Source organism: Mariniflexile sp. AS56, from assembly GCF_030552475.1.
Lineage (GTDB): Bacteria > Bacteroidota > Bacteroidia > Flavobacteriales > Flavobacteriaceae > Mariniflexile.
On sequence record NZ_JAUPED010000003.1, the window covers coordinates 230,686 to 288,356 of the forward strand.

Annotated in this window: 35 protein-coding genes (2 of these 35 only partly in view); all 35 read left to right on the top strand. The window is 35.8% G+C overall.

Annotated features, from left to right (window positions below; genetic code table 11):
- Positions 1-277, top strand: partial view of a DUF1080 domain-containing protein gene (locus tag Q5N74_RS05355; RefSeq protein ID WP_304387703.1) — the end only. The gene continues 1,097 nt to the left of window position 1, outside the view; the window shows 277 of its 1,374 coding nt (coding positions 1,098-1,374); its start codon lies off the left edge, out of view; the stop codon is at positions 275-277.
- Positions 278-643: 366 nt separating this feature from the next.
- Complete coding sequence (locus Q5N74_RS05360) at positions 644-2,692, top strand: carbohydrate-binding protein (RefSeq protein WP_304387704.1); 2,049 nt, start codon at positions 644-646, stop codon at positions 2,690-2,692.
- Between the two features lie 322 nt (positions 2,693-3,014).
- Positions 3,015-4,868 (top strand): arylsulfatase, encoded by a 1,854-nt coding sequence (locus tag Q5N74_RS05365; RefSeq protein ID WP_304387705.1) that lies wholly within the window; start codon positions 3,015-3,017, stop codon positions 4,866-4,868.
- A 39-nt stretch (positions 4,869-4,907) separates the two neighbouring features.
- Complete coding sequence (locus Q5N74_RS05370; RefSeq protein WP_304387706.1) at positions 4,908-6,389, top strand: hypothetical protein; 1,482 nt, start codon at positions 4,908-4,910, stop codon at positions 6,387-6,389.
- A gap of 201 nt (positions 6,390-6,590) precedes the next feature.
- Positions 6,591-8,396, top strand: a complete 1,806-nt coding sequence (locus tag Q5N74_RS05375) for an arylsulfatase (protein ID WP_304387707.1) — start codon at positions 6,591-6,593, stop codon at positions 8,394-8,396.
- Between the two features lie 12 nt (positions 8,397-8,408).
- On the top strand, positions 8,409-9,977 hold the full coding sequence (locus Q5N74_RS05380) for a sialate O-acetylesterase (RefSeq protein ID WP_304387708.1): 1,569 nt from the start codon (positions 8,409-8,411) through the stop codon (positions 9,975-9,977).
- Positions 9,978-9,979: 2 nt separating this feature from the next.
- A complete protein-coding gene (locus Q5N74_RS05385) occupies positions 9,980-11,596 on the top strand; it encodes a sulfatase-like hydrolase/transferase (protein ID WP_304387709.1) in 1,617 nt (538 codons plus the stop codon).
- Positions 11,597-11,620: 24 nt separating this feature from the next.
- Complete coding sequence (locus tag Q5N74_RS05390; protein ID WP_304387710.1) at positions 11,621-12,475, top strand: DUF1080 domain-containing protein; 855 nt, start codon at positions 11,621-11,623, stop codon at positions 12,473-12,475.
- 73 nt (positions 12,476-12,548) lie between these two features.
- Positions 12,549-13,361, top strand: coding sequence for an SGNH/GDSL hydrolase family protein (locus Q5N74_RS05395; RefSeq protein WP_304387711.1), 813 nt, complete (start codon positions 12,549-12,551; stop codon positions 13,359-13,361).
- Positions 13,362-13,408: 47 nt separating this feature from the next.
- Positions 13,409-14,764, top strand: a complete 1,356-nt coding sequence (locus Q5N74_RS05400) for a hypothetical protein (RefSeq protein ID WP_304387712.1) — start codon at positions 13,409-13,411, stop codon at positions 14,762-14,764.
- Positions 14,765-14,949: 185 nt separating this feature from the next.
- On the top strand, positions 14,950-16,710 hold the full coding sequence (locus tag Q5N74_RS05405; RefSeq protein WP_304387713.1) for an alpha-L-fucosidase: 1,761 nt from the start codon (positions 14,950-14,952) through the stop codon (positions 16,708-16,710).
- Between the two features lie 16 nt (positions 16,711-16,726).
- Positions 16,727-18,190 carry a sulfatase-like hydrolase/transferase gene (locus Q5N74_RS05410; protein WP_304387714.1) on the top strand — a complete coding sequence of 488 codons (1,464 nt, stop codon included), beginning with the start codon at positions 16,727-16,729 and terminating at the stop codon, positions 18,188-18,190.
- 57 nt (positions 18,191-18,247) lie between these two features.
- Complete coding sequence (locus tag Q5N74_RS05415) at positions 18,248-19,228, top strand: hypothetical protein (protein WP_304387715.1); 981 nt, start codon at positions 18,248-18,250, stop codon at positions 19,226-19,228.
- Between the two features lie 364 nt (positions 19,229-19,592).
- Entirely contained in the window at positions 19,593-21,362 is a 1,770-nt protein-coding gene (locus Q5N74_RS05420; RefSeq protein ID WP_304387716.1) for a T9SS type A sorting domain-containing protein, read from the top strand.
- Between the two features lie 291 nt (positions 21,363-21,653).
- A complete protein-coding gene (locus Q5N74_RS05425; protein ID WP_304387717.1) occupies positions 21,654-24,608 on the top strand; it encodes a DNRLRE domain-containing protein in 2,955 nt (984 codons plus the stop codon).
- 273 nt (positions 24,609-24,881) lie between these two features.
- Positions 24,882-27,551 carry a carbohydrate-binding protein gene (locus Q5N74_RS05430; protein ID WP_304387718.1) on the top strand — a complete coding sequence of 890 codons (2,670 nt, stop codon included), beginning with the start codon at positions 24,882-24,884 and terminating at the stop codon, positions 27,549-27,551.
- 78 nt (positions 27,552-27,629) lie between these two features.
- A complete protein-coding gene (locus tag Q5N74_RS05435) occupies positions 27,630-29,945 on the top strand; it encodes a carbohydrate-binding protein (protein ID WP_304387719.1) in 2,316 nt (771 codons plus the stop codon).
- 193 nt (positions 29,946-30,138) lie between these two features.
- On the top strand, positions 30,139-30,870 hold the full coding sequence (locus Q5N74_RS05440) for a carbohydrate-binding protein (RefSeq protein ID WP_304387720.1): 732 nt from the start codon (positions 30,139-30,141) through the stop codon (positions 30,868-30,870).
- 310 nt (positions 30,871-31,180) lie between these two features.
- Positions 31,181-33,829: a carbohydrate-binding protein gene (locus Q5N74_RS05445; RefSeq protein WP_304387721.1), complete on the top strand. Its 2,649-nt coding sequence runs from the start codon at positions 31,181-31,183 to the stop codon at positions 33,827-33,829.
- A 15-nt stretch (positions 33,830-33,844) separates the two neighbouring features.
- Positions 33,845-36,535 carry a carbohydrate-binding protein gene (locus tag Q5N74_RS05450; RefSeq protein WP_304387722.1) on the top strand — a complete coding sequence of 897 codons (2,691 nt, stop codon included), beginning with the start codon at positions 33,845-33,847 and terminating at the stop codon, positions 36,533-36,535.
- Between the two features lie 206 nt (positions 36,536-36,741).
- Positions 36,742-39,201, top strand: a complete 2,460-nt coding sequence (locus Q5N74_RS05455) for a leucine-rich repeat domain-containing protein (RefSeq protein WP_304387723.1) — start codon at positions 36,742-36,744, stop codon at positions 39,199-39,201.
- 260 nt (positions 39,202-39,461) lie between these two features.
- Positions 39,462-41,168 (top strand): leucine-rich repeat domain-containing protein, encoded by a 1,707-nt coding sequence (locus tag Q5N74_RS05460; RefSeq protein WP_304387724.1) that lies wholly within the window; start codon positions 39,462-39,464, stop codon positions 41,166-41,168.
- A gap of 260 nt (positions 41,169-41,428) precedes the next feature.
- Positions 41,429-44,794, top strand: a complete 3,366-nt coding sequence (locus Q5N74_RS05465; protein ID WP_304387725.1) for a carbohydrate-binding protein — start codon at positions 41,429-41,431, stop codon at positions 44,792-44,794.
- Between the two features lie 275 nt (positions 44,795-45,069).
- Positions 45,070-46,659 carry a sialate O-acetylesterase gene (locus Q5N74_RS05470; RefSeq protein WP_304387726.1) on the top strand — a complete coding sequence of 530 codons (1,590 nt, stop codon included), beginning with the start codon at positions 45,070-45,072 and terminating at the stop codon, positions 46,657-46,659.
- Positions 46,660-46,706: 47 nt separating this feature from the next.
- The gene (locus tag Q5N74_RS05475; RefSeq protein ID WP_304387727.1) at positions 46,707-48,362 is read left to right on the top strand and encodes a hypothetical protein; all 1,656 of its coding nucleotides are present in this window, start codon (positions 46,707-46,709) and stop codon (positions 48,360-48,362) included.
- A complete protein-coding gene (locus tag Q5N74_RS05480; RefSeq protein ID WP_304387728.1) occupies positions 48,362-49,123 on the top strand; it encodes a DUF6250 domain-containing protein in 762 nt (253 codons plus the stop codon). The genes Q5N74_RS05475 and Q5N74_RS05480 overlap by 1 nt, the downstream gene beginning before the upstream one ends.
- A gap of 139 nt (positions 49,124-49,262) precedes the next feature.
- A complete protein-coding gene (locus Q5N74_RS05485) occupies positions 49,263-50,924 on the top strand; it encodes a UxaA family hydrolase (protein WP_304387729.1) in 1,662 nt (553 codons plus the stop codon).
- Between the two features lie 30 nt (positions 50,925-50,954).
- Positions 50,955-51,734: an SDR family NAD(P)-dependent oxidoreductase gene (locus Q5N74_RS05490; RefSeq protein ID WP_304387730.1), complete on the top strand. Its 780-nt coding sequence runs from the start codon at positions 50,955-50,957 to the stop codon at positions 51,732-51,734.
- Positions 51,735-51,855: 121 nt separating this feature from the next.
- On the top strand, positions 51,856-52,713 hold the full coding sequence (locus tag Q5N74_RS05495) for a fumarylacetoacetate hydrolase family protein (RefSeq protein WP_304387731.1): 858 nt from the start codon (positions 51,856-51,858) through the stop codon (positions 52,711-52,713).
- A gap of 2 nt (positions 52,714-52,715) precedes the next feature.
- Positions 52,716-53,546: an amidohydrolase gene (locus tag Q5N74_RS05500; protein ID WP_304387732.1), complete on the top strand. Its 831-nt coding sequence runs from the start codon at positions 52,716-52,718 to the stop codon at positions 53,544-53,546.
- 11 nt (positions 53,547-53,557) lie between these two features.
- On the top strand, positions 53,558-54,340 hold the full coding sequence (locus Q5N74_RS05505) for an SDR family oxidoreductase (protein WP_304387733.1): 783 nt from the start codon (positions 53,558-53,560) through the stop codon (positions 54,338-54,340).
- A 33-nt stretch (positions 54,341-54,373) separates the two neighbouring features.
- Positions 54,374-55,744, top strand: a complete 1,371-nt coding sequence (gene fucP, locus Q5N74_RS05510; protein WP_304387734.1) for an L-fucose:H+ symporter permease — start codon at positions 54,374-54,376, stop codon at positions 55,742-55,744.
- Positions 55,745-55,756: 12 nt separating this feature from the next.
- Positions 55,757-56,086 (top strand): L-rhamnose mutarotase, encoded by a 330-nt coding sequence (locus Q5N74_RS05515; RefSeq protein WP_304387735.1) that lies wholly within the window; start codon positions 55,757-55,759, stop codon positions 56,084-56,086.
- Between the two features lie 36 nt (positions 56,087-56,122).
- A complete protein-coding gene (locus Q5N74_RS05520; RefSeq protein WP_304387736.1) occupies positions 56,123-57,271 on the top strand; it encodes an alpha-hydroxy acid oxidase in 1,149 nt (382 codons plus the stop codon).
- 37 nt (positions 57,272-57,308) lie between these two features.
- Positions 57,309-57,671, top strand: the beginning of a protein-coding gene (gene kduI / locus Q5N74_RS05525) for a 5-dehydro-4-deoxy-D-glucuronate isomerase (protein WP_304387737.1). Its footprint extends 480 nt past the window's final position; only the first 363 of its 843 coding nucleotides appear in the window; it begins with the start codon at positions 57,309-57,311; the stop codon falls past the right edge of the window.

Below are 57,671 nucleotides of genomic sequence, written 5' to 3' on the forward strand. Positions count from 1 at the left end.
CCATTGTGATGTTTTGAAAGATGGTGAGATTATAAAAATTGAAAGGAGAGACTATAGTAGTTCAAAAAAATGGACAGATGAAGAAAAGCCAGGATGGAATAAAGTATTATTAGAAGTTAGAGGAAATACGGCAAAATACTACTTAAACGGTGTATTAGTAAACGAAATTGTTAATGCAAATTATGGAGGTTTAACACTTACCTCTGGGTTTATTGCTTTACAAGCTGAATATTCAGAATTGATATATCGAAACATTAAAATTATGGAGAAAATTTAATGAATAGATGTTTGTGAAAATAATCCGCATAACTCAAATTTTAGACATTACTTCAATCTGTTATTAAAAACTTAATTGAAAAACACTCTAATAAATCACAAGAATTATTTAATATATTAAAAAGCGTTAGGCTTAATATAAATTAATAATGTACTAGCGTATTCGTGTTTTTTAGAGAATCTATATGTGTTATAAGACATGTGTTATAGTCAAAGGGCGATAGTTTATATAAATGGCCTTCTACAAAATATATATTTGTTGAGATTGAATAATTGTGAGAAAGCAACTATTGGTAGTCGTATGTATTTGATTATTTCAATTTATTATCAGCTAAAAAATCCGTAACCAATTAACTAAACTAAAACAATGAAAAAATTAAAATTACATAAAATAGTAACGGTAGTCTTTTTGTTATCCATTTATCAAAATATTAGTGCGCAAATAGTGGTTAATACATTGGCTGCATTTCGTACAGCTATAACGAATAGTAATCAAGAAATTACTTTACAAGCTGGAAATTATAACCTTGAGGATTTGATAAGTAGTGAAAGGGTTATTACATTCTCTGGCTCAAACAATACAATTAATTTAACCAATGTTCTTATACAGGTTCCTGTAGGTAGCATTCGTGAATCTTATATCTTAGTAACAGGTAATAATAACATTATTAACGGAGGAGAAATTGAAGATATATACAGGAATGGTTTAACTGAAATAACCGATTTCGTGGCCTACCACCAAGATGGAACAAATTTAGCATATGGTCTTAGAGGTGCTGCCGTTATGACTGTTTCTGGAACCGATAATTTAGTAGACGGTCTTAAATTAACAGTACGAGGCTCTCATCTTTATGGTTACGGAAGCATGTATGGTATTAATCAATATAATACATTTGGGATGAATAAACGTTGTGGTTTATTGATTAATGGTGCTAGAAATACGCTTGACAATGTTGAAGTGCAAATGAGGGCTTTTGGCCATGGTATATATATGCAAGGTGAGGCTGATGAAACAGTTATAAAAAATAGCTTAGTAGAAGGTCGTGTTCGTGCTTATGCAGATTTGTATAACGAGACAGATCCCAATTCTTTTCCTTATAGATCCGACTATAAATTACCAGAAACATCGGATACGGCTTATGAAATGCCTTTTAGCTCAAATGTACAGCCAATTCCTACGGATCAGGTTTTTTCTCTTAGTGAAGACGGTATTAGATCGTATACAGGAACAGGAAGTGTTACTGTAGAAAATTGTACTGTTAAAAAAATGCGAGGAGGTATTCGCTTATATCTAGGTAGTAGCGCTACTGTAACAAATTCTATAGCTGTAGATTGTGGTAGTACTAATTATAATATGCCTTCAGGTGGTACAATTTCTAATTCTAGCGGAAATTTTGCATACGCTCCATTATCCGATTTTAGGTTGAGTAGAAATAGCATGGATATAGAATGGACCATAATGCCTTCGCCAAATGCTACGGGACCTCATAATATAGTCGATGTTCTTGGAAATAGTCATAAAATCGTTTTTCATAGAACACCAGGTCCTATAGACGAGACAAATCGCGCTATAGTGGTAACTGGCAATAATTCTACTATCACGAATGAAACAGAATACGATATTGTTCTAGAATCGACTACAAGTGGTAATACCATAATAAGTTGTGGCGGAGGTACAATAACAGATAATGGAAGTAATAATACCATATTAACCTATGCGAGTTGTGAGGAAATTAATAATTTATGTCCCAAAACAGCCGAATTAATGGAAGCAGAATGTTACGATAGTATGTTGGGAATTCAATCAGAAACTAGTTCTGAAGGCGGTTCTAATATCGGTTATATTGATGATGGAGATTGGGTTAAATTTGAAGCTATTGATTTAGCAGGGATTAAATCGGTAAACGCAAGAACCGCTGGTAAATATGATGGTGGCTCCATAGAGGTGCGTTTAGGAGCTGTGGCAGGAACATTATTAACAACAATACCTGTAACCAATAGAGGTGGATGGCAAGTATGGGGCACAGATTCTGTAAATATCCCAAGTTTTACAGAGGGTGTTTATGATGTGTTTTTTGTGTTTAAAGGCACTAAAACCGGTTCTTTGTATAATATAAATTGGTTTAGTTTTTCATCACAATCATTATCCATAGATTCAAATTCATTGGGTAGTGCCATAAGTGTATTTCCTAATCCAGTTTCTAACGAACTTACAATTTCATTAGGGAAAGCAAACTTAAATAGTAGTGATTCCAAAATTACGTTATACAGTATAAAAGGAGAAAAAGTATTGGAAGTGAATCCTGAAAATAATAATACACCAACGCTCAATGTGTCTAACGTGAAAAGTGGTATTTATGTTTTGAAAATTAGTGATAAGCATAACGTAATTTCAAAAAAAATAGTTAAGCTTTAATAGGCTTATTATAATTTATAGTTATATAAAATCAGATTGAAAAAGGTTTGTTATTAGTTCATAATAGCAGCCTTTTCTTTTTTTTAGGCTGTAACAAATAGTCCTAAATCTCAGATTCGTGTAAAGCCAATAACTCCATTTTATTCAATACAAACAAAATTGAATAGTACTAAACCAATAGGTGTTTATTGATTTTACGATTGATATTTTAAAAAAAAGTTGATATTTTATAGTGAATGAGCTATAAGTTATAGCATAGTTTCCCTCAAAAAAGTACTTTCGTAAGTAAAATATCTTTCACATTAAAAAACTGGTTAATTAGATGAAACTTAATTTCAAACAAATTTCTTATTACACTTTATTGCAATGCCTTGTTTTACTAACTTTTAGTTGTGGTTCTGGAGTAAAAAAGGAGGAGCAATCAACAATACAAGATAAACCAAACGTTTTACTTATTGTAGTAGACGATCAAGGATATGGCGATGTTGGAAGACTTGGAAATAAAGAGATAAAAACACCAAATATTGATAACCTTTATGATGTAAGTGCCAGATTCACCCAGTATCATGTGGCACCAACTTGTGCACCAACACGTGCCGCTTTAATGACGGGGCACCACCCGAATAGAACAGGTGTTTGGCATACCGTTAACGGGCGTTCTCTTATTTTAGAAAGAGAGACTACAGTAGCTCAAATTTTTAAAGATAATGGCTATGCCACAGGAATTTTTGGAAAATGGCATTTAGGAGATAATTACCCATTCCGTCCACAAGATAAGGGCTTTGAAGAGGTTTTAGTACATGATGGTGGCGGTATCGAGCAAACTATGGATTATTGGGATAACGATTATTTTGATGATACCTATAAGCATAACGGGAAATTAGAGAAATTTAAAGGGTTTTGTACCGATGTTTGGTTCGAAAACGCTAAAAATTATATGGCAGAAAACAAGAAAAACAATAAACCTTTCTTTTGTTACTTGTCAACGAACGCAGCACATACGCCTTACTTTGTTGAAAATAAATATTCAGATCCGTATGAAAACAATGAAAACATTCCGAATGCTGCTTTTTATGGACTTATTTCTAATGTAGACGAAAATATAGGGAAACTGGTAGCCTATTTGAAGGCTATAGATTTAATGGATAATACCATTATCATTTTCTCTACAGATAACGGTACATCTGCCGGTGCTAAAATAGCAAAAGGTGGTGACCGATTAGATGGTTTTACAGATAAAGGATTTAATGCGGGCATGCGCGGTATTAAAGCGAGTATGTATGAAGGTGGGCACCGTGTGCCATTATTCATTCACTGGAAAGATGGTGGAATCACTACGGGTAAAGATATTAATGAGTTAGCAGCACATTATGATATTGTACCAACGCTGGTCGATTTATGTAAATTAGAAGTTAAAGAAGGTTTGAAATTTGACGGAAAAAGTTTAAAACCTTTAATTGATGGAAACAATGAAGGCTTTAAAGACCGTGCTGTTATTGTAAACTCACAGCGTACTGAAGTGCCTGAACCTTGGAGAAGAACTTCTTTTATGAAAGGTGACTGGAGACTTGTTAATGGTACAGAATTATACGATTTAAGTACCGATCCTGAACAACGCACTAATATAGCCGATCAGTTTCCTGAAAAAGTTGAAGGATTCAAAGTTGAATATGATGCTTGGTGGGATGAAATTTCACCTGGATATAAAGACCAGCCCTTTTTCATAGTTGGTGATAAAGCTGAAAACCCAACAACATTGTTTGGTCACGATTGGCATACAGAAAAAGACGCTAGTCCATGGCATCAAAGACATATCAGACAGGGTTATATGGATAACGGCTATTGGCTAGTAAAAGTAGCTGAAAGTGGAACGTATAACTTAAAGTTACGTCGTTGGCCTATAGAAACGAAGTTACTTCTTAATGGTGTAGCTCCAATTCGTCCTGCATTAGAGGGTACCACGGTAAGAGAAAGTGTAAAAAGTAAAGCCTTAACCATTAAAAATGCTCGAATTAAATTTCAAGAAGTGGAGTTGTCTCAAGTGGTAGACCCTAGTTCAGAATATGTGGAGTTTTCAGTTGAATTGAAAAAAGGAGAGACCCAACTTCAAACATGGTTTACTTTAGATTCGAAGGAAGAATTAGGTGCTTATTATGTAGAAATTGAGAAACTTTAAAAGAGGTTTGCATTACTAAAAACTAAAAATAGATTACTTGTGAAAATCGTTAGGTCATTACTGTTTCTGTTAGTAATAACAAGGTTTCAGTTTAGTTGGTGTCAAAATAAAACTAAAATAAATCCTTCTGAACTTACGGAGAGTCGGGTTCGCGTTAATGTTTCTAATTTATCAGAATTGCGTGATGCCGTACAACAAAGTAATCAGCATATTGTATTGACACCAGGCGATTATGTTATAACCAGTATTCCTGAAGATTCAAGAAGTTTCGTTTGTTCAGGGTCAAATAATGTAATTAACCTATCTGGAGTATATATCAATTTTCCGGTAGGTACTTGTAAAGATGCTCATTTCAATATTACGGGTTCAAACAATACACTTAAAGGGGGCACTTTTGAGGATACCTACCAAAATGGTATGAAGGAAGTAACCGATTTTGGAAGTTACAATCAAAATAGAACCACTTTAGCAAAGGGGCTAAAAGGCGGTGCAGATATTAGGGTGTCTGGAAACGGTAACACCATTGAAGGCATAAAATTAACTGTGCGGGGGTCTTTCCCCTATGGGTATGGAAATATGTATGGAATTGGTAGAGATAATGCCACGGGACTCGATAAACGCTGTGCTTTATTAATTACAGGCGTAGGTAATACGGTTGATAATTGCGAATTCCAACATCGGGCCTTTGGGCATGTGATTTATATGCAGAATAACGCCGATAAAACCGTCATAAAAAACACCTATATTGAAGGTGCTGTACGCCCAAGTAATGATGTGTATACAGAAACCAACGATGGTGATTTACCAAAACGATTTGGCTATAAAATGCCTTTAGGCCAAATGGAAGGACTTCCCATTCCACGTGACGTAATGCTTAACCTTACTGAAGATGGTATTAGAGCCTACAACATTCCAGGCTCGGTAACTGTTGAAAACTGTATTGTTAAAAAATGTAGAGGTGGTATCAAATTATATATGGCAAAGGGAACTGTTAAGGTTAGTGATGCTACTGTGCTTGATTGTATTGTAGAAGGGTACTCATTAAATAACGGTGGAGAAATGATTAATTGCAGCGGAAATGCTGCTTACGGTCCATTAGTCTATATGCATTTTGATAATGCTTCCAATCAAAAAATAGATCTTAACGTACTACCTGCGCCTCATGCAGTGGGTAATCATGTATTTGCGGCAATTAAAGGCAGTAATCATGAAATCAAATTAACTCCAACAGCACTTACAACTCCAATCGATGCAACACTTAGGCCTATAGTTGTAGGTTACACAGCGCGTTTTGAGTTTCTAACTACCAATTATCCGAACGTTCCTCTTGGTTATGAGAAGAACTATGAAACGCATTTTGGTAAAGCAAACTATAAGGCTTCAAATATTACAATTAAAAATGCTACCGAGTACCCGCTAATATTAGGCGACTTGTCCAATAGCAACACAATCTCAAGTTTTGGAAAGGTAACCGATTTGGGTAAGAACAATAGTGTTTTTCGAAGTGATAAAAAAGATTAAAAAGGGTTAGATCCAGATGTAAATCTAAATATTAGGAATGTTGAACTTAGGAGATTTTAAAATAAAATTCAAACTTGGTTTATCTTAAAAGGTATAGAAGCCTTAGGAATTAAAGTAACGTTGGTCGAAAAAATAAAACGGGAACTTTAAAAAACTGTTATTTTTGAAAAGAACCACTAACAGTCAAATATTTTATCAAAAATGAAAGAAAGAAATTTATTATTATTCCTCGTTTTAATAACATTCCTGGCGCCTATCGATGCCGCATTTGCACAAGTTAAAAATAAAACAAAACAAAAGCCAAACGTTATAATTGTAATTACCGACGATCAAGGTAAAGGCGATTTAGCCTGCGAAGGTAACCCGTATATAAAAACTCCAGCTATTGATAAGTTTTATTCGAATGCCGTTCGATTTACTAATTATCATGTATCAACTACCTGTGCACCTACACGAGGCGCTATCATGACGGGTAGGCATAGCAATAGAGTTAACGTGTTTCATACTATTAACGGGCGTTCTATTCTTTTTGAAGATGAAGTAACCTTACCTCAAATATTTGCTCAAAATGGTTATACCAATGCCATGTTTGGGAAATGGCACTTAGGAGATAATTATCCATACCGGCCAGAAGATCGTGGTTTTCATGAAGTTATTCGTCATGGCGGTGGTGGTGTAGGTCAAGGACCCGATTATTGGGGAAATGACTATTTCGATGATACTTATTGGCATAATGGTGAAATGGAAAAATATGAAGGCTATTGTTCCGATGTTTTTTTTGATGGCGCTTTAAATTTTATTGAAACAAATAAAGATAAACCATTTTTCTGCTATATTTCTACCAATGCACCGCATTCACCATATAACCTTCCAAAAGACTATTTTGATTTATATCAAGGAAAAAAGTTTAAAGATATAAATGAAAGGACTTTGCGATTCTACGGAATGATTACCAATATTGATGATAATTTTAAAAAGCTAGAAGACAAACTGAATCAATTAGGTATAGCAGATAATACGATTGTAATATTCACTACCGATAATGGTACTGCTGCAGGACGTGGTGTTTACAATGCGGGAATGAAGGGTGGTAAGGGAAGTCAATACGAAGGTGGTCATCGTGTACCACTTTATATCAGGTGGCCAGATGGGCAGCTTACCGGCGGAAAAGATATAGATAACCTTGTAGCACATTATGATTTACTACCAACCTTTGTAGATTTATTAGGCTTGGATTTTAACCCAGTGAAACCGCTTGATGGGAAAAGTCTAAAACCCTTGTTAAGTAATGAAAATTCGAATTGGGAAAACCGAATTTTATACATGGATACTCAAAGAGAGCAAAACCTAATTAAGTATAGAAAATATACGGTTATGGATGCTAATTGGCGTTTGGTTGATGGAAAAGAACTCTATAATATGAGTAACGATTTAGGTCAAGAAAATAATGTTATTGAAGCAAATCAAGAAGTGGCATCTCGTTTAGCTGTTGGCTATGAAAAATGGTGGAAATCCTTTGTAGATGAAGAAGTAAATGAAAGATATGCTTATATAAAAGTAGGTTCAGCCAAAGAAAATCCGAGCCGAATTTCAGCTCACGATATGATTGTTGGTAAATACAGTCAAGCTTGGCATCAAAATGGCGCTATAAATGCAGTGCAAGCTGGTGGTGGTAAATGGAAAATTGAATTTGTGGAAGATGGAGAGTATAGTATAAGCCTTCGTCGATTTCCACGAGAAAGTGGTTTAGCTATCAATGCCACTTTTCCTGCTCAAAAAGAAGCTGTTGAATATGATAAAACATGGCCTGCTGGTATAAAAACCGACTTTAAAGAAGCTTTTTTATATGTTGCTAATATTTCTAAAACATTAGAAATTAAAAAAGGACAGGATGAAGTCACTTTTAAAGGAAATATTCCTGCTGGGAAATACGATATGGAAGCCCAGTTAATAGATGAGGTAGGTAGATTGCATCCAGCGTATTATGTGTATGTGGAAAAATTGTAACGCGACTTAAAGATGATAAAAACACCAAAGAATACACTACAACGAAGTGGTAGAACCTCTATTTTATTGGTTTTGTTCTTGAGTTTAATTACAATAGGTACTGCACAGCAGCAAGCACACTTTGATAAGGTGGAAGTAGCTTCTGTTTTTGGAAGTCATATGGTTTTACAGCAGAATGAACCCATTACAATTTGGGGAAATGCTCCTTCTGAAACAGAGATTAAAGTGACTTTAGGTACCGAAAAAAAGGAAACAAAAACGGGAGAATCCGGCAAATGGCAAGTTGTTTTTAAAGCAAGGAAAGGGAGTTTTTATCCTCTAACACTTGTTGTTAATAATCAGAAATTTGAAGACATTTTAATTGGCGAAGTATGGGTGTGCTCTGGGCAGTCGAACATGCAATTTCAATTAAAAAACATGCAGGGATATAACCCTATTAAAAAACATATTCCTAATAAAAATATTCGGTTTTTAAAACATACAAACATTCGCATTGTCGCAAAAGAGGGCTACACGAGTGAAGAACTGGCTAGATGCAATACCCAAGATTTTTTTAAAGCGACTTGGAAAGAAAATACTATAGAAACTGCCAGCAAAAATTCAGCTGTAGCTTCTGTGTTTGCAGATGGGTTGTTTAGGAAACTAAATGTCCCAATTGGTGTCATAGAAGTAGCTGTTGGAGGTTCTGCCTTAAATAATTGGATTCCCAAAGAAGCGCTTCAATCAAATCCATCAACCAAAAACATCTTCAAAAAAGATTGGTTGAAAAACGAAGACATCCGAAGTGGACACCGCACCAGAGCAGAACAAGCGTTTCAAAAGCTAAGAAAGCCAGAAGACCCATATTTTGCTGAGCAATTTAAATACCGTTGGATGTGTGAGCCTAGTTTTCTTTTTGAGGCTGGTATAGCGCCACTAAAACAACTGGCTTTTCGTGGGGTATTCTGGTATCAAGGTGAAGCTGAAACTGAAACTATAAACGGGGTAAATACCGCCAAAGACCTTTTTCCTATCTTGATTAACGAATGGCGTTCCTATTTAAATATGGGTGATTTTCCTTTTATTTATGTGCAATTACCGGGAAATGAAAGTGATTTTTGGCCCGAGTTTAGAGAGGTTCAAAGGCAAACGTTGAGCGTCGTTGAAAACGCTAACATGGTGGTAAGTATTGATTTGGGTGCAGAAAAGAATGTACATCCAAAAGATAAACAGCCTATTGGAGATCGGGCATTGCGCTTGGCTTTAAAAAATGTTTACGGTTTTAGTGAAATTACGGGGTTCCCTGAATTGGAAAAATGGAGCCTTGATGAAAATGAAATCACCCTTTTTATAAGTGAATTTGGTACGGGACTTCATACATTAGAAGATGCCATTAATGGGTTCGAAATAGCAGGAGAAGACGGTGTGTTTTATAAAGCAGATGCTAGAATAGGAAATAAAAACAGCCTTATTGTAACAAGCACCATTCAAAAACCAAAAAGTTTAAGGTACGGGTGGGCATCATTTCCCAAACCAGCATTAAATGTGTTTAATAGTGAAGCCTTACCTTTGGGGCCTTTTCAGATAGTGTTAAAAGATTAAAATTGAAATATAAAAAAGAGAAAACTATGTCCTTAAAAATGAAATATGTTAGAGTATTTAGCCTTCTAGTAGGTTGCGTTTTTTTGGTTAATTGTGGCGGAGTTTCACAAAAAACCAAACCAAGCCAAGCCAAGCCTAATGTGGTTATCATTTATACAGATGATCAAGGATACGGAGATGTAAGTGCCCTTAATCCTGATGCCAAATTTAAAACGCCTCATATGGATAAGTTGGTCAATGAAGGACTAACCTTTACCGATGGTCACAGTAGTGACGCGGTGTGTACGCCTTCGCGATACAGTTTGTTAACAGGGCGTTACAGTTGGAGAACTTCATTAAAAGAAAATGTATTGCATGCAGATGGTCCTTGCTTAATCGAAAAAGATAGAATGACCATTGCTTCATTACTAAGAGATAATGGTTATAACACAGCTATGATTGGGAAGTGGCATCTTCAAATGGAGTTTGTGGGCGATTCAAAGGAAGGTGGGCGCGATTGGTCTCAACCATTTACCGATGGACCTATTGAAAAAGGCTTCGATTATTTCTTTGGTATTGCTGCTTCAATGAATTACGGCATATTAACATATTTAGAAAACGATAAGGTGTTAGACCCACCAACCATGTATACAAAAAAGAAAATGGATGTAACCCCGCGTACGTATAGAATGACGCCTCCTTATGATGATGAACAGCGTAAAGGGTATGTAGAGGTTGCCGCTTCTTTTAATGATGAGTTAGTTTTGGAAACATTTGCAAACAAAGCAGTCTCTTATATAAATAACGCCACGGAAGATGCGAAAAACGGCAAGCCATTCTTTTTATATCTGCCTTTAACGAGTCCGCATTTACCACATTGTACACATCCCGATTTTCAAGGTCGAAGCAATTGTGGTAATTATGGTGATTTTATGGAGGAAACCGATTACCGTGTTGGCCAAATATTAGATGCTTTAAAAGCGAATGGTTTAGATGATAATACCTTGGTTATTTTTTCGTCGGATAATGGTGCGGAATCTAATTACGAATACCAACGAGATACCTATAATCATTATAGTTGTATGAATTTTAAGGGCGGTAAACGCGATATTTATGAAGGTGGCCACCGTGTGCCCTTTTTAATGCGTTGGCCTAATGTTATTGGTGCAGGAGGAAAGGTTGATGCGCCTGTGTGTCAAACCGATTACTTAGCAACACTTGCGGATATTGTTGGGGCAACCTTGCCAGATTCTGCTGGTGAAGATAGTTATAGCTTATACCCCATGATGAAAAATACAAAGGCTAATCCGGATGAAGATAGAGCTGTTATTCATCACTCATTTACAGGGCATTTTGCCATTCGTGAAGGGAAATGGAAATTAAATATGCTTCGTGGTTCGGGAGGTTCTTTAAAGCCAGTTGTTGTCGAGCCAAAACCGGGAGAGGCACTTTATGAACTTTACAATATGGAAAACGATCCGGGAGAAACTACCAATCTTTATTTTGAACAGCCAGAAATAGTGAATCGTTTAAAAAGTAAAATCACAGATATTATAAAAAATGGAAGGTCTACCAAAGGAATTCCACAGCCTTATATAAAAGATAACTGGGAGCAACTTACATGGATGCGTTTGAATTAATAATGTAAATACTAAAACCTAATTATGAAGATAACCAGTCGAATACTTTTATTCAGTATCTGCTCATTATTTTGTGTGTCGCTAGAAGCGCAGCAAAAAGCAGTTGTTAAGAATTCAGTAGAAAAACGAACAGCCTTAGATGAAGATGGTTTTAAAAACCTCTTTAACGGTGAGAATTTTGATGGTTGGTATTTGAAAATTAGAAGTGGTGATGAGGCACTTGCCAAAAAGGTGTTCGCAATAGAGGATAACATGATTCATGTATTTAATGATGCCTTTCCAAACGAATATAACCTAGATACTGGTGAGAATGATACTCATGGTCTTTTCTATACAAATAAGATCTATAGTAAATACATTCTAAAATTTGAATATAAATGGGGAAGCCGTACAGCTAATAATTTTAACAGGTGGCAATATGATGCAGGCGTTTATTACCATGTCACAGACGATAAAATATGGCCCGTGGGTATCGAATATCAAATACGATATGACCATACAACCTACCGCAACCATACGGGCGATTTAATTAGACCTCAAGGGGCCGATTACGAGTGGTATGGAACGGAAGATGGAAAAACTTATTTGCATCCTAAACAAGGCGGGAAGCCCGAAGTAAAAAGAGATTGGCTTCATTTTGCCAAGCCAACCACCAATTTTAATGCCTTAAATAATGAGTGGAATCAATGTGAAATTATTGTAATGGGCAGCCAATATGCAATTCATAAATTAAATGGGGAGGTTGTAAATATGGCTTTTAATTTGAGTCCTGGAGAAGGTGTTTTGGGTTTTCAATCTGAAACAGCCGAAATATTTTATAGAAATATAAAAATTAAAGAGTTTGATGAGATACCACCTGCAGAAGTTTTTCTAAAGTAAAAACAAATTTAAAATAAGTGAGGTTTGTTAAATGGATGTCCATTTAGGGTTGAATCATTGAAAACTTATAAAAATGGAACGTAAAAAATTTATAAAAATTCTAGGTTTTGGTGCTCTAGGTATTACCGTCGCACCAATTGCTTTTGCTAAAAGTGCTTATAAAAACACTAATGAAGCCCTGTGTAAACTCACATGGAAAAAATTGTGTAGTACCATTGGGAAAACATATAAAACAGATGCTTTTAAATACGTGCACCCTCAAACGGGGAAGCCAAATGTGTTTATTTATGGAGACTCGATTTCCATTGCTTATTCGTCTGCGGTGAGAAAACTACTAGCTGGTAACGCTACGGTGATTCGTTTGTTCAAAAATGGAGGCTCTAGTAATGATTTCATATCTAATATGAACAAATTACAGGAAACCATGTTTCAACCTGGTTTAGAAGAAGGTTGGGATTTTAAATGGGATGTTATTCATTTTAATGTGGGATTACACGATTTAAAATATCTTAAAGGAAAGCATTTAGATAAAGATAATGGTAAGCAAGTATCTACAATTAGTCAATACAAAGAAAATTTAGAAGGTATTTGTACCTATTTAAAAACACAATTTCCTAAAGCAAAATTAATTTTTGCTACCACAACGCCCGTTCCAGCAAATGCAAAAGGCCGATTTGGAGGCGATAGTGTCATTTATAATAAAGCCGCATTGGAAGTGCTATCCAAGCATCCAGAAATTATAATAAACGATTTATATACCTATACCAAACCGCATCTTGAAATGTGGGCGCAAGAACCTGGGAATGTTCATTATAAAGAATTAGGGTTTACGGCACAAGGAAAAGAGGTAGCTCGAGTAATATCTAAAAACTTATCACAGATTTAAAAAGTAAGCCCAATTATAACATTACAATTAAATATTTTTATCATAAAATGAAGACAACACAGCGTATTTTAATTATAGGATTGGTATTTATTTCGGGTATTATAAATGCAACCGACATAAAGATTAGTAGTTTAAATGAGTTGGCAAAATATGCATCGAAAAGCGGAAATGTAATAACGATGACTCCAGGTGTGTATCAATTAGCAAATTATTTAACGGTCGATTCTATGCGTGTACGTCATGAACGAAAGGAGTTTTCGTATATCGTTTTTAGTGGGAATAATAATGTATTCAAACTTGATGGTGTTGAAATTAAGGTAGATACTGAATTACGTACAGCATTAAACCCACCTATTCATAGTGACGAATTTTTAATAACAGGTGCCAATAATTCCTTCCACGGGCTTACCATAAGATGTGTTGGAGAGGGGACATCGCCAGGTGGCACAGTGCTTCAAGTAGCAGGTAAAGGTAATGTACTTAAAGATATTATAATTCATGTTGCAGGTGCTTTCCCTTATGGTTATGGAGATTTGTTTGGTAAAGGTAAGGCTGTCGAAACAGTCATTCCACATAAAAAACACAGTGGCCTATTAGTTACTGGAAGTGAAACAAAACTATACCGTTGTAAATTGTATAATCGCTCGTTTGGTCATTGTTTTTTTATACAGAAAAATCCTGAAAATGTGTATTTCGAAGATTGCTATGCAGAGGGCGTTATTCGCACTACGGACGAAATTCTTGCAGAAACCTCAGGTCCTGCATTCGATGTGAATTTCCGTACTTGGACTCAGAATCGTGAAGGAAAGTATATTGTTACTCCAGGCTATATGAAATCGTTATGCGAGGATGGTTTTCGTACGTATGGATCATCAAAAAACATTTATTTTAAAAATTGTACAGCTAAGAATACACGAGGTGGTTTTGAACTTCGTGCTCATGGTGTAAAACTTGAAAATTGTACAACCATTGGTACAGAACGTGCTTATTGGGTAGGAGATAACGCTATTGTGAAAAACTGTAAAGGTGATGCTAATTATGGACCACTTCTGTTTGTGGAAGGAAGTAATGTTGATGTCGATTTAGTTGTAGATCCAGCCGAATCAGACCGTGTAGTACATGCTTTGGTAACCGTTCAAGGTAAAGATAATACGGTTGTATTAAGATCTCCTAAAGGTGAAAAAAGAAAACAAAACCTACCCATATTAATTGGTTATACACACCCCATGCACGGTGAGTCTATGTCTCCTTATGATGAAGGAGAAACTAGAAATTTGAAAATCAAGAATGAAACAGCTATGCCTATAAAAATTGGAGGAAAAGTAAGTGATTGTACCATTGAAACGAATGGAGAAGTGATAGAAAATAAAGGTGAAAGCATTAAAATAATTAAAATAAAATAGGTCTTAATTTGTGGATATCTGTTTTTGTTTTTAAAAAAGGATGATAGACGCTTTTATAATGAGTTATAATTTATAAAGAACGCATCATGATTTACAAAGAATTTAATTTGTATTTACAAACTTGCGTATTCATCAATTTAAAAGGTTGCATTGATTTGTTACTATTAAATTAAGACTGAAGATATATGAGAAATCCACGGAAAATATCCGTTTTACTATTAAGTGGTGTTTTATTTTTCACCATAGCTTGTTCTGTGAAAAAGAACCAGACCTTAGTGGAAACAAAGGCAGCTTTATCGAAAGAGGAGCGCATGAAGTGGTGGGAAGAAGCCCGTTTTGGAATGTTCATTCATTGGGGTATTTATTCCGTTCCTGCCGGATTTTATAAAGGCGAAGCGCAAACAAATAGTGCAGAGTGGATTATGAATAAAGGCAAGATTCCCATAGCTGAATATGAGAAGTTTGCAGATGAATTTAACCCAACTAAATTTGATGCTAATGAATTTGTGGCTTTAGCTAAAGAAGCTGGCATGAAATACATGGTAATAACAGCAAAGCACCACGATGGGTTTTCTATGTTCGATTCTAAAGCAACAGACTATAATGTTGTAGATGCGACACCTTTTAAGCGCGATGTATTAAAAGAATTGGCGAAAGCTTGTAAAGAACAAGATATTAAATTCGGTTTTTATTATTCACAAGCTCAAGATTGGCACCACCCTGGCGGTATGGGAAATACCTGGGATGATAGTTTAAAACGCATGAGTAGTGACGACTATGTATACGAAAAAGCACTACCAGAAGTAGAGCAGTTATTAACCGAGTACGGCCCTATCTCTATTTTTTGGTGGGATACGCCAAGAAAAATGACCAAGGAAGTAGTAGATAGTTTATATCACATAACTAGTGCCTTACAGCCTGGAATTATTACAAATGATAGGTTGGGTGAAGATTATCCCGGAGATCATAAAACATTTGAAAGAAAGTTGCCTAGTGAAAAACCTGAGGATACATATTGGGAAATTTGCCAACCTATAAGCGGAAGTTGGGGGTATAGAAGTGATGATGATAATTTTAAATCTGTGGAAACCTTAATTCATAATTTAATAGATGCCAGTAGTAAAGGCGGTAATTATCTTCTAAATGTGAGCCCTACGCACGAAGGAACTCTAAGAACAGAAGCTACAACGCGATTAAAAACAGTTGGTGCTTGGATGAAAAAGAATAACGAATCAATTTATAAAACGCAGGCAAGTCCGTGTGAAGAAGCTTCTGATTGGGGTAAAATAACCATGAAACAAGATGGCGATGATACCACTCTATATCTACATGTCTACCATTGGAATGATGGCGCGAAACTTCCTGTGAAATTAAAGAACGAAGTGGTTTCTAGTTATTTATTAACCGATGCAACTCGCGTATTCAAAACGAACACTTCAGAAGATGGTATTAGTGTTATTATTTCAGGGGAAGCGCCAGATTCAATCGCTTCAGTAGTTGTTTTAAAAATAAAAGGAACACCCAATGCGATTCCTAGAAAACCGATTGGTCAAGACAAAAAAGGAAATATTGATTTGGTTGCCAAACGCGCTCAATTTCAAAATCTTCAAGGCCCTGGTGCCGAGTATAATCAATCGAAAGATCATATTGACCATTGGACCAGCGATCAAGCACGTGTGTATTGGAAGTTTACCGTAGAAAAACCGGGTACCTTTACTGTAGAGATAGAGGTTGCTAACCAAAAGGCATCTGAACTTTCTGTATCACTTCATGGAGAAACTAAACATATTAAAATTCCAGCATCTGGTAGTTATAATAGCTTTCAACCACTTCAATTAGGTACTTTCCATATTGATAAACCGGGGGCTTATGAATTATCACTCATGCCAGTTTCAGAAGGATGGAATCCTATGAATATAAAATCTATCAATCTTATTTCAAAATAAATATAAATTCAAATAAATGAAGCTTTTTAAAATTATCCCATTAGTCTTAGTCGTGCTTATTGTAAGCTGTAAAAATGCTGAAAGTAAACCAAAAGAAAAAAAACGTCCTAATTTCTTATTCGTTTTGGCCGATGATCAATCTCCTTTTGATTTAAAAGTGTACAATCCTAATTCGATATTAGATACACCTAATTTAGATAAGTTAGCAAAAGAAGGTGTGGTATTTGAGAGTGCACGACATATGGGGTCTATGAACGGCGCTGTATGTACACCATCTAGGCACATGATTATGACGGGGCGTACCTTATGGAACTTACCACCAAGTGCAGAATTTCAACAACAAACCGACCCGCACCCTATTGATGACCAAACCATAGGTGCTATTTTCAATAGAGCTGGTTATAAAACCATGAGAACCTGTAAAAAAGGAAATTCATACCCTGGTGCAAACAAACAGTTTACTGTGGTACACGATGCTACAAAACGTGGTGGTACAGAAGAAACAGGGAGTGCATGGCATGCTAAACAAGTGTTGAACTATTTAGGAGACAGAGAACAAACCCAAGAAAAAGATCCGTTTTTTATTTATTTAGGGTTTTCGCATCCACATGATACCCGAAATGGAACTCCAGAATTGCTAGAAAAATATGGTGCAGTAAACCATAAAGATCAAAATAGTGTTCCTGCATTAAACGAAAAACAACCGCAACTTCCAGAAAATTATTTATCGGAACATCCGTTTTTTCATGGGCATCCTGAGTTAAGAGACGAGGAGCGTGTAAGTGGTGTTTGGAAAAATAGAGATGAGAATACCGTAAGAAACGAAATTGGTCGTGAGTTTGCCTGTTCAGAAAACATCGATACTCAGCTGGGTAAAGTGCTTAAAAAATTAGAAGCCATGGGTGAATTAGATAATACTTATATTATTTATACTTCAGATCATGGAATGTCTATTGGGCGTCACGGTCTTATGGGGAAACAAAATTTATACGAACATACCTGGCGTGTGCCTTTTATTGTAAAAGGCCCTGGTATAGATGCTAATAAGAAGAAAAACGGTAATGTTTATTTGTTGGACGTGCTTCCTTCGGTATTAGATTTAGCCGGTATTGCTATCCCAGAAACGGTTCAAGGAAAAAGTTTTGTACCTGTTTTAGAAGGAAAACAAAACGATGTGAGAGATGTAATGTATGGTGTGTATGCAGGCGGAACGAAACCAGGTATGCGTACTGTTAAAAAAGGCGATTGGAAATTAATTAAGTATGACGTGATGGACGGAACTGTAAGAGAAACACAATTGTTTAACCTTGCGAAAAACCCACATGAGTATTTACCAGAGCACCAAAAAACGGGTGACATGGAAACTAATTTGGCCAATAACCCAAAGTATGCCAATAAGTTAGCTGAAATGGAAGCATTATTGTTAGAGCAAATGGTGGCTAATAACGATCCGTACAGACTTTGGAATCAAACGAAATAAAAACGTGTAGCAACAGGTGTTGAATCTGCGAAAGCTAGAAGCCAAATTTGAAATGAAATGATCAAGGTAATTAGTACTGTTTTTGTTTTACTAAGTGTTATAGTGTCTGGTTATTGTCAGGCAGAAAAACAACCGCAGCTTGAGATTTCTAACGGCCTGCTTAGAGCGAATCTGTATCTGCCAGATTATGAAACTGGCTACTATAAGGGTACAAGGTTCGACTGGTCTGGCATTATTTCTAGTTTGGAATATAAAGGACATTCGTATTTTGATCAATGGTTTGATACTGGTAATCCACCACCTTTTGCAACCATCATGGGGCCCGTGGAAGCTTATGCGCCTTTAAATTATGATACAGCTGAAGTTGGAGGTGATTTTGTTAAAATTGGAATTGGAGCATTAAGAAAGGAATCGAATGAGCCTTATAGTGATTTCAAAACGTATACCATTGTTGATAAAGGCATACGAACTCTAAAAACGAAAGCGAATGAGGTTCAGTTTGTGCATGTTTTAAATACGGAAACGTATTCATATGAATACACAAAGACCATTCAGTTTGTAGAGAACGAATCGAAAATGGTGATTTCTCATAGTTTAAAAAATACAGGGGAACAGGCGATTAAAACCTTTGGATTCAATCATAATTTTTTTGTTATTGATAATCAGCCCATCGGGAAGGCTTTTGAATTAAGCTTTCCTGTGGAAGTTTCAGGAACTGGAAGAGGTATGGGGGATAGTTTCGAAATACAAGGAAAAAAGATAATTTTCACAAGAGATCTCGTAGGCGATGAGTCTATAGCTTGTAAACACTTGGAAGGATTGAATAATAGTATTGAGAATTTTGACATCAGACTTGACAACACCCAAACCGGGGCTGGTGTTAAAATAACAGGAGATCAACCACTTTCTAGGTTAAGACTTTGGGGCACAACAGCAACCTTGTGTCCCGAGACATATATTGATATACATGTGGCTCCAGGAGATACATTCCATTGGAATTATTTTTATGAGTTTTATGAAATGCCTACATCTAATTAGAAGTAGCAGAATCAAAATCATAGGAAAGTAAAAAGAAGTTTGTTTACAACTAGTCTAATGTGCTTTTAAAATGTGAAAAAATTTAAAGATGGATACTGAATATCAGTATTCATCTTTTTTTTAGGATGATTTTATTGTAGTAATTCACCTTTAGTCTTGTTTTTTATGAGTAATGTCTATGTGTTTTTTTAGCAATAAGAACTATAAATTATAACTAAAGAACTATAAATTATAACTTTTTTTAAAGCTATTTATTAATATTACAATGAAGTAATTAATGTCTTTTGAAATAGATAGTATGTTACTCATGCCACCTAAAATCTTTTTATTTAACCTGTTTTTAATTTAAATTAATTTATTTATTATGAAGAACAACTACTTTTTTAAACGCGCATTATTTTTTATGTGTTTCACTTTTTTATCGCATTCTATTTGGGCTTTAGATGAAACGGTTTTACCCGGAGGTAACATTCAAACAGCGATAAATAATGTGGCTGCTAGTGGAGGCGGTATTGTTACACTTGCTGCGGGAACGCATAACATAACGGTACCAGTTAGAATGAAGAGTAATGTCACACTTCAAGGAGAAGGTAATTGGGCAAGTTTGCTTAAAACCACTGTAAATATGAAAATGATTATTCATGATGCAGAAGGATTGGTAAACTTAGTTATTCAAAACCTTGCTATTGAAGGAACAAATGCTTCCAATGGAGGCGGTATAGAAATTACATCTGGTGATGATTTTCCACATGATAACGTACAAATTTTAAACGTTCATTGTTATAAGACAGGTTGGGGAGTTCATATTAAAGGGACGAAAAATTTGTTAGTTAAAGATTGTTTGTTTGAAGAAAACGGTACCGTTGGGCAGGAAGGTTTTGCTCATAATATGTACTTGCGAAGAGTTTATGGTGCAGAGGTGAGAGATAGCAAATTTTTAAATTCTATTTCTGCAAATGGTATTAATATCTCTTATAGTTCAAATATTAATGTCTACAATTGTGAAATGACTGGTAATTATTTTAGAGGGGTTCGGGCTGCGAATACCGATGGTTATTTGGTACATGATTGTATTGTTAAAAATAACGGAAACGTAGGTATTCTTGCTAATTCTGAAGGGGTTCCAACAACGAATATCGATATTAGAAGAAATTGTGTTTCAGGTAATACCTTGGAAGGTATAAGTGGTGTTAACGGTGTAACCGGCATAGTAACAGATAATAATTCTTATGGTAATAGTGGTGATTACAGCTTGCCAGGAGGTGTTACACAATCAGGAAATATTACCGATTCAAGTATAAATTGTACCTATGCTACAGGTTTAACAAGGGTGTTGCTTAGTGCGACTCCTGGATTAAATACGGTAGATCTTAGTTGGGTGCTTGAAAATATAACTGCAACTAGGCAAGATGTTTTTAGAGATACAGATTCAAACCCTAGTGGCCGAACGCAAATAGCTAGTAATGTAAGCGGAACGACTTATACCGATAATTCAGCTGTAGGTGGAACATCATACTGGTATTGGATTAAAGCTACCGATGTGTCTACAACTACCACAAACTCCAATGCAGCCAGTGCAAACCCAAGCAGTGGGGCAGCGAGTGTTACCCTTACAGCAACTGCAGGAAATGGGTTGGTGACTCTAAATTGGGATATCCAAAATATTACGGTGCAAAATATAGGTCTTTTTAGAGATACAGATGATAATGCAAGTGGCCGTCAGTTAGTGAAAAATGGATTAACGGGAACCAGTTATACCGATAATTCAGCGGTAAACGGAACCGAATATTGGTACTGGTTAAAGGTAACCGATGATACGTCTACAAATTTCAACAGTGATCCTGGAGCTTATGCAAAGCCAAGTGCATCCTTATCTGTTAAAAAGAAATCAAAAAACATGAAGTTAAGTGCGTTTCCTAATCCTGCTTCAAATAGAGTAACCATTCAAATCCCGTCTTCAGAGTTTAATGAATACACCATCTTTGATGTAAGTGGACGCGTTAATAAAAAAGGCGTTATTTCTGCAGGTATAGCAGAATTGGATATTGATGTAAGCAACCTTTCAAAAGGCATGTATATGATAGCTGTAAAAGGGAATCAAAATACTTCAATCTTGAAATTGGTAAAGAATTAAGAAGGGTGTGACTCTCATTTGGAAACAAATTGGAGTACAAAAATTTTAAAAAAGACAGCTATAAGAATATTCTTGTAGCTGTCTTTTTTCTTACAAATAGGGTGTTTAAGACAACTCATTAGCTATAAAAGAACTATAATTTAAAAACAAAGAACTATAATTTATAAGTATTGTCTTTTTTGGTTATTAATATTACATGTTAGAGAATGTTACTTCGGAAAACTATAAAAATTAGTCACTCGAAAATCGTTCTGAAAGAAAAATGATTGATAAATTAAAGTAAACAAGCATATGAAAAAAAACACTACTCAAAAGGAATTAAACTTAACCATTTTAAAAAAGCAAATAGTGAGCCTAATCGCTTTTTTGTTTTTTATGGTAGGTGCGGTTCAAGCGCAATTTGTACATCCAGGAATTACTCATAAAAAATCAGACTTAGACCGTATGAAATATATGGTGGAAGCTCAAATAGATCCGTGGTACACCTCGTATCTAAATATGGAAAATGATTCAAAATCGAGTTTTAGTTATGAAGTGCAGGGAAATGCGAGTTTTACCGAATTAGGTAGAGATTCAGGTGTTAATTACGGTGCTTGGAATAGTGATATTAGAGCGGCCTACTATAACGCCATAAGATGGTATGTTACAGGGAATGATTTGCATGCTAAAAAAGCGATTGAAATATTTAAAGCATGGTCTAACCTTACGTCGGTTACTAGTGGTGGTACCGATTCTTTAAGTGGAGGTGTTGGCTATATCATGATTGAAGCTGCAGAAATTATTAAAAGCACGTATTCGGGGTGGTTACCTGCCGATTTGCAAGCTTTTAAAGATATGTTAGTATATCCAGGTTATTCTACAACATCAGCTCCAACAGGCAATGCTACTTTCTATTGGAAATCTTACCAAGGAGACCCTGTACGTCATGGAAATCAAGGTTTGTCAGGATTTCGTACCGTTATGGCTATGGGAATATTTTTAGATAACGATACCATGTACAAACGTGCACTTAGGTATATACAAGGTGATCTAAATCTTCATACAGGAGATTTGCCTTATCCTGCAGGTCCAAACACAAGCAGCGCAAGCCCTACAGCTGTTGGAGACTATGCCGATACTTATGGGATTACTAGAGGTTATACCGAAGCCAATTATGGGTATAATGAATTAATGACCAATTATATATATGAAAATGGACAATGTCAAGAAAGTTCAAGAGATCAACAACATACTGCATTTGGAATAGGCTTGCTTACATCCATGGCTGAAATGGCATGGAATCAGGGTGAAAACCTGTATGCAATTGCTAATGATAGATTGTTGTTAGGTTTAGAATACAATATGAGATACAATGTATCTTTCGTTCAATCCTATCCAGATCAAACAACGCCGTGGGAGCCAACAGTTGCTTCCAATGAATTTGTTGAAGGTTTTGATAGAACGGGACGTTGGTATTCCAAAGCCGTTAGTCCGGTAGGAAGAGGTGATTTTTCTGGAGTTAGAAATGTGTTTGAAATGCCAGTGGCACACTTTGTTGGTAGAGGTTTTAAAACGGAAACAGAAGTTAAGTGGACACAACGTGCACGTGATAAAGCGATAGAAATAGGAGGTTATGAAAAGGCAGGATGGAGTAATGATGCGATAGGTTGGGGCGGACTTACAGCTCGTAGACCCGCATTTTGTTATGGCGACCCTATTAGTGGTTTCGATTCAAACAGTTTGCCTATATATGCTATGAATGTAGTACCAAATGTTATTGAAGCTGAAAATTTTGATTATGATCCCATTAATGCAGGTGAAGGTCGTATATACCACGATTTAACTTCAAGTAACACGGGAGGTGCATACAGAACCATGGATAATGTGGATTTGGAAGTAACAACTGGTGGTTTTAATCTAACTTCCATAGAATCGGGTGAGTGGCTAACCTACACGGTTGCGGTTCCTGAAACGGCAGTGTATAATATCAGCATAAAATACGCAGCTTCTCAAGCAGGCGGTACGATTAAATTTAGTGCGGAAGGCGAAGATAAAACCACAGATTTAGCTGTTCCGTTTGGAACTCCTAACTCGACAGGAGATACAGATTGGAAAGACTACGTTATTTCAAGTGATGTGATTTTAAATAAAGGTGTGCAAAGTTTGAAATTAACTTTTGGAGGAGTTTCAGGAGCATTCAAACTTGATAATTTTACGTTTGTACAGACTGGTATAGTTAAACAAGACCAAAGCATTAAGTTTTTTACAATTCCTGTTAAATTAGTAAGTAGCCCAGATTTTGATCCTGAAGCAACAGCAAGTTCTGGTTTACCTGTAAGTTATTCAAGTTCAGACACCTCAGTAGCAACCATTGTTAGTGGAAAAGTACATATTGTTGGTACAGGAACTACGACAATAACGGCTATGCAAGCTGGTGATGCTTATTATAATGCAGCTCCTAATGCAACCCAAGAATTACGAGTTGTGAGTGCTGTTACAGGAACTAGTACTTTAAGCGTAATTGCCGATTCTTATGTAAGGGATGCGGGAAATGCTGGTAATAATTATGGTTCTGATGGTGTAATAGTAACAGTGGCATCAGGGCGTTACGGATATTTAAAGTTTGATTTAAGTTCTGTTCCTGGCCCTATAATGTCTGCCAAACTAAGAATATATCAAAGAACAGGTTTTAGATTTTTACGTAGTATTTATGATGTAGCTGATGATAACTGGACGGAAACAGAAATAAAATATAACAACAAACCATCATTTGAAAATGAACGAGCTCGTATTACAACCAATCCAGCTTGGAATGAATGGGATATTTCTTCATACACCGCTCAAGAATATAATAATGATAAAATAATGAGCGTAGTCGTTAAAGACCCAGAAGATCCAACGGCTAGTGAGAAAGGTATTGATTTCTATTCTAAAGAATTTGTAGATTCCAACACTTTTGTTACATATATACCAGAATTAGTTATTGAATATTCTAGTGCGCCATTAAGTGTTGCTTCCGAAGCTGTTAAAATAAAAATGTATCCCAACCCTGTTCAAAACGATCTTTATATTTCATTGGATTCTGCCAACTTAAATCTAAAGGATGCCGAAATAAATTTATATACTTTAAATGGTCAAAAAGTGATGCACACAAAGTTAGATGCCAATGAAGTGAAATTAGATGTGTCTAAACTAAGCAGAGGTGTTTATGTTTTAACAATCAACGATTCTAATAAAAGTATTACTAGAAAAATAGTGAAGTTGTGATTTTTGTGAAATGGTTATTAGCTCGATGTTTATAAATCATTCCTGATTATATAATGAAGATAAAAGTTCTACTTAATTAAATTTTGTAGAACTTTTTTTTTGCAAACTAAAGTAGGGGGAAACATGTTAAAATGATTTATAAGTTATAGCCAAAGCACTATAGTTTATATTCTTTTTGTAATCTGATTTGTAATATTGATAGCATGGTAAGTCTTTTATTAAAAAATGATTTTCATTTATAAAATGCACCAACAACTAAAACTAAACTAAAGCATGAAAAAAACTACTTGTTTGTCTTTTACATTTTCAATTTTTAAAACGAAATCCCTTAGCTTTATTTTCTTCTTGATACTTGTTTCGGGTTTCACAAACGTAAATGCGCAACTTGTGCATCCGGGAATATCCCACAAACTGTCCGATCTTGATAGGATGAAATATATGGTAGAGGCAGGCATAGAGCCGTATGCTACATCTTTTACGAATCTAAAAAACCATTCTAGAGCCCAATATACATATCCTGTTAATGTAGTGAACCAAGATCCATCATATGTAACAGAGTACTCGGAAGCCAGTGATGCATGGTTTATCAATGACGGTACAGCGGCCTATTACAATGCCTTAATGTGGTATATTACTGGTGATTCAAGACATGCAGAAAAAGCTATAGAGATTTTCAATACATGGAAGGGGCTTAAAAGAAATTCAATGAGCGTACCCTTAAGTTCAGGACGTATTTGGAGAATCATTGAGGCGGCTGAAATTATAGAACACACTTATAATGGTTGGGCAGCACCGGATGTTCAGGCATTTAAAGACATGCTTGTTTATCCAGGCTATTCGGCCACTACCGAGCCTACAGCAGCACTAAACAGTGGAGACATTACTTTTTATTGGAGAGTATATCAAGGAGATCCTGCTAGACATGGAAACCAAGGCTTATTTTGTATGAGAACCATGATGGCTATGGCAATATTTTTAGATAATGACATTATGTATGATAGAGCTTTACGCTACTTACAAGGATATTCACATCGAACAGGTGATTTGGCTTATCCTTCTGGTCCGTCAATTAATGAAACAACGAACATATCAGGCTGTGATTATTTTGAAGAATATAAACGAACTGGGTCTGGTACGTCCATTCCTGATTATGGCTACAACGAGGTTGTGAGCAACTATATTTATGAAAACGGCCAGTGCCAAGAATCATCTAGAGATCAAGCTCATGGTTTAGCAGGAGTTTCAACTATAGCTGTCATGGCAGAAATGGCATGGAATCAAGGAGACGATTTGTATGGTCATTTAAATAACAGACCGCTTTTAGGCTTGGAGTTTTATTACCGTTATAACCTGAGTTATGATAATGTGTATCCAGACCAATCAACTCCATGGGAACCCACAGTGGCTTCGGGTGAGTTTATAGAGCGTACCGATCGTTCTGGCCGTTGGAAATCCTTAAAAGTCAACCCTTATTTGGTTTGTAGTACGGGGGAAGATTTTAGAGAACGTGGAAAGCATAGCCTACAGCCCGTTTATGAAATGAACCTTGGTCATTATAAAGATCGTCTGGGACTTCCTAGTGATGATTATAAATGGCTACAAAGAGGCTTCGACTACTTAACCGCACAATCGGGCGTTGAAGGCGAAGGAACCGTAACGGATCATCCTGGGTATGGCGGGTTGAAATTTCGTAGGGTTAGTCCAGGAGATCCAATAAGTGGATTTGATGGAAATGGGCTTCCTATGTATAAAATGAATGAACTTCCAATGGTTATTGAAGCAGAAAACTATGATTTTTTTGTTCTAAACGGAGAAGGTCGGGTATATAGCGACAATGCAACAGGTAATTCTGGGAATGCGTATAGATTAGATGAAAATGTTGATATTGAAGTTTCCTCTGAAGGGGGCTATAACTTAACGGATATAGAGAATGGAGAGTGGCTTACTTATACCATAAACGTTCCTTCAAATGGAACTTATGATATAAATATTAGGTATGCATCTGCGAATGCTAACGGAAAAATTAAATTTAATTTTGGAGGAGAGGATGTTACTCTGGATGTAACCGTTCCTTTTGGTGGGCCTAATTCCACAGGTTTAACAGATTGGCAAAATTTTAAGGTAGGGAACGTTGTGACGCTAAAAAAAGGTGTTCAAGCTGTAAAGATTTTATTTAATGGTACAAGTGATGCCTTTAAATTAAATAGCTTCACGGTTTCTTTAGTAGAGGTAGAACCGGAACCCATAAATTTAGCGATAACCCATGGAACGGCAACACAATCAACCGATAGACCTAGTGATGGTTTTGCGCCAAATGCCATAGACGGCAATACAAACGGTGTTTGGAATAATGGATCAGTAAGTCATACAGGAGGTAATGCAACTTCGGATCCTGCACCCTGGTGGAAAGTAGATTTAGGTAATAATTATAAAATTGAAACTATTAATGTTTTCAACCGTACAGATTGTTGTTCAGATAGATTAAATAATTTTACTGTAGAGGTTTTAGATGCTAATGGTAGTGTGACTTTTAGTCAGTTTTATGCAACAGTACCGAGTAATGCATTTACCGTTAACACAGGAAATGTTATTGGTAGAACAGTAAGAATATCAAAGACTTCTTCTACAGCACTTACTTTGGCTGAAGTAGAAGTTTATGGAGTAGATGCTGTTGTGTTATCAAGTGTAAAGTATGAGTTGGATCAAGTGAAAATACATCCTAACCCGGTTCAAAATGAAATTAATATCTCATTAATTTCAGCAAACATAAATATAAAGGAGGCCAAAATAACCATGTATTCTTTAAATGGTCAAATAGTGATGCAAACAAAGCTTGGCTCCAATCAAGTAAAACTAGATGTGTCTAAACTAAGTAGGGGTGTTTATGTTTTAACAATCAGCGATTCAACTAAAAATATTACAAGGAAAATAGTCAAATTATAATGCTAAATAAGAAAAGGTAGCTGAGGCAATATTTTCTAAAGAGTTAAAAATTAAATATTTTCAAAAAAAACATACATTATGATAACAGTTAATAAAACGAGACTTGTTTTTATACTTGTCTTACTTCTATGTTTAACGAATTCTTATGCGCAATTAACCCATCCAGGAGGTTGGTTAATGGCAGACGATTTAGCGCTTATTAGAACCAAAGTCGCAGCACAAGAAGAGCCTTGGTATGGTGCTTGGCTTGAATTAGAAAATGACAATATAGATGAGACTTATACAGCAACAGTAACGCCTACCATTACAAATAGTACTGCTATTCAAAAACAAGGACATGCAGCTTATATTTTGGCTTTAAAATGGGTGGCATCGGGTGATCAAGCTTATGCAGCTGCCGGAATTAATATTATAAACGCTTGGGCTAGCACCGTTACTTCATTCGAAACTGATAATTCTCCACTTAGAGAAGGGATTGGTTCAAACAAAATGGCCAATGCAGCAGAAATTCTTGCGCAAGGGTTTAATGGAGACGCTGGTTGGTCTGCTACTAAAATTAAGGAGGCGCAAGATTGGTTCCAAAACGTGATTTACCCAATTACCAGTACAGGGCCAAGTCGCTCCATGAACTGGGGCACCTCTTGTTTAGCAGGTAATATGTCCATGGCTATTTTTTGTGATAACATGACTATGTTTAATGAAGCCGTTGATGCTTATAAATTTGGTTTTACGAATACCAATGATGGATGTGCTGGAGTTACGCAATATATTATAAATGAAGATGGTCAATGTTTTGAGAGTGAGCGAGATCAAGGGCATACTCAAGGTGGTATTGCGCATTTAGTAGAACCAGCTTTTATTGCATGGAATCAAGGTGTCGATTTGGTAAGTTATTCAAACGATAGGCTCGTTGCAGGAATGGAATACACTGCTAAATACAATCTTTTCAATGATGTTTCTTGGACAAACAATGTGCCTAATCCATGTAATCAATCATTTGGCTGGATGAATAATGGTTTTATTAGTGCAGATGATCGTGGTGATTTTTCACCTATTTACGTCATGGCATCTACATTGTTTACACGTGCAGGTAAGTCGCACCCATACACAAATGAAGTGATAACACACGAGAATTACGCACAGCCAGAATTTTATAACGACGATCATCCAGGGGCGGGAACATTGTGTTTTACTGTAGATGAAAACCCAGGGGATCCTATAAGTGGATTTGATACAAATGGTTTACCAGTGTATAATATGAATGTATTACCAATGACTATAGAAGCAGAGAATTTCGATTATTTGGTTTCAAATGGTCAAGGTAAAACATACAGTGATCTTACAAGTTCTAATGAAGGTGGTCAATATCGTACTGATGAACATGTGGATATTGAATCTTTAACCGGAGGCAACTATAACATTACAAGTATTAAAAATGGAGAATGGTTATTATATACCGTTAATGTGTCAGCAAATGGGATATATGATATAGATATAAATTATGCTGCAGCTAATAGTAATGGAACTATAAAGTTTAATTTGGATGGAACAGATGTCACATCAAACGTATCGGTTCCTTTTGGTTCATCAAATTCTACAGGATTAACAGATTGGAAAAATTTTAAGGTTATAAGTAGTGTAAGGTTATCTAAAGGTATACACGTTTTAAAAGTTCTATTTAATGGCGAAGATGATGCTTTCAAGCTAAATAATTTTACAGTATCACTAGTGGAAGCAGACCCAGAAGAGACTGTTTTAATTCAGGCCGAAGATTATAGTGCCATGAATGGTGTAAGAACAGAAACCACTAGTGATGTAGGTGGAGGGTTAAATGTTGGTTATATAGACGCTGGAGATTGGATGGAGTATCATGTTGATATTGTTAATTCTGGTACTTTTATTTTGAATTACCGTGTAGCGAGTAGAAGTGGAGGCGGTTCTGTAGAATTTCTAGTTGATGGAGTTGCTAAAGGCACTACTGGTATTGCCTCAACAGGAGATTGGCAAGCGTTTACAACATTAAGTGCTTCAGTATCATTGGCATCAGGAAGCCATACCATTCGTTTGAATGTGCTTTCTGGAGGATGGAATATCAATTGGTTTCAATTAGTGTTTGATGAGGCAGATTCACTTTCTCAAGAGGCGTTTGATAAAAACAATGGTATACGTCTTTACCCAAACCCAGTATCCAATAATTTAACAGTACGTATACCAATTTCTGAATTTAGTGCATACACCATTTTTGATATGAGCGGACGTGTAAATAAACAAGGTGTTATTACAAGTGGTACGCAGAAGTTGAATATTGAGATAAGTGATTTTTCAAAAGGAATTTACTTAATAACATTAAAAGGCAATCAATTAACCAAAACCTTTAAGTTGGTGAAGGAATAAGCTTCTATTTCAAAAAAAGAACTATAATTTATAAGAAAAGAACTATAATTTATTTAATATTTTATTTTAAAAAACAACCTTGCGAAAGGTGTTTAATACAAATGTATTTTTTTTATAAGAATAATTAAACAATACTACTATAAGTAACTAAACAAGAGTTTTTAAATAAATAATTAACTAAAATCAATTTACAATGGAAATTAAAACTTTACTTTTTACAGCTGTTCTTTCAACAACAGCATTATTCTCTAATGTATTTGCGCAAAGTGTTGTTCTTCAGTCAGAAGCTAATAATGGACTAAATGGAGCAACGATAACACTTGAAGATAATGCTGCAAAAAATATAGGTTTCATAGCAAGTGGTGATTGGGCTAGGTATGATAATGTGGATTTAACAAATATTGCTGGTTTTTCTACTCATTTAGCTAGTAACAAAGTTGGGGATCATACGGTTACAATGCACTTAGATGATGGTGCAGGGGCACCAGGTGTTCAAATAGGTAGCGTTACGTCTAACGGAAAAACTGGAGGTTGGCAGACTTACTTGGAAACTGAAAATGGAGTATTTACTCAAACGGTAACAGGGGTTCAAACTGTGTATTTTGTGTTTACGTTTGGAGGCCAATTTAATATAGACTTTTTTACAATGAAAGACGCTGGGTCATTATCTGTTTCAGATAATATTAAAGAGGGTAAAATTGGTTATTACCCAAATCCAGCTAGTGATGCACTTACCATTGAAATGCCTGTGGGATATTACAGCCAATACACAATTTTAGATGTTAGCGGTAAAGTAATAAAAGAAGAAGCAATACAGTCTGGTTTAAGAGAAGTAAAGCTTAATGTAAGTGATTTATCTAGAGGAATGTACTTAATAAATTTAAAAGGAATTGAAAGTAAAACCTTTAAGTTTCTTAAAAAATAAGCTAATAAGCTAGGTAGGAAGACACTCCATATTAATAATACTTAAACGGAAGTTGCTTTAAGACTAAAAAATGAATTAAACAGTATCAAGAATATTCTTGGTGCTGTTTTTTTTTTTTTTGTTTATGAAGAGTCGTAGGGCTTTTATTATATGAAAATGAATTATAAGTTATAATGAAAGCATTATAGTTTATACATTTTATCTAGATATAACAATAATATTGTTAATACCATAAAAGCATTCTTTTTTGTTTTTATAGCATCATTCTCTTTGCTAGGAGAATCCAACAACCAACTAAACTAAATAAAGTATGATTAAAAAAAATACTCAAAACCATTCTCTAAATTCAATATTAAACAAAAAAGCATGCCGTGTTGTGTTCTTTTTGTTTTTAATGGTAGGTTCTGTTCATGCGCAATTTGTGCACCCAGGTTTATGGCATAAAAAGTCCGATTTAGACCGTATGAAGGCCATGGTGGATGCAGACGTTAATCCGTATATCTCATCATTTAACAGCCTAAAATCAGACGGGAAATCGAGTTTCAGTTATGTGGTTAGAAAGGATCCTAATGATCATACGCTTTCTAGAGAAAACCCAGCACATCAACGTAATCAGTATGAAGATGATGCTTTGGCTGCCTACCAAAATGCCCTAATGTGGTATATCACAGGCGATACTCGACATGCTGAAAAATCCATCGAAATTTTAAATGCTTGGAGCAAATTAGTTAATTTTTATGGCGGAGGTACCGAGCCGCTTTGTGCTGGTTTGTATGGTGCACCCTTAATAAATGCTGCGGAAATTATTAAAAGTACCTACACGGGATGGGCTGCTAGCGACATTCAAGCTTTTAAAGATATGTTGGTGTATCCTGGGTATTCGAATACGACGGTGCCTCAAACAGATATAGATAATGATAATGTTACGTTTTATTGGAGAACCTATATGGGAGATCCGGGTAGACATGGTAACCAAGGTTTATTAGCCTGGAGAACCGTTATGGCTATTGGCGTGTTTTTAGATAATGAAATTATTTATGAGCGTGCTTTAAGGCAAATAAAAGGCTTGCCGCATAGAACGGACGATCTTCCTTATCCTTCAGGACCTCCCATTGTAAGCAATACTCCTTCATCGACATCAAACGAATATTACGATGAATTTCAATTAAATGGTCGAGAAAATACCATTCCAGATTATGGTTATGACGACCAAATTCAGCATTATATTTATGATAATGGGCAGTGTCAAGAAAGTAGTAGAGACCAAATTCATTCTTCATTAGGGATAAGTACTATTGCCGAAATTATGGAGGTTGTTTGGAATCAGGGTGAGAACCTTTATGGTTTTTTAGACGATCGTGTTTTATTGGGGCTGGAGTTTACAACCAAATATAACCTTTCATATGCACAATCATACCCAGACCAAACTAGTGCATGGGAACCACCTGTTTTTTATCAATATGGAACAAGAACCGGTCGATGGAAATCATTAAAAATGAACCCTTGGGTTGGTGCTGATTTAACAAGAAATAGTAGAGGGGAAGAAGGCATTTTCAGGCCTGTTTATGAAATGGCCGCTGCACATTTCACTGTTAGAGAAGATAAATCAGATGATGCCTTATGGACACTACGCGCAAGAGAATATGCCATAGAACACAATGGCTATGAAAAAGGAACTGGTACCGATCTTCCGGGTTGGGGAGGTTTAAGTTTTAGACGTCCTGTTAATTGTGCTGGAGACCCCATAAGTGGTTTTATGGGTAACCTTCCAGATTATCAAATGAATGAATTGCCAACAACCATAGAGGCAGAAAATTACGATTTTTTCTCAGGAGCAGCAGAAGGCCGTACCTATCATGATGTGAGTACAGGGAATTCAGGAACTGAGTATCGTGCTAATGACGATGTAGATTTGGAAGTATGTTCAGAAGGTGGTTATAATATCACCAATATCGAGACGGGTGAGTGGTTAACCTACACCGTAAATGTACCCGCAAACGGAATTTATAATATGTCTATACGTTACGCGTCGGCGAATGCGAATGGAACCATCAAATTTAATTTAGGAGATGTCGATGTCACTTCAGATGTTGTGGTTCCTTTTGGAGGTGCCAACTCTACAGGTTTAACCGATTGGAAAGATTTACAAGTAGCATCAAACCTAAGGTTGTCAAAAGGTGTACAGGCTTTAAGGTTGGTGTTTAATGGAGCTTCGAATGCATTTAAGTTAAATAATTTTACGATATCACTTGTAGAAGCAGATCCAGATCCTATAAATTTAGCACCCGTTCATGGTATAGCTACGCAATCAACCACAGCTTATGGTGGTCTTCCTGAACGTGCCATCGATACCAATTCAAATGGTGTTTGGTCAGGTAATTCGGTAACCCATACAGAACATGGAACAACAGGGAGTAATACGCTTAAATGGTGGCAGGTAAATTTAGAGGCTAATTATAAAATAGAAACTATCAATATTTTTAATAGAACTGGTGGCACAAATTATAGTCAAGATTTAAACAATTTTACTGTTGAAGTTTTAAATACAAATGGTGTTGTAGTTTATTCCGAGTTTTTTGCATCCTATCCTAATCCTTCAATTACTATAAGTACTGCGGGTGTAATAGGTAGTATTGTGAAAATATCAAAAACTTCAGACAGAGGAATACAGCTAGCAGAAGTTGAGGTTTATGGTGTAGATGCTCAAGTGTTATCAACTATAAAACAAGAGTTAAACCAAGTTAAAATATTTCCCAATCCAGTAACCGATATTTTAACTATAAGCCATGGTATTGGCGCCGATGTGGAGATTTATAGTGTTTTAGGAAAATCAATGCTAAAAGTAAAGATCGAACACTCAAATCAAACGATAGATATGAATCATTTTAACAGCGGTATTTATTTTGTGAAAATGAATAAAAGTGGTGTTATGGAAACTAAAAAAATCATAAAAAAATAAGCTAAACCTATTCATATGAAAAATCGTAAAAAAACCTTTCGCTTAGTAAAAAGTATTTTTTACTCCGTGTTATTTATGTCTGGAGTTATAGCAACAGCTCAGTCTATTACAGTAAATTCAACCAATTACAAACAAACCATCGATATGATGGGGGGCGATATAGAACGTAATTCCATCGCTATTCAAAATGCAAAAAACAAGGCTGAAATTATCAATTGGGGTTTTGGTGATGTCAATTTTAATTACTGTAGGGTACAGTTTGATAAAAACCAAGAAATGGTTGAAGGCACTAAAAACTGGAATTTTTATACAAAGCAAGTCGCTACGATGCAGCAAATTAAAGCTGTAAACCCTAATATTAAGTTTTTTGCAACCATGCGAACCGATTATGACGGTTTTGGAAACGATAATAACATGCCAGATTGGATTGTTAACTATTCCACCAAAGCCGTAGAAATTGATAAATATGCCGTCTTTTTAGCCGATTATTTGGAGTTTATGGAAGGTCAAGGTGTGGCAATTCATACCATGTCTATTACCAAAGAATGGACCTCATTTGTAAACGCTAGAAGGTCAGATAATATAACCACGTCATTAAGGGCACAGTGTGTTGCAAGAAGTATTACCATGCCATTAATTTCTGAACAAGGGTTTTGGAGTATTTCTCAAGGAATAAGTTTTATAGATGATGTAGCAGCACGCGGTTCGCAAGGCCAGTACGATTCTTTTTGCAGTCATGATTATCAAAACGAAGGCGATACCAAATGGGCTACCATAATAGCAAAAGCCAATGCATTAGGCAAAAAACTTTATAACGACGAGTTTAGTACGGGATCTGGAGCGGCCACTTATGGTGTTGAACCAGCGATGTCTAAAGCCATTGGTGTTTATATAGACAAAGCCATTGCTTATGAAGCGGGCTTAAGTGGGGAGATTTTCTTTGAGATTTGGTCAAGAGGTATTGATAAAGAAACCCGCGCTATTTATTATCCAGCTAATGGTACAGGTAGACGTGTTAAAGGGTACTATATCATGAAACAATTTGCTAATAACATCTTAAATCATACCTATGTGACGTCTTCGGTAACTTCCGCATCCAATGTTTGGACTATCACGTTTAGAGAAAATAACAAAATGGTTTTATGGGTTATCAACAAAGGAAATGCCGATTATACCATGCCAATTAAAATGGATCAATCGACCATAACAAGTCAAGTAACGTCACATTATTGGACGAACAATACGCCTATTGAAGGTTCTACAACGTCTTATACGGCTTCGGGTAATACATTCATACCAACAGTAAAAGGCGAAAGTATGAATTGTTATGTTTTTAATGTAACAGAGGATGTCGTAGACACTTGTAACTTAACACCATCTACTTTATTTGAAGCAGAATGTTACGATACCATGTTAGGTGTAGAAACAGAAGCAAGTAGTGAAGGTACAGACCATGTGAGTGTTATTAATAATGGCGATTGGATTGCGTTTAATAATGTAGATTTTGGCACTGGTGCCAATCAATTTCGAGCACGAGTTGCAAGCAACACTACAGGAGGAACTATAGAACTTAGAACGGGAAGTGCAACAGGAGCCGTAATAGGTTCACTTACCGTGAGCAATACGGGCGGATGGCAAGATTATGTAACAGTGAGTTCTTCAATAAGTAAGCTTACAGGTGTTCAAGATGTGTATTTAGTATTTGTGGGAGGAACCGGAAGTCTTTTTAATTTGAACTGGTTTAAATTGGAGTCTACGCCACCTTCTGTGGCTTTAAATATTTTAACAGCAAATAGTTCGGTTGCTTTAAATTGGACTTTAGAAAATATAGCGTTAGGAAGTCAAAATATATACAGAAATGCCTATTTAAGTGAAGCGGGTAAAACATTAATTGCAGAGAATGTAAGTGGCAACAATTACACCGATACAACGGCAAACAACGGCGAAACGTATTATTATTTGGTAGAAGTTACAGATGCTTCATCTGCAATAATAAAATCTAATTTTATAAAAGCAACACCATCAATTCCCAATTTAGCTTTGGCTTCCCATGGTAGTATGGCGACACAATCATCAACTTATGCGGTCGCTAACGCATCATTAGCTATAGATGGTAATACCGATGGAAATTATAATAATGGCTCTGTAGCCCATACAAATAATGGCGATGGTGCTGCTAAATGGTGGCAGGTAGATTTACAAGCCGACTATAATATTGAAAATATTACTATTTTTAATAGAACAGGAAGCAATTACAGTGAAAGACTCATCGATTTTACGGTAGAAGTAATCGACTCTGAAGGTGCTATTACATTTACTCAGTTTTTTTCAACCTATCCAAACCCTTCCACATCCATAGAAACAGGAGGTGTTATAGGTAAAGTTGTGAAAATTTCTAAGGCAGATGGGCGTGATTTAACCATAGCAGAAGTTGAGGTGTATGGTGTAGATGCGATACTTTCTAATCAAAAGTTTCAAAAAAATAATGTAGAAGTTTATCCAAACCCTGTAGCTAATAATTTTACCATCACCAATAGTATAAATGCGGTTGTTGAAGTTTATAATGTTTTAGGTGAATTAATACTTAAAAGCAACATAGAGAGCAGTAAACAATCTATTGATATAAGTCGTTTGAACGAAGGACTTTACATTGTAAATATTAATAATAATGGCTACTTCATTAGTAAGAAAATTATTAAAAAGTAAATAATAGCTTAACGGGTATAGTTATGTTCTCAACTATAAGTAATTCGAACCCAATTTAAAATAAAGCTTGTAATTGTGTTATAGTCTGTGTTTGTTGACGGGGTTTTAATTGAAATTAACCTATAATTTATAGAGAATGCATGATAATTTATAATCTGCCTTATTCTAATTGGATAGCTTTACATTACAATCAAACTAAAAAAATTATGATAACAAAATTACTAGCTTCAATATGTAAAAAGGTGCTCAATACTTTATTGCGAAATTATTTTTTCTCTTTTGCCTTTTTTCTTTTAGCATGTTTAAGTGTCTCAGCTCAAACAGCAGTAACTGTTACAAGTGTAGCACAATTAGCTACAGTGGCGGCGCAATCAGATCAAATAGTTACCATGACCCCTGATCTTTATAAAATGACAGACTATCTTTACTCATCAGAGTTTATTGCTGCTAATACACCAGCCGATGAATTTGGCAGAAGAGCCATGATTCGTTTCAGTGGAAGCAACAATACATTCGATTTCACGGGTGTAACCATTAATGTAGATACCGCCTTATTAAATGATTTGGGTAACAATGTTATTGAATTTCACCTAACGGGTAATAATATCAATTTTAAAGGATTAACGGTTACGGATATAGGATATGAACCTACAAAAAGTGGCGGTCAGTCGTTCGTAGTATCTGGAGATGATACGGTTGTGGAAAATGTAACATTAAATATGAAAGGTTCTTCACCTTATGGCTACGGTGATTTACTTGGTAAAGGAGGTCCTAATTTAGTGCCAATGCGGAAACACAGTGGCTTGTTGGTAAATGGATTAAACATAACCATTAAAGGTTGTTCTATATATTCAGAATCATTTGGGCATTTGTTTTTTGTTCAAGGTGGTCGAAATGTGCTTTTTGAAGACTGTTATGCAGAAGCGGTTACTAGAACTACCGATGCCATGTTAGCAGAAACTTCAGGTCTTGCTTATGATTTGAATTTTGAAGCAGTATATAAAAATTATGAAGGAAATAGCGTTATTACCCCAGGTTATACAAAATCGTTAAGCGAAGTGGGTTTTCGTACGTATGGCGAAGGCGCAGGAAACACGACGGCAGGTGTAACACTTATAAATTGTACCGCTAGAAATGCACGTGTAGGTTTTGCTTTAGAAGTTGGTGGTCCCATTTTAATTCAAAATTGTGAAGCAACTGGTTGTGAAGCAGGTTATAATATTAATGAAGGAAAAATTGAAAACAGCCGAGGTGATGCCGTTAATGGACCTTTGTTATATTTAAGTGGTTCGGATACCGAAGTGGAATTGGAATTAATGCCAACCCTTCCTACAACGACCTTGCATGCTATTGCAACCATTTCGGGTACCAACCATAAGGTGACATTAACAAAATGGCAGGATAACAAAAGAACACAAGATCATAAAATTTTGGTGGGGGCTACGAGACCTTCTGGAACCAACCCGTTTTCACCTTTAGGATCGGAAACAACTTCAGGTATTACTCTAAATAATTGCACAGAAATGCCTGTAGAAGTCCTAGCAACCACAAGTGCGAGTACTATTAATACAACAGGTACAGTTACTAATAATGGCTCAGGAAATACAATTATCACTAATTCGTGCGTAGGTATAGAAAACCTAAATTTTGATGATGGCACGTATACGTACACTGTTTTAGGTACAAACCCTAATCAATGTAAGGTAACAGGATTTGTTTCTGGACAAGAAACAGCAAATGCTATAATACCAGGAGTTGCCAATAATGGTTCTGTACCGTTTAATGTCGTTGCCATTGGTGATTCGGCTTTTAATGCAAAAACTGTTATTACGTCAGTAACACTTCCTAGTTCAGTAACTTCAATTGGGAATGATGCATTTTCTCTTTGTACGAGTTTAGTAACTATAAATCTTATAAACATTGTAACCTATGGGTCTAATAGTTTCAGTGGTTGTTCAGAGCTAACCTTAGCACCATTAGATTTAACAAATGCAGTAAGTGCAGGCAATTATGCTTTTTTCAACTGTAGCAAAATCACTTCGGTAATTGTTCCAGGTGCTGTAACTTTTGGTGACGGCGTTTTAAGAAATACAGGAATTACTTCTTTTACTATTCCTAGTGAATGGACAGTTTTACCTGCTCAAATGATAAGAGATTGTAAATCAATCACCTCTATTAATATTCCAAGTACAGTAACAACCATGGGCGTTGCTGCTTTTAGAGGGTGTACAGGTATCACAGATATACAAGTAAATTGGACAACATCTGGTGCTATTCCTAGTGCTACCGTAAGTAATTTGTTTAATGGTTTAACATTAAGCGGTATAAATTTATTAGTACCAACAAATACAGCATCATTTTATGAGGCTGCAGCTGTTTGGACTGACTTTAATATTGGAGTAGGCACATTAAGTACCAACAAGCTAGAACAAGAACTAGGTTTTAGTTTTTACCCAAACCCAACAAGCGGTATTGTTTCTATAAAAAGCAAGCAACTTAACAATGCAAGCGTGGGTGTTTACGATTTAAACGGTAGAGAGTTATTAAACCAATCGATTAGTGGGGCATCTTCAGAAATTAATGTTTCAAACTTAGCTTCAGGTATCTATTTATTTAAAGTTCAAGTAGAAAATGGTGTATTTGTAAAACGTATTGTAAAGCAATAGTATCTCTATAAACAAAGTAATAATTTAAAAATCCGATTCGTAAGAATCGGATTTTTTTGTTCAAACAAGAAAGGTCATTCTTTTTCTGTTTTGAAAGAATTGTAGTATCACTTAATTGTTTTTACTTACAGATCTGTAAAATGAATTGGAAAAAGGGTCATCTTTTATAGGACCTGAACTATAAATTATACGATTTTTTCATGTGTTTCTTACTTTTGAAAGTAACCACTAATATTAATTAATCCAAAAATTTATTTATTATGAAAAAAACATTACAATTATTTGTTGCCTTATTGGTAACAGCAACAATGAGTGCACAAACTATAGGAGACCTTTTTACTGATGGTGATTATAGTTACAAAGTAACATCGGTTACGCCGAATGAAGTAGCAGTTACAGGAAGTTCCTTAACGGCTATAGAAATACCAGATACGGCAACAGATGTTGCAACCACAACAACTTACAATGTTACTTCAATTGGAGCATCCGCTTTTGAGAATTCAGCTGTCACTACTGTAGTACTATCAGCAAATGTTGTGAGATTAGAATTGAAAGCCTTTGGAAATTGTGGGTCTTTAACGAGTATAGAAGGTGCATCAAATGTAACTACTTTGGGCAATTACTGTTTTAATAACTGTTTAAGTCTTATAAAATTAGATTTACCGGCGCTTGTGAGCATAGGAACAGGTTCTGTTTACAATTCAGGTGATAAAGCTGGAGGAATTAGTAGTTTTAATGTTCCAAGTACTGTAAATGATATTAAAAATATATTCTTAGGAAGACTTAAAAACTTAACTGCAGTTCAAGTCAATTGGCAGGATCCTGCTACAGAAGTTACCGTAGACCCAACTCTTTTTTTTAGAGATATAGCTATTGGTACCGAGGGTACAGTAACTTTATATGTACCATCAGGAAAAAAATCAATTTATGAAACTACGGCACCATGGAATCTATTTCATGTAAATAATATTGTAGAAGGAACAATACCAACACCACCTGCAGATCCAGTTGGAACCTTATTTACTGTAGATGATATTGAGTATAGAGTAACAAGTGTTGATAACCTAGAGGTAGAAGTCGCATCTAGTACATTAGCGGCTATAACAGTGCCAGCAACGGTGACAAAATTAGATGGTGATGCTAATACGTACAGTGTTACTGCTATTGGTGCTGATGCTTTTTTAAATAATACAACCGTAACATCTGTAGTGCTTCCTACTTCAGTCGTTTTACTTAAAACAAATGCGTTTAGTGGGGCTGTGAATTTAGAATCAATAAACCTTGAGAATATAGTTACTGTTGAAACTCAAAATGTATTTTTCAACTGTCCAAAACTAACAACTGCAAACTTTGCCGCTGCTACATCAATTGGTAACTTCGCGTTTCATGGGTTTGGAGATAGTACACTTTCATCTGTCAGTATACCTAGTGCAGTAACTATTGGGAAATCGGCCTTTAGTACTGCTAAAATGTCTTCTATAAATATTCCAGGAACGGTTACTACTATAGAAGATTTAGCATTTAGAGATTGTACAAATTTAACAGGAATACAGGTAAACTGGACAACCGCTGGAACTATTCCAACTATTTTATCTACTGTATTTACAAATTTAACACCTGCTAATATAACCTTATACGTACCAGCAAGTACAAGTGCTTTGTATGCGTCAGCAGCAGTTTGGCAAGATTTTAATATCGTGCAAGGTACACTAAGCACCAACAAGCTAGAACAAGAATTAGGTTTCAGTTTTTACCCAAACCCAACAAACGGTCTTGTTTCAATAAAAAGCAAACAACTTAACAATGCTAGTGTGGGTGTTTATGATTTGAATGGAAGAGAATTATTGAATAGAAATATCAATGGAACCTCTTCAGAAATTAACATTTCAAACTTAGCTTCAGGTATCTATTTATTTAAAGTTCAAGTGGAAAATGGTTCATTTGTAAAACGTATTGTAAAGCAATAATATCCCTATAAATAAAAGTGACAATTTAAAAGTCCGGTTCGAAAGAATCGGACTTTTTTTTTACTAGAAATTTAACGGTTTTCTTTTAATTTTTGAAACCTTAGAAATAAAATAGGTTTGCCTTGTGTTTGGTGTAAATCATTTAAATGAATAGTGAAAGGGGGTATGTTTTATAATACTTGAACTATAGTTTATACGATTTTTTTTACTTGTTAGTTATTTTTGGAAGTAACAACTAACTATAAAACATATTTAATTAAATGAGAAAAAAAATACTATCCTTTATTATTCCAGTCCTTTTACTGACAATGGGTTATACCCAAGCGCAAACCGTTATAAGTTCGCTTGCCGAATTAAAAAGCCATTTAAATGATAGCGATGGTAATTTCGTTATGACTTCAGGTACTTATTATTTTAATACCGATAACTGTGGCCCAGGTAAGTTGTTTTCAGACCCTAGATTATTGTTATTTACTGGGAATAACTGTACCTTCGATTTTACAGGTGTAAAGTTTGAATATGAAACAGCTATTTTTACCCAATTTGGAAATATAGATATCATCGAGTTTTGGCCTGCAGGAAACAATAATGTCTACCTAAATTTAACCATGGAAGATATTGGTATGACTGTTCCTACCAAAGGAGCAGGTTCCATTCATCTTGATGGTGCCGATAATAGAATTGAAGGCTTTAAAACAACAACTAGGGGGTCTTTTCCTTATGGGTACGGAGATACATTTGGTAAAGGCGGCGGGTCTGTAATAAACCATAATAAACATGCGGGCATACTTGTTAGAGGAGATAGGAACCATTTAAAAAATTGCACTGTGATAATGCGAGCTTATGGGCACGGTATTTTTGTGCAAGGTTCTCATTATGCAAAAATTGAAGGTTGTTATGTGGAAGGCGAGCTAAGAACCGTTGGTGAGATGTTGCAAGAAGAAGGCACGGATTCTCCTGCCGATAATGAGAATTTTGAAACCGTATGGGGCTTTAATTTAAAAGATCATACAAGCGACTATACATTTAGTCTTCAGGAAGCAGGTATTAGAGCATACTCCACAGGTGTTATATTCGATTCGAATGGAAATTCTACAGGAGTTGATAGAGGGACTGAAAACACAACCGTTATTGATTGTACTATTGTTAAGATGCGTGTAGGGGTTAATACGGGTGCAGAAGGTGGTAATAATAAACGAATAGAAAATTGTACAGCACTGGCTTGTGAAGGCGGGTTCTGGCTTGGTAATGATGGCGATGTTATTAATTGTCGTGCAGATGCATCAGTAGGTCCAATATTGTCAGAAGATATTTCACGATCTAATGCTACCTATGAGGTGACTATTTTAGATAATTATATTCCGAAAATTGGAGATACACCCTATTTTTTTGCAGGTGGAACTAACCATAATATTACTATTCATGATGGTACCACTTATTATAATCCAGATATTAAAATTGTTTTGGGAGGCACAAGACCTGCAAATAGATTTTTAGCAGGGTCTGTAACACCGCCACCTACTAGAAATGCTGATAATATTACTTTTACGAATAACACTAAATATCCTGTTATTTTAGAAAATGCATCTGGGTGTACTATAAACTCTTGTGGCCCCGTAACTGGTAATGTGTCTGGTAATACTATAAATAACTTGACTACTTGTGATTATGATAGACCATGTGATAACAGAGCAGACAATCTTCAGGCAGAATGTTATGATACGATGTCTGGTGTCGGAATTCAAGAGATTTCTGGAGGGCATAATGAACGAGAGGTTTTTGGTATAAATGCAGGAGATTGGATTCGTTTTAATGATATCGACTTAACTAATATGGCTTCCATAGAAGTTATGGCATCTAGCACTAATAATGATGTGGCATTAGAGGTTAGAGTAGGAAGTGTAAGTGGGACTTTATTGGCCACCATTCCTATTTCCAATACAGCTAATTCATATCAAGCATTTTCAACAAGTTTAAATGAAACTGTTAGTGGCTTAGTTAATGTTTATTTTGTGGCTACCACTTCTAATGGGCAAACGGGTTGGCTATTTAGCCTAGATAAGTTAAATTTTGTTGCAACCCCTTGTGCTACTGCTTCGTATAACCCATACATGCCTATAAGTGCAGAAAATTTTTGTGATTCTTCAGGTGTTACTGTTGAGAGTCGCTCTGCTTTTAACCAAGTAGTGAGTAATATTGAAAATACAGACTATATAAAATTTTCAAATGTTGATTTTGGGGATAGCGATGTGTACAATGCTATTGAAATTTTAGCGTCTTCGAATACCGCAGGCGGAAATGTTGAAGTGAGAAGTGGTGCGGTTGACGGTGCGTTATTAGCAACCGTAGCAATTACAAACACAGGAGATTGGAATACGTATAACCTCTTTAAAAGTTATACCATTAGTGAAATAACAGGTGTACATGATATTTATTTAGTATTTACTGGCGATAGCGGCTTGCTATTAAATATAGATAATTTTTATTTTCATTATGATGGGTGTTTTGGAGTAGATTATGATGCTTACAGCCAGATAGATGCTTTAGCCTATTGCGAAATGTATGGGGTTGTACCTATAAATAATTCATATCTAGGTGGTATTAATGATAATGAGTGGATTCGTTATGGTAGTATGGACTTTACTTCGGTGGCACCACCACAAATTACTTTCAATGTTGCAGGTTATCCTACCGAGTCAACCGTTGAAAATGGCTATATAAACGTGATGCTAGATCATCCAGAAGATGGCACTATGATTGCCTCAATTACAGTCCCTAAAACAGGAGGATGGGAAGTTTGGGAACAGGTTACTACTTCTTTAATTCAAGAAGTTACCGGTGTACATGAGGTTTATTTGTACTTTGGAAATGGTGCTTTTAATTTAGACTGGTTTCAATTTCACGAAGATATGCCTGAATTAACCAACCTAGCATTAGCTACTAACGGAGGTGTTGCTACACAATCAACCACGGATTATGGGGGAGAGGCTAGTAGAGGTAACGACGGTAGTACGAATGGTAATTTTGGTGGAAATTCCGTAACACATACCCAGCACGGAACCAATGGGGCCAATACGCTTAAATGGTGGCAAGTAGATTTGGGTGCGAATAAGTCCATTTGGGAAATTGTAATTTACAGCAGAACAGGTAGTAGTAATGGTACGCCTTATGTTAATGATTTTAATAACTTTACTGTGGAGGTGTTAAACGCTAATGGTGATGTTACATTCACCCAATTTTACGCAGCCTATCCATCCACACGCCCATTAACCATAGATACTGGTGCGATAACAGGTAAAGTTGTAAGAATATCAAAAACTTCAGATCGAGCCATTGCTCTAGCCGAGGTTGAAGTTAATGGTACAAATACGTTAAGTGTGGGTGATTTTTTACAAGGACAAATAAAACTGTACCCAAACCCAACAAACGGTCTTGTTTCAATAAAAAGCAAACAACTTAACAATGCTAGTGTGGGTGTTTTTGATTTGAATGGAAGAGAATTATTAAATAGAAATATCAACGGAACATCTTCAGAAATTAACATTTCAAACTTCGCTCCAGGTATCTATTTATTTAAAGTTCAAGTGGAAAATGACTCATTTGTAAAACGTATTGTAAAGCAATAATATCCCTGTAAACAAAAGTGATAATTTAAAAGTCCGGTTCGAAAGAATCGGACTTTTTTATTTAAAAGTAACAGCTAACATCGCGAACCTGTTTTTAATACAGGTGAAGGCTGTAATGGCTCTATATACGCTGCTTTGCTGTAATTACTCTGCTTATGAATCATTATTTATAGTTTATGGGCTATCATTTATACTCTGTGATTTCTATTTTCACCAACTTGCATAAAATTTCTGTTTTTCCCTAATAGGATACTAAAACTACTAAATATATGCGCTTGTATTTTAAAATTTTTACTGTTTTAATATTTATTTTACCACTTACAACTCTTGCCAATGTGTCGGTGAATGCTTTGTTTTCAGACCACATGGTGATTCAACGAGAAACCGAAATTCCTGTTTGGGGTTGGGCAGATCCTAATGAGAAGGTTGAGGTAGTAGGTAGCTGGGGTAAAAGTGCAACGGTTATTACGGGAGCCGATGGAACTTGGACACTTAAATTAAAAACACCTAAAGCTGGTGGCCCATATAATATCACCATTACTGGGAAAAATAAAATTATAATAGACGATGTGCTTTCAGGTGAAGTTTGGTTATGCACTGGGCAGTCTAATATGGATTTTGCTTTAGAGAAATTTTTGAAAGATTCTAGAGAACCACAATATCAACCTTTGGTAGAATATTTACGAACCGAGGTGGCTTCTGCAAACGATGATCAACTTCGTCATATCGAAGTCCTTCAAAATACATCGTTATACGAAAAACAATCAAAATTTAAAGGGCAGTGGATTAGCGCGAAAGGCGAAGACCTAAAAAAAATCACAGCAACAGGTTACTTTTTTGCCAAAGAATTACGCAAGCAATTAAAGGTGCCAATTGGTTTGGTAGAATGTTCTTGGGGCGGTACGCGTGTAGAACCTTGGATTTCTGAAGCGTCTTATTTAGCCGACGAAAATATGAAAGCATATTTTGAAGCGAGCAGAAAGGAAATAAAAGAAACCATAGAAATTATGGATGCTGAAGGCTATGTAGATGCAGATTATGAACGAGCCTTGGCGAATTGGAAAGAAAAGGGTGAGAAAGGTCGTAAACCAAAACCAGCTACACACCCAAAAGATAATATGCAACTTCCTGCAACATTGTATAATGGGATGTTAAATGCCGTTATTCCTTATGCTATTAAAGGGGCTATTTGGTATCAAGGGGAAAGTAATGCTATGTATTTGGCTAATGATTATGAAGACCATTTTACAGCCATGATAAATGGTTGGAGAGCCGACTGGAATCAAGGTGATTTTTCATTCTATTTCACCCAATTAGCAGCTTGTAAAAGAGGTGATGATGAAGCGGATAAAGGTTGGGCAACTGTTAATAATGAACTTAGAAAAACGCTAAAACTACCAAACACCGGTATGGCTGTTTTATATGATATTGGGGAAGCAAGCGATATACACCCGCATAATAAAATGGATGCAGGTAAACGTTTCGCTTTTTGGGCATTAGAGAAAGATTATAACATAAAAGTAAAAGCCGTTAGTGGTCCATTATACAAAAGTCACAAAGTGAAAGCTGGTAAATTGGAAATAGAATTTACCGAGGCTGGTTCTGGCTTAATTACGGCGCATAAGCATTTACTTAATGATGCTGTTAGGGTTGGTGAGCCTTTAAAAACATTTGAAATTGTAGGTAGTGATGGTATCTGGAAACAAGCAGTAGCAAAAATAGTATCTAAAAATAAAATTGAAGTTTGGAATGCATCTGTTCCAAACCCTGCTCAAGTACGTTATGCTTGGTCTGGAACGCCAGATGGTGCCAATTTATATAATAAGGAAGGTTTGCCAGCAGCCGTGTTTTCAACAGAAGATTAGGACGTCGTATCACTGTAAAATAAGTACTAATAGTTTCAATATATTAAATGAAAAAAAATAAAGTAAATACCATAAAAAAAACGCTTTTAGTTTTAAGCCTAACAGTATTAGGTTGTATCCAAATGCAGGCTCAAAAAACAATACAGATTGATGCCAACGGACAAAGCGAAAAATTCGATCATTTTTGGAGTAAAATGGTGGGTGCAGGTCGTGCGAATGAAGGTTTGCGTGCTGGTTGGTTAGAGCAGTTGGAGCAAGTACAAGAAAATTGCGGATTTGAATATGTGCGTTTTCATGGTTTGTTTCACGACGATATGTTTCCTGTGATTATAGAACGCGGGAAAACCATTTATAACTGGCAATATATTGATGATTTGTTCGATAGAATGTTAGATTTAAATGTGAAACCCTTTGTAGAATTAGCCTTTTTACCAACAAGTATGGCTGCGGAAAATTCTAAAACCGTTTTTTGGTGGAAAGCAAATATTACACCAGCAGAAGATTCTTTTGAAAAATGGCATGATTTGGTAAAAGCCTTCACTCAACATTGTGTAGATCGCTATGGAATGGAGGAAGTCTTGACTTGGTATTTTGAAGTGTGGAACGAGCCGAATTTATACCCATTGTTTTGGGATGGAACCAAATCTCAGTATTTCGAATTATACAAGCAATCAGCCATAGCAGTAAAATCTGTTGATAAGAGGTTGAAAGTAGGAGGACCATCAACCAGTAATTTTGTGCCAGATACACGTTTTGATGGAGAGACAACAGATGAAAAAGCGTCTGATGCCGTTTTCAATACAGAGGATATTAATAGTTTAGAGTGGCATGGCGTATGGATTGAAGATTTTTTAAAGTATTGTGCTAAAGAAAAACTTCCGGTAGATTTTGTTACAACACACCCGTATCCAACTGATTATGCTTTCAACCCAGAAACAGGAAAAGGTAAAGGCTTAACGCGTTTTGCAAGGTCTACGAAATTAGATTTGGAGTGGTTGAATAAAACCATAAAAAAGAGTGCGTACCCAGAAGCAGAAATTCACTTAACCGAATGGAATACAAGCCCGAGTAGTCGTGATGAGATGCACGACCGTTTACCTGCTGCGGCCTATATTGTAAAAACAAATTTAGATTGTATTGGCTTAACCAATTCGTTAGCGTTTTGGACGTTTACTGATATTTTTGAGGAAAAAGGCGGAGCAGCAAGCATCTTTCATGGTGGTTTCGGGATGATTAATTTTCAAGGTTTGGTAAAACCTTCGTATCATGCCTACAGAATGCTTCATCAGTTAGGTGACCAAAAACTGTATAAGGACGAATTTTTATTTGTTAGTAAAAACTCAAAAACGAATACGATTTCAGCATTAGCTTATAATTATCCAAAAGAATATGAAAATGCGGTGCCTTCAGGTTCAGATAAACGCGAAACGGGTACTGCTAAAAATCTTAATTTCACATTAAAAGGACTAAAGGCTGGAAGCAATTTTGTAATTGAAATTTTGGATAAAGACCATGGTAATATTCATAATTTCTGGGAAGCGATGGGGAAACCAGAACCGCCAACACGAGAAGAAATTAAAGTAATGAAAGCGTACGCGAATACCATGAAAACAAATTATGTAAAAGCAGATAAAAATGGCGTACTAACTATAAATCAAGACCTAACACCTTGGAGTGTGGTTTTAATTAAACAAGTAAATTAATGAGAGTTATAAATTTCAGATTATTTCAAAATAAAATAAAAGGAGGTGCTATGTCTATGGCAGCTCTTTTATTCGTTCTTATAAGTGCTTGTTCAAGTAATAAAAATACGGTCATGGTTAAGGGCGATACACTGCATGCCCAATTAATTTTTCAAGAAAATTTTGATAAAGGTTTAGAGAACTGGCAAGTAGAACAAATGCCAAAGGGAACTGTAGAAGTTAAAAACAGCAAATTAGAAATTGACGATGTTTCGGGCTGTACGGTTTGGTTAAAAGAAAAGTTTGAAGGCTCTATCATGATAGAGTACGATGTCTTTATGATTAAAAATGGGGGGCCAAACGATCGGGTATCCGATTTAAATTGTTTTTGGATGGCTAACGATCCTGAAAACCCAAACAATTTGTTTGCAAACTCAGAGAAACGTGGTGGTAAATTTTCGAATTATGATTCTTTGAAACTTTATTATATGGGTGTTGGTGGTAACGATAATGGTACCACACGCTTTAGAAGGTATGTTGGTAATGGAGAACGTCCTTTACTTCCGCAACACGATTTAAGCGATGCTAAATTCATGCTGGAACCAAATAAAGTCTATCACATTAAAATTGTGGCACATCAAGGCACTATTCAGTACTTTAGAGATAATATATTGTTTGCTGAATTGGAAGATGCGAACCCATATACGTCTGGTTATTTCGGATTTAGAACTGTAAAAAATCACATGACGGCAGACAATTTTAAGGTCTATAAATTGAAATAGTAATGATGAAACCCGTCCTAACGGAGGTGGTTTGTCCTGTTTGGGCAAAAATAGTATTAGTAATGGCACGAGATTTAGAAGACATTGCGTGTTTTCAATAGTATTTTTGTGTTATCAATTTTATAATATTTTAGTTTAAATGAAAGATCAAAAGAGTGTACTAAAAATACATGCAAAAGATAATGTGCTTGTAGCCTTAACCGATTTGGAAAAAGGAGCTACAATTACTTTTGAAGATAACGTGTATACAGTTCAGAACAACATTGCTGCCAAACATAAGTTTGTGACAGAAGATTTGGCAACGGGCGATTCCGTTTATATGTACGGAGTTTTGGTTGGTAAAGCCAAAAAAGCCATTGCAAAAGGCGATCTTATAAGCACGACCAACTTAATTCATGACACAGAGCATTACGCAGTTCAAGATAGTAATGAACAGGAAGTTTGGCAAGCGCCAGATGTCTCTAAATTTATAAATAAAACCTTTAAAGGCTACCACCGTGCAGACGGAAAAGTAGGGACAGAAAATAACTGGTTAATTATACCTTTAGTATTTTGCCAGAATAGAAATGTTGAAGTTTTAAAACAAGCTTTGGTTGAAAAACTGGGTTATGGGAAGAAACAACATTTAGGTTTAGATGTCGATGCTTTAATTAATGATTATAAAGCAGGCGTTTCTACAGATGCTATTTTAGAAAAAAATATTTTAACGGATGGTGAAGACCAATCTAAAAACCCGTTATTCCCCAATGTAGATGGGATAAAATTCTTAACGCACGACGGTGGTTGTGGAGGCGCAACTTCAGATGCTATAACCCTATGTAATTTGCTTGCAGGTTATATAAACAACCCGAACGTTGCAGGTGCTACCGTGCTAAGTTTAGGTTGCCAACATGCACAGGCAAGTATTCTTCAAGATGCTTTGTCTAGAATGGCAGCAGATAACCAGAAACCCGTGTATGTTTTAGAACAACAACAAAGTGTTTCAGAAAAAGAATTATTGGCAGAAGCGGTGAAGAAAAGTTTTGTTGGTTTAATAGAAGCCAATAAAATGGAGCGTCAACCAGCGCCTTTATCAAAATTAGTAATAGGCTTGGAGTGTGGAGGTTCAGATGGATTTTCAGGAATTTCAGCCAACCCAACATTAGGCTATGTATCCGATTTAATTGTTGGTTTAGGTGGAGCAACGGTATTGTCAGAATTTCCAGAGCTTAACGGTGTAGAGCAGGAGCTTATCAATAGATGTACAAGCCCAGAGAAAGCAACGAAGTTTTCTCATATTATGTCAACGTATAATTCAAAAGCAGAAGCTTTAGGTGCAGCCTTTTCAATGAATCCATCACCAGGAAACATAAAAGATGGTTTAATTACAGACGCTATCAAATCGGCAGGAGCCGCTAAAAAAGGAGGTACGTCACCAATTGAAGATGTGCTAGATTACACAGAACAGGTTACAAAAAGTGGTTTAAACTTATTATGTACCCCTGGAAACGATGTAGAATCTACAACAGGTTTGGCCGGTTCTGGTTGTAATATCATTTTGTTTACAACAGGTTTAGGAACTCCAACAGGAAACCCAATAACGCCTGTAGTAAAAGTATCTTCGAATACCAAATTGTTCGAAAAAATGCCTGATATTATCGACTTTAATACCGGTGCGATTATAGAAGGTTCAGCAACTATAGAAACTACTGGTGAAGATTTATTAGACTACATTATTGAAGTTGCCAGTGGTAAACAAACAAAAGCAAGACAGTTACGACAAGACGATTTTATTCCTTGGAAACGAGGCATGTCTTTGTAAAAATAATTTCATAAAAATAATTGACTAGACATGACAAAATTCAGTTTAAAAAATAAAGTAGCACTTGTAACAGGTGGTGGTAGTGGTATTGGTAAAGCTATTTCTTTAACATTTGCAAAGCAAGGTGCTAAAGTACATATCTTAGATTTTAATTTAGAAGCAGCACAAGAAACGGTTGCAGAAATTGAGGCATTCGGTGAAGCTGCAGAAGCACATAAATGTGATATTGCAAATCAAACCAATGTGAATAGTATTGTAGCGAGCATTACGAATAATGGTTCAATAGATATATTAATTAATAATGCAGGAATTGCACATATTGGTAATATTGAAGCTGTGGAAGAAGCAGATTTAGATCGCTTATATAATGTAAATATTAAAGGTGTATATAATTGTATTAAAGCCTGTTTGCCAGCTTTAAAAACTAAAGGAGGGGTTATTTTAAACCTAGCGTCTATTGCATCATCGGTTGGTATTAACAATCGATTTGCATATTCTATGACAAAAGGAGCGGTTTTAACCATTACATATTCCATCGCAAAAGATTATATTGCAGACGGAATTCGCTGTAACTGTATTTCACCAGGACGTGTACATACACCTTTTGTAGATGGGTTTATTAAGCAAAACTACCCAGGACAGGAAGAGGAAATGTTTGAGAAACTATCAAAAACTCAGCCAATTGGCCGTATGGGGAAACCACAAGAAATGGCAGATTTAGCATTGTATTTATGTTCAGATGAAGCAGGTTTTATCACAGGGTCTAATTACGCAATCGATGGTGGCTTTGTAACACTAAACGGAAACTAAAAATAATATTACAATTAAATATTTAAACAGATGAAACAACCACAACTAAAATGCCGTCTGCAGAGTAAGGTGTTTATAGGGGTGTAACATCTGATAATTAAAAAACAATAAAAATAAACAGATGAAATTAATACGATTTGGCGCTGAAGGAAACGAGAAACCAGGAGTGCAGTTAGAAAATGGAGCTAAAATAGATGTATCTGGTTTTGGAACGGATTATAATGAAGAATTCTTCGGAAATAATGGGATCGAAAAACTAGCTGATTGGTTAAAAGAAAACCAAGAGAGTTGTCCTGCAATTGCTGAAGGGACGCGTTTAGGAGTGCCATTAACACGACCATCTAAAATTGTGTGTGTTGGGTTGAACTATGCACAACATGCGGCTGAAGCTGGAATGGAGGTGCCAAAAGAGCCTGTATTGTTTTTTAAATCAACAACTGCTTTAGTAGGACCAAATGATACTGTTATTCTTCCTAAAGGAAGTACAAAATCAGATTGGGAAGTTGAATTAGCAATTGTAATTGGTAAAAAAGCGTCTTATGTTGAAGAAGCCGATGCTTTCGATCATATCGCAGGTTATGTATTGCATAATGATGTAAGTGAACGCGCTTTTCAAATTGAGCGTTCAGGACAATGGTGTAAAGGTAAAGGTTGTGATACATTCGCACCTGTAGGTCCTTTTATTGCCACTAAAGAAGAAATTAAAGATCCGAATAACTTAAACTTATGGTTAAAAGTAAATGGGGAAATGATGCAAAATAGCAGTACGTCCGATTTTATTTTTAACGTACAACACGTAGTGAGTCACATCAGTCAGTTTATGACTTTATTACCTGGTGATATCATTTCAACAGGAACTCCTTTTGGTGTTGGTTTAGGTTTAAAACCACCAGTATATTTAAAAGAAGGCGATGTTATGGAATTAGGAATTGAAGGTTTAGGAACATCTAAACAAGTTTGTAAAAATTACAAGGCTTAAGCATGACAATTGATGCCCATCAGCATTTTTGGAATTTCAATCCAGTTAGAGATAGCTGGATTGATGATTCTATGGCTATTATAAGAAGAGATTTTCTGCCTGAAGATTTAAAACCCGTTTTGGATGCGAATGGGGTAGATGGTTGTATTGCTGTACAAGCAGATCAATCGGAAACTGAAACCGCATTCTTATTGCAATGTGCCGAAGAAAACCCGTTTGTGAAAGCGGTTGTAGGATGGGTAGATTTATGTGCAGATTCTGTGGAAACACAACTGGCACATTTTTCAAAAAATAAACTTTTTAAAGGTGTACGCCATATTGTACAAGCGGAAAGTGAGACCTTTGTTTTACGAGCCGATTTTCAAAATGGTATTAGTAAATTAGAACAATTTGGTCTTGTTTACGATGTTTTGGTATTTCCACATCATTTAGAAAATACCATCAAATTGGTGCGAAAATTTCCGAAGCAACAATTTGTATTAAATCATATTGCGAAACCAAAAATGTCTGAGGCCATAGATGCTGCTTGGTTGAAAAATATTCAAACATTAGCAAGTTTCCCAAATGTATCTTGTAAAATTTCTGGTTTAGTAACCGAAACTGAGAATTTTGAGTGGAACGAAGCGATGTTCAAGCCGTTTATGGATGGTGTTGTTGAAGCGTTTGGCGTTGATAGATTGCTTTTTGGTTCCGATTGGCCTGTGTGTTTATTAGCCGGTGAATACCAAGAAGTAATGCAGATAGTAAAAAAATATTTTATTGATTTTTCTAAAGAAGACCAAGACAAGGTGATGGGAGAAAATGCAATAAGAATCTATAACATAAAAAGATAATAAGTATTCAAATGAATTTACAATTAGAAAATAAAGTAATTATAGTAACAGGAGGCTCTAAGGGTATTGGTTTAGGTATCGTTGAGTCTTTATTAAGGGAAAACGCGATTCCTGTAATTGTTACTAGAAATAAAGAAAGTGTTGTAGAGGTTTTAGAAACATTTAAAGAGCAAGGACACGATGTGTTTTATGCACTTGCTGAATTAACAGATCCAGAGCAATGTAAAAGTGCTGTGGCAGAAGTGGTTTCAAAATACGGGCGTATTGATGGGCTTGTAAATAATGCTGGTGTAAATGATGGTGTTGGTTTAGAAAGTGGTGATTATGAAGGTTTCATGTCTTCAATAAAACGCAACTTGGTGCATTATTATTTAATGGCACATTATGCATTACCAGAACTTAAGAAAAGTAAAGGTGCTATTGTAAATATAGGTTCTAAAACGGCTGATACCGGTCAAGGAGGTACTTCAGGCTATGCAGCTTCAAATGGAGGGCGTAATGCTTTAACCAGAGAATGGGCGGTAGAACTTTTACCTTACAGCATTCGTGTAAACGCATTAGTTGTAGCTGAATGTTATACGCCTTTATATGAAAAATGGATTAGTACTTTTCCTAATAAAGAAGAAAAATTAGCAGCCATAACAAAACACATTCCTTTAGAAAAAAGAATGACAACTGCCGAAGAAATTGGTGATACCGTGGCCTTTCTATTATCAAGTAAGTCGAGCCATACTACGGGACAGTTGTTGTATGTAGATGGTGGTTATACACATTTAGATAGATCAATCGAATAAATTCAATTAAACTCACCCTTAAACTAATTATACATGGATAACATTCATAAATCTCCAGTTGTTTCAAAACAAGTGTTATTACCTTTCATTTTAGTAACCTCTTTGTTTGCTTTATGGGGATTTGCAAACGCGGTAACCGACCCTATGGTGGGCGCATTTCAAAAAATATTAGAGCTTTCCAATACCCAAGCATCTATGGTGCAAATGGCATTTTATGGCGGGTATTTTTGTATGGCTCTGCCAGCAGCACTTTTTATGCGTAAATACTCTTATAAAGTAGGTATCCTAATTGGGTTGGCTTTATATGCAACAGGTGCCCTTTTATTTTATCCGGCAGCACAGGCAGAAAGCTTTTTGTTTTTCTGTTTAGGGCTATATGTATTAACTTTTGGGTTAGCCTTTTTAGAAACAGCGGCAAACCCTTATGCATTGGCTTTGGGTGCTAAAGAAACAGCAACACAACGTTTAAACTTAGCACAGGCTGTAAACCCATTGGGTTTAGTAGCTGGTTTGTTAATCGCCAAATTTTCAGTGAAGGAAAAATTGCAGTCGGATGACATTGCCGATTTTTCTACATTAAGTGATTCAACAAGAGATGCCATTCGTATTGCAGATTTATCTGTTATTCGCGATCCTTACGTGGTGCTTGGTTTGGTCATTATTGGTGTGTTTGTCTTGTTTTTGGTGAGCAAAATGCCACAATCTAAAGATGAAGGCGCGATGCCAAGTATTAAAGATACTTTCATAACCTTATTTAAAAACAATAAATACGTATTGGGTGTTGTGGCTCAAATATTATATGTAGGTGCACAAATTATGTGTTGGACTTATATTTACCACTATGTAAATGGGATGTTGCTTAAAAATGCTTTTGAAGTGTCTAGCATCAGTATTTTTGGATTAGAGTTTGAAAAAGATGCCTTTTATTATCAATTAATAGCTTTCGTGTTATTTGTTGTTGGTAGAGCTGTAGGTACCTATATGTTACGTTTTGTTAGTTCAGGAAAACTCCTGATGTCTTTCGCGTTATTAGCTGTATTATGTGTAGTTGGTACCATCTGGATTGATGGCATGTTTGGCTTATATAGTTTAGTTGGTATTTCATTTTGCATGTCTTTAATGTTCCCTACTATTTACGGGATTGCATTAGGCGATTTAACCGAAGAAGAATCTAAAGTTGGGTCTGCAGGCTTAGTTATGGCCATTGTGGGGGGGGCTTTAATGCCGTTTTTACAAGGAATGATTATCGATTTAGGTGGAAATGGTGTTGCAGACACTCAAATAATGGGTGTTGCAGAGGTTAATTTCTCATTCATTTTACCACTTTGCTGCTTTTTATACATCGCTTGGTATGGTTACACTGTTTTTAAAAACCATGAAACACCAAAAACTGTCATATCTTAAAACAAACCACTCATGAAACGTTATTGCTTTGCACTCGATCTTCATAATGATCAAAATTTAATAGATGAATACGTTAGTTATCATAAAAGCGTATGGCCAGAAATTCTAGAGAGCATCAAAGCCTCTGGAGTTATAGATGCTGAAATCTATTTAGTTCAAGACAGGTTGTTTATGATTGTAGAGGCAGAAGATGCTTTTACCTTAGAGAAAAAAGGCGAAATGGATTCTAAAAATGAAACCGTTCAAAAGTGGGAAACGCTCATGTGGTCCTATCAAAAAGCATTACCAAATTCAAAACCAGGAGAAAAATGGAAGCTTATGGAATGCATTTTTAAATTATAACACAAATTAGAATAAAAGAAATTATCACCAACAATAATGGCACATACTTTTAATACAAAATACCCATCTATAGACGATCTTAAAATAAAAGCACAAAAGCGGATGCCGCGTTTTGCTTTTGAATATTTAGATGGAGGCTGTAATGAAGATGTTAATCTTATTCGAAATACATCAGAGTTACGAGAAGTACAATTAAAACCAAATTATTTAAGGTCGCACCAAGGGTCTAGTTTAAAAACATCTTTATTCGGTATCGAATATGCTGCGCCTTTTGGAATAGCACCTGTTGGTTTACAAGGACTTATGTGGCCTAATGCGCCAGAAATTTTGGCGAAAGCCGCTTTTCAGCATAACATTCCATTTATATTAAGCACCGTAACAACGAGCAGTATAGAACGCGTGAGTGAATTAACCGAAGGAAAAGCTTGGTTTCAACTATACCATCCTGCCGAAAGTTCATTACGAGATGATATTATAAAACGAGCAGAAGCTGCAGAATGCCCTGTGTTGGTTATTTTGTGCGATGTTCCTACTTTTGGTTTTCGCCCTAGAGATATTAGAAATGGGTTAGCGATGCCTCCCAAAATGAGTATTCAAAACGTATTACAAGTTTTAGGAAAACCTGCTTGGGCGTTAAATACCTTGAGATACGGGCAGCCAAATTTTGAAACTTTAAAACCCTATATGCCTAAAGGTTTAGATTTAAAACAATTGGGTAAATTTATGGACCAAACTTTTTCTGGACGTTTGAATGCGGAAAGAATAAAGCCAATTCGCGATATGTGGAAAGGTAAGTTGGTTATAAAAGGCGTTGCGTCTCATGAAGATGCCGAAGAAGCCATCCGTTTAGGGTTAGATGGTATCATCGTTTCTAATCATGGTGGTAGACAGTTAGATGCTGGTGAATCGACCATCAGACCTTTAGAAAGTATTGCCCAAAAATATGGCGACCAAATAACAGTGATGATGGATAGTGGTATTCGCTCTGGTCCTGATGTTGCTAGAAGTTTAGCCAGTGGTGCCGAATTCACCTTTATGGGACGTAGTTTTATGTACGGTGTTGGTGCTTTGGGTAAACAAGGCGGTGACCATACCATTTCTTTGCTAAAAGCAGAATTACAACAAGTTATGGAGCAACTTTGTTGCGAAAAAGTAAGTGATTTTCCAAATCATTTAATCAAATAGAATAAATATTATACTAATTAAATAAAACCAATAGAAGATGAGTACAATTTATGAAAGCCGTTATGCATCAAGTCCACAAGCGGTAAAAAAGTACGATACGAAAGAGTTACGCGATGAGTTTTTAATTGATAACTTAATGCAAGCTGATAAAGTGATTCTAACATATACACACTACGATCGCTATATTGCAGGATCTGCAGTGCCAGTAGCAGGAACATTAAAACTAGAAGCTATCGACCCTTTAAAAGCACCTTATTTTTTAGAGCGTAGAGAATTGGGAATTATAAATGTTGGTGGTAATGGAACTGTTACAGTAGATGGTACAGTACACCAATTAGGTTTAAAAGATGCGCTTTACGTAGGTATGGGCAACAAAGAAGTTGTTTTTGCGAGTGAAGAT

Excerpts from the sequence above, each read along its gene's own strand:
- Q5N74_RS05360 (WP_304387704.1), top strand. The coding sequence starts at position 644 with ATGAAAAAATTAAAATTACATAAAATAGTAACGGTAGTCTTTTTGTTA.
- Q5N74_RS05365 (WP_304387705.1), top strand. The coding sequence starts at position 3,015 with ATGAAACTTAATTTCAAACAAATTTCTTATTACACTTTATTGCAATGC.
- Q5N74_RS05375 (WP_304387707.1), top strand. The coding sequence starts at position 6,591 with ATGAAAGAAAGAAATTTATTATTATTCCTCGTTTTAATAACATTCCTG.
- Q5N74_RS05380 (WP_304387708.1), top strand. The coding sequence starts at position 8,409 with ATGATAAAAACACCAAAGAATACACTACAACGAAGTGGTAGAACCTCT.
- Q5N74_RS05390 (WP_304387710.1), top strand. The coding sequence starts at position 11,621 with ATGAAGATAACCAGTCGAATACTTTTATTCAGTATCTGCTCATTATTT.
- Q5N74_RS05395 (WP_304387711.1), top strand. The coding sequence starts at position 12,549 with ATGGAACGTAAAAAATTTATAAAAATTCTAGGTTTTGGTGCTCTAGGT.
- Q5N74_RS05400 (WP_304387712.1), top strand. The coding sequence starts at position 13,409 with ATGAAGACAACACAGCGTATTTTAATTATAGGATTGGTATTTATTTCG.
- Q5N74_RS05405 (WP_304387713.1), top strand. The coding sequence starts at position 14,950 with ATGAGAAATCCACGGAAAATATCCGTTTTACTATTAAGTGGTGTTTTA.
- Q5N74_RS05410 (WP_304387714.1), top strand. The coding sequence starts at position 16,727 with ATGAAGCTTTTTAAAATTATCCCATTAGTCTTAGTCGTGCTTATTGTA.
- Q5N74_RS05415 (WP_304387715.1), top strand. The coding sequence starts at position 18,248 with ATGATCAAGGTAATTAGTACTGTTTTTGTTTTACTAAGTGTTATAGTG.
- Q5N74_RS05420 (WP_304387716.1), top strand. The coding sequence starts at position 19,593 with ATGAAGAACAACTACTTTTTTAAACGCGCATTATTTTTTATGTGTTTC.
- Q5N74_RS05425 (WP_304387717.1), top strand. The coding sequence starts at position 21,654 with ATGAAAAAAAACACTACTCAAAAGGAATTAAACTTAACCATTTTAAAA.
- Q5N74_RS05430 (WP_304387718.1), top strand. The coding sequence starts at position 24,882 with ATGAAAAAAACTACTTGTTTGTCTTTTACATTTTCAATTTTTAAAACG.
- Q5N74_RS05435 (WP_304387719.1), top strand. The coding sequence starts at position 27,630 with ATGATAACAGTTAATAAAACGAGACTTGTTTTTATACTTGTCTTACTT.
- Q5N74_RS05440 (WP_304387720.1), top strand. The coding sequence starts at position 30,139 with ATGGAAATTAAAACTTTACTTTTTACAGCTGTTCTTTCAACAACAGCA.
- Q5N74_RS05445 (WP_304387721.1), top strand. The coding sequence starts at position 31,181 with ATGATTAAAAAAAATACTCAAAACCATTCTCTAAATTCAATATTAAAC.
- Q5N74_RS05450 (WP_304387722.1), top strand. The coding sequence starts at position 33,845 with ATGAAAAATCGTAAAAAAACCTTTCGCTTAGTAAAAAGTATTTTTTAC.
- Q5N74_RS05455 (WP_304387723.1), top strand. The coding sequence starts at position 36,742 with ATGATAACAAAATTACTAGCTTCAATATGTAAAAAGGTGCTCAATACT.
- Q5N74_RS05460 (WP_304387724.1), top strand. The coding sequence starts at position 39,462 with ATGAAAAAAACATTACAATTATTTGTTGCCTTATTGGTAACAGCAACA.
- Q5N74_RS05465 (WP_304387725.1), top strand. The coding sequence starts at position 41,429 with ATGAGAAAAAAAATACTATCCTTTATTATTCCAGTCCTTTTACTGACA.
- Q5N74_RS05475 (WP_304387727.1), top strand. The coding sequence starts at position 46,707 with ATGAAAAAAAATAAAGTAAATACCATAAAAAAAACGCTTTTAGTTTTA.
- Q5N74_RS05480 (WP_304387728.1), top strand. The coding sequence starts at position 48,362 with ATGAGAGTTATAAATTTCAGATTATTTCAAAATAAAATAAAAGGAGGT.
- Q5N74_RS05485 (WP_304387729.1), top strand. The coding sequence starts at position 49,263 with ATGAAAGATCAAAAGAGTGTACTAAAAATACATGCAAAAGATAATGTG.
- Q5N74_RS05490 (WP_304387730.1), top strand. The coding sequence starts at position 50,955 with ATGACAAAATTCAGTTTAAAAAATAAAGTAGCACTTGTAACAGGTGGT.
- Q5N74_RS05495 (WP_304387731.1), top strand. The coding sequence starts at position 51,856 with ATGAAATTAATACGATTTGGCGCTGAAGGAAACGAGAAACCAGGAGTG.
- Q5N74_RS05500 (WP_304387732.1), top strand. The coding sequence starts at position 52,716 with ATGACAATTGATGCCCATCAGCATTTTTGGAATTTCAATCCAGTTAGA.
- Q5N74_RS05505 (WP_304387733.1), top strand. The coding sequence starts at position 53,558 with ATGAATTTACAATTAGAAAATAAAGTAATTATAGTAACAGGAGGCTCT.
- fucP (WP_304387734.1), top strand. The coding sequence starts at position 54,374 with ATGGATAACATTCATAAATCTCCAGTTGTTTCAAAACAAGTGTTATTA.
- Q5N74_RS05515 (WP_304387735.1), top strand. The coding sequence starts at position 55,757 with ATGAAACGTTATTGCTTTGCACTCGATCTTCATAATGATCAAAATTTA.
- Q5N74_RS05520 (WP_304387736.1), top strand. The coding sequence starts at position 56,123 with ATGGCACATACTTTTAATACAAAATACCCATCTATAGACGATCTTAAA.